This window comes from Kitasatospora indigofera (assembly GCF_014655955.1).
Lineage (GTDB): Bacteria > Actinomycetota > Actinomycetes > Streptomycetales > Streptomycetaceae > Kitasatospora > Kitasatospora indigofera.
On record NZ_BNBO01000027.1, the window covers coordinates 57,246 to 112,256 of the forward strand.

Annotated in this window: 54 protein-coding genes and 1 riboswitch (2 of these 55 running past the window's edge); of the genes, 22 read left to right on the forward strand and 32 right to left on the reverse strand. The window is 74.5% G+C overall.

From position 1 onward, the window contains the following. Positions 1–152: the beginning of an RNA polymerase sigma factor SigJ gene (gene sigJ, locus IE329_RS22500; protein ID WP_190212759.1), read on the reverse strand. Its footprint begins 733 nt before the window's first position; 152 of the gene's 885 nt are visible here — the first part of the coding sequence; it begins with the start codon at positions 150–152; its stop codon lies beyond the left edge, outside the window. 226 nt (positions 153–378) lie between these two features. Then, on the reverse strand, positions 379–1,836 hold the full coding sequence (locus tag IE329_RS22505; RefSeq protein WP_190212760.1) for an NCS2 family permease: 1,458 nt from the start codon (positions 1,834–1,836) through the stop codon (positions 379–381). 267 nt (positions 1,837–2,103) lie between these two features. Between IE329_RS22505 and IE329_RS22510 the strand changes: the two genes are divergently transcribed. Both IE329_RS22510 and IE329_RS22515 read left to right on the forward strand, forming a co-directional pair. Next, positions 2,104–2,409 (forward strand): DUF2530 domain-containing protein, encoded by a 306-nt coding sequence (locus tag IE329_RS22510; protein WP_190212761.1) that lies wholly within the window; start codon positions 2,104–2,106, stop codon positions 2,407–2,409. A gap of 176 nt (positions 2,410–2,585) precedes the next feature. Then, positions 2,586–5,108, forward strand: a complete 2,523-nt coding sequence (locus IE329_RS22515; protein ID WP_190212762.1) for an HAD-IC family P-type ATPase — start codon at positions 2,586–2,588, stop codon at positions 5,106–5,108. Between the two features lie 22 nt (positions 5,109–5,130). Here IE329_RS22515 and IE329_RS22520 read toward each other — a convergent pair whose 3' ends face one another. From IE329_RS22520 to IE329_RS22570, 11 genes are all read right to left on the reverse strand, one after another. Beyond that, positions 5,131–5,640, reverse strand: a complete 510-nt coding sequence (locus IE329_RS22520; RefSeq protein WP_190212763.1) for a hypothetical protein — start codon at positions 5,638–5,640, stop codon at positions 5,131–5,133. A gap of 96 nt (positions 5,641–5,736) precedes the next feature. After that, positions 5,737–6,966: an ATP-grasp domain-containing protein gene (locus IE329_RS22525; protein WP_190212764.1), complete on the reverse strand. Its 1,230-nt coding sequence runs from the start codon at positions 6,964–6,966 to the stop codon at positions 5,737–5,739. After that, on the reverse strand, positions 6,963–8,018 hold the full coding sequence (locus IE329_RS22530; RefSeq protein WP_190212765.1) for a DMT family transporter: 1,056 nt from the start codon (positions 8,016–8,018) through the stop codon (positions 6,963–6,965). The genes IE329_RS22525 and IE329_RS22530 overlap by 4 nt, the downstream gene beginning before the upstream one ends. Before the next feature lie 91 nt (positions 8,019–8,109). Then, positions 8,110–9,471: a TrpB-like pyridoxal phosphate-dependent enzyme gene (locus tag IE329_RS22535; protein ID WP_190212766.1), complete on the reverse strand. Its 1,362-nt coding sequence runs from the start codon at positions 9,469–9,471 to the stop codon at positions 8,110–8,112. Then, the gene (locus tag IE329_RS22540; RefSeq protein ID WP_190212767.1) at positions 9,455–10,150 is read right to left on the reverse strand and encodes a transglutaminase-like domain-containing protein; all 696 of its coding nucleotides are present in this window, start codon (positions 10,148–10,150) and stop codon (positions 9,455–9,457) included. The genes IE329_RS22535 and IE329_RS22540 overlap by 17 nt, the downstream gene beginning before the upstream one ends. Then, positions 10,147–11,325: an acyl-CoA dehydrogenase family protein gene (locus tag IE329_RS22545; RefSeq protein WP_190212768.1), complete on the reverse strand. Its 1,179-nt coding sequence runs from the start codon at positions 11,323–11,325 to the stop codon at positions 10,147–10,149. Before IE329_RS22545 ends, IE329_RS22540 begins: the two co-directional genes overlap by 4 nt. Before the next feature lie 41 nt (positions 11,326–11,366). Then, positions 11,367–11,744 carry an ectoine synthase gene (locus IE329_RS22550; protein ID WP_190212769.1) on the reverse strand — a complete coding sequence of 126 codons (378 nt, stop codon included), beginning with the start codon at positions 11,742–11,744 and terminating at the stop codon, positions 11,367–11,369. Between the two features lie 25 nt (positions 11,745–11,769). Then, on the reverse strand, positions 11,770–12,018 hold the full coding sequence (locus IE329_RS22555; RefSeq protein ID WP_190212770.1) for a phosphopantetheine-binding protein: 249 nt from the start codon (positions 12,016–12,018) through the stop codon (positions 11,770–11,772). Then, positions 12,015–13,508 (reverse strand): AMP-binding protein, encoded by a 1,494-nt coding sequence (locus IE329_RS22560; RefSeq protein ID WP_190212771.1) that lies wholly within the window; start codon positions 13,506–13,508, stop codon positions 12,015–12,017. The genes IE329_RS22555 and IE329_RS22560 overlap by 4 nt, the downstream gene beginning before the upstream one ends. Before the next feature lie 140 nt (positions 13,509–13,648). Continuing rightward, the gene (locus IE329_RS22565) at positions 13,649–15,037 is read right to left on the reverse strand and encodes an FAD-binding oxidoreductase (RefSeq protein ID WP_229927668.1); all 1,389 of its coding nucleotides are present in this window, start codon (positions 15,035–15,037) and stop codon (positions 13,649–13,651) included. 263 nt (positions 15,038–15,300) lie between these two features. Further along, positions 15,301–15,507, reverse strand: coding sequence for a hypothetical protein (locus IE329_RS22570; RefSeq protein ID WP_190212772.1), 207 nt, complete (start codon positions 15,505–15,507; stop codon positions 15,301–15,303). Between the two features lie 120 nt (positions 15,508–15,627). On the opposite strand from IE329_RS22570, the gene IE329_RS22575 reads away from it, so the two are divergent. Further along, positions 15,628–16,671, forward strand: coding sequence for a LuxR C-terminal-related transcriptional regulator (locus IE329_RS22575; RefSeq protein ID WP_190212773.1), 1,044 nt, complete (start codon positions 15,628–15,630; stop codon positions 16,669–16,671). A 485-nt stretch (positions 16,672–17,156) separates the two neighbouring features. Here the strand turns inward: IE329_RS22575 and IE329_RS22580 are convergent, their stop codons facing one another. After that, positions 17,157–20,462, reverse strand: a complete 3,306-nt coding sequence (locus tag IE329_RS22580; protein WP_190212774.1) for a sacsin N-terminal ATP-binding-like domain-containing protein — start codon at positions 20,460–20,462, stop codon at positions 17,157–17,159. A 432-nt stretch (positions 20,463–20,894) separates the two neighbouring features. Then, positions 20,895–21,776 (reverse strand): DUF3027 domain-containing protein, encoded by an 882-nt coding sequence (locus IE329_RS22585; protein ID WP_190212816.1) that lies wholly within the window; start codon positions 21,774–21,776, stop codon positions 20,895–20,897. A gap of 652 nt (positions 21,777–22,428) precedes the next feature. On the opposite strand from IE329_RS22585, the gene IE329_RS22590 reads away from it, so the two are divergent. From IE329_RS22590 to IE329_RS22605, 4 genes are all read left to right on the forward strand, one after another. Then, a complete protein-coding gene (locus IE329_RS22590; protein WP_190212817.1) occupies positions 22,429–23,790 on the forward strand; it encodes an MFS transporter in 1,362 nt (453 codons plus the stop codon). Between the two features lie 175 nt (positions 23,791–23,965). Next, complete coding sequence (locus IE329_RS22595) at positions 23,966–24,490, forward strand: hypothetical protein (protein WP_190212775.1); 525 nt, start codon at positions 23,966–23,968, stop codon at positions 24,488–24,490. An 11-nt stretch (positions 24,491–24,501) separates the two neighbouring features. Continuing rightward, positions 24,502–25,269: a futalosine hydrolase gene (locus IE329_RS22600; protein ID WP_190212776.1), complete on the forward strand. Its 768-nt coding sequence runs from the start codon at positions 24,502–24,504 to the stop codon at positions 25,267–25,269. Beyond that, the gene (locus IE329_RS22605; protein WP_190212777.1) at positions 25,262–26,134 is read left to right on the forward strand and encodes a 1,4-dihydroxy-6-naphthoate synthase; all 873 of its coding nucleotides are present in this window, start codon (positions 25,262–25,264) and stop codon (positions 26,132–26,134) included. The genes IE329_RS22600 and IE329_RS22605 overlap by 8 nt, the downstream gene beginning before the upstream one ends. A gap of 38 nt (positions 26,135–26,172) precedes the next feature. On the opposite strand, the gene IE329_RS22610 is transcribed toward IE329_RS22605, so the two are convergent. Continuing rightward, positions 26,173–26,556 (reverse strand): cold-shock protein, encoded by a 384-nt coding sequence (locus tag IE329_RS22610; RefSeq protein ID WP_073924044.1) that lies wholly within the window; start codon positions 26,554–26,556, stop codon positions 26,173–26,175. A 588-nt stretch (positions 26,557–27,144) separates the two neighbouring features. On the opposite strand from IE329_RS22610, the gene IE329_RS22615 reads away from it, so the two are divergent. Continuing rightward, a complete protein-coding gene (locus tag IE329_RS22615) occupies positions 27,145–27,381 on the forward strand; it encodes a hypothetical protein (RefSeq protein WP_190212778.1) in 237 nt (78 codons plus the stop codon). A gap of 78 nt (positions 27,382–27,459) precedes the next feature. On the opposite strand, the gene IE329_RS22620 is transcribed toward IE329_RS22615, so the two are convergent. After that, positions 27,460–28,146 (reverse strand): HAD family hydrolase, encoded by a 687-nt coding sequence (locus tag IE329_RS22620; RefSeq protein WP_190212779.1) that lies wholly within the window; start codon positions 28,144–28,146, stop codon positions 27,460–27,462. A gap of 182 nt (positions 28,147–28,328) precedes the next feature. Here IE329_RS22620 and IE329_RS22625 point away from each other — a divergent pair, with 182 nt between their 5' ends. From IE329_RS22625 to IE329_RS22640, 4 genes are read left to right on the forward strand one after another with little or no spacing between them, the layout of a single operon-like run. Beyond that, a complete protein-coding gene (locus IE329_RS22625; protein WP_190212780.1) occupies positions 28,329–29,357 on the forward strand; it encodes a FecCD family ABC transporter permease in 1,029 nt (342 codons plus the stop codon). Beyond that, complete coding sequence (locus IE329_RS22630) at positions 29,354–30,403, forward strand: FecCD family ABC transporter permease (protein ID WP_190212781.1); 1,050 nt, start codon at positions 29,354–29,356, stop codon at positions 30,401–30,403. Before IE329_RS22625 ends, IE329_RS22630 begins: the two co-directional genes overlap by 4 nt. After that, positions 30,403–31,266 (forward strand): ABC transporter ATP-binding protein, encoded by an 864-nt coding sequence (locus tag IE329_RS22635; RefSeq protein ID WP_190212782.1) that lies wholly within the window; start codon positions 30,403–30,405, stop codon positions 31,264–31,266. The genes IE329_RS22630 and IE329_RS22635 overlap by 1 nt, the downstream gene beginning before the upstream one ends. 48 nt (positions 31,267–31,314) lie before the next feature. Continuing rightward, entirely contained in the window at positions 31,315–32,223 is a 909-nt protein-coding gene (locus tag IE329_RS22640; RefSeq protein WP_190212783.1) for an iron-siderophore ABC transporter substrate-binding protein, read from the forward strand. A 21-nt stretch (positions 32,224–32,244) separates the two neighbouring features. Here the strand turns inward: IE329_RS22640 and IE329_RS22645 are convergent, their stop codons facing one another. The 3 genes from IE329_RS22645 to IE329_RS22655 form a co-directional block, all read right to left on the reverse strand. Continuing rightward, positions 32,245–32,553 carry a hypothetical protein gene (locus tag IE329_RS22645; RefSeq protein ID WP_190212784.1) on the reverse strand — a complete coding sequence of 103 codons (309 nt, stop codon included), beginning with the start codon at positions 32,551–32,553 and terminating at the stop codon, positions 32,245–32,247. After that, positions 32,550–32,789 carry a hypothetical protein gene (locus tag IE329_RS22650; RefSeq protein WP_190212785.1) on the reverse strand — a complete coding sequence of 80 codons (240 nt, stop codon included), beginning with the start codon at positions 32,787–32,789 and terminating at the stop codon, positions 32,550–32,552. Before IE329_RS22650 ends, IE329_RS22645 begins: the two co-directional genes overlap by 4 nt. 73 nt (positions 32,790–32,862) lie before the next feature. Continuing rightward, positions 32,863–33,276, reverse strand: a complete 414-nt coding sequence (locus IE329_RS22655; protein WP_190212786.1) for an ATP-binding protein — start codon at positions 33,274–33,276, stop codon at positions 32,863–32,865. A 287-nt stretch (positions 33,277–33,563) separates the two neighbouring features. On the opposite strand from IE329_RS22655, the gene IE329_RS22660 reads away from it, so the two are divergent. Both IE329_RS22660 and IE329_RS22665 read left to right on the forward strand, forming a co-directional pair. Next, positions 33,564–34,430, forward strand: a complete 867-nt coding sequence (locus IE329_RS22660) for a helix-turn-helix domain-containing protein (protein WP_190212787.1) — start codon at positions 33,564–33,566, stop codon at positions 34,428–34,430. Beyond that, positions 34,423–34,626: a DUF397 domain-containing protein gene (locus tag IE329_RS22665; protein WP_190212788.1), complete on the forward strand. Its 204-nt coding sequence runs from the start codon at positions 34,423–34,425 to the stop codon at positions 34,624–34,626. Before IE329_RS22660 ends, IE329_RS22665 begins: the two co-directional genes overlap by 8 nt. Before the next feature lie 39 nt (positions 34,627–34,665). On the opposite strand, the gene IE329_RS22670 is transcribed toward IE329_RS22665, so the two are convergent. Beyond that, entirely contained in the window at positions 34,666–34,983 is a 318-nt protein-coding gene (locus IE329_RS22670) for a hypothetical protein (protein WP_190212789.1), read from the reverse strand. A gap of 544 nt (positions 34,984–35,527) precedes the next feature. On the opposite strand from IE329_RS22670, the gene IE329_RS22675 reads away from it, so the two are divergent. After that, a complete protein-coding gene (locus tag IE329_RS22675) occupies positions 35,528–35,962 on the forward strand; it encodes a hypothetical protein (RefSeq protein WP_190212790.1) in 435 nt (144 codons plus the stop codon). A gap of 94 nt (positions 35,963–36,056) precedes the next feature. Here the strand turns inward: IE329_RS22675 and IE329_RS22680 are convergent, their stop codons facing one another. Continuing rightward, on the reverse strand, positions 36,057–36,908 hold the full coding sequence (locus IE329_RS22680) for an energy-coupling factor transporter transmembrane protein EcfT (RefSeq protein WP_229927669.1): 852 nt from the start codon (positions 36,906–36,908) through the stop codon (positions 36,057–36,059). Between the two features lie 133 nt (positions 36,909–37,041). Here IE329_RS22680 and IE329_RS22685 point away from each other — a divergent pair, with 133 nt between their 5' ends. Both IE329_RS22685 and IE329_RS22690 read left to right on the forward strand, forming a co-directional pair. Further along, the gene (locus IE329_RS22685) at positions 37,042–39,588 is read left to right on the forward strand and encodes a helicase C-terminal domain-containing protein (RefSeq protein WP_229927670.1); all 2,547 of its coding nucleotides are present in this window, start codon (positions 37,042–37,044) and stop codon (positions 39,586–39,588) included. Between the two features lie 145 nt (positions 39,589–39,733). Continuing rightward, complete coding sequence (locus IE329_RS22690; RefSeq protein ID WP_190212793.1) at positions 39,734–40,132, forward strand: hypothetical protein; 399 nt, start codon at positions 39,734–39,736, stop codon at positions 40,130–40,132. A 45-nt stretch (positions 40,133–40,177) separates the two neighbouring features. Here IE329_RS22690 and IE329_RS22695 read toward each other — a convergent pair whose 3' ends face one another. After that, positions 40,178–40,444, reverse strand: a complete 267-nt coding sequence (locus tag IE329_RS22695; RefSeq protein ID WP_073924028.1) for a hypothetical protein — start codon at positions 40,442–40,444, stop codon at positions 40,178–40,180. A gap of 125 nt (positions 40,445–40,569) precedes the next feature. Here IE329_RS22695 and IE329_RS22700 point away from each other — a divergent pair, with 125 nt between their 5' ends. Then, complete coding sequence (locus tag IE329_RS22700; protein ID WP_190212794.1) at positions 40,570–42,207, forward strand: DNA repair helicase XPB; 1,638 nt, start codon at positions 40,570–40,572, stop codon at positions 42,205–42,207. A 48-nt stretch (positions 42,208–42,255) separates the two neighbouring features. On the opposite strand, the gene IE329_RS22705 is transcribed toward IE329_RS22700, so the two are convergent. Beyond that, entirely contained in the window at positions 42,256–42,468 is a 213-nt protein-coding gene (locus tag IE329_RS22705; RefSeq protein WP_190212795.1) for a hypothetical protein, read from the reverse strand. Positions 42,469–42,765: 297 nt separating this feature from the next. On the opposite strand from IE329_RS22705, the gene IE329_RS22710 reads away from it, so the two are divergent. Further along, positions 42,766–44,835, forward strand: a complete 2,070-nt coding sequence (locus IE329_RS22710) for a HelD family protein (protein ID WP_229927671.1) — start codon at positions 42,766–42,768, stop codon at positions 44,833–44,835. Positions 44,836–44,989: 154 nt separating this feature from the next. Here the strand turns inward: IE329_RS22710 and IE329_RS22715 are convergent, their stop codons facing one another. The 3 genes from IE329_RS22715 to IE329_RS22725 all read right to left on the reverse strand — a co-directional run bounded on the left by IE329_RS22715 (position 44,990) and on the right by IE329_RS22725 (position 47,159). Beyond that, complete coding sequence (locus IE329_RS22715; RefSeq protein ID WP_190212797.1) at positions 44,990–45,694, reverse strand: copper homeostasis protein CutC; 705 nt, start codon at positions 45,692–45,694, stop codon at positions 44,990–44,992. A 179-nt stretch (positions 45,695–45,873) separates the two neighbouring features. Next, the gene (locus IE329_RS22720; protein ID WP_190212798.1) at positions 45,874–46,815 is read right to left on the reverse strand and encodes a hypothetical protein; all 942 of its coding nucleotides are present in this window, start codon (positions 46,813–46,815) and stop codon (positions 45,874–45,876) included. Further along, positions 46,812–47,159, reverse strand: a complete 348-nt coding sequence (locus tag IE329_RS22725; RefSeq protein WP_190212799.1) for a PadR family transcriptional regulator — start codon at positions 47,157–47,159, stop codon at positions 46,812–46,814. The genes IE329_RS22720 and IE329_RS22725 overlap by 4 nt, the downstream gene beginning before the upstream one ends. 122 nt (positions 47,160–47,281) lie before the next feature. Here IE329_RS22725 and IE329_RS22730 point away from each other — a divergent pair, with 122 nt between their 5' ends. Next, positions 47,282–47,917: an HD domain-containing protein gene (locus tag IE329_RS22730; RefSeq protein ID WP_190212800.1), complete on the forward strand. Its 636-nt coding sequence runs from the start codon at positions 47,282–47,284 to the stop codon at positions 47,915–47,917. 160 nt (positions 47,918–48,077) lie between these two features. Here the strand turns inward: IE329_RS22730 and IE329_RS22735 are convergent, their stop codons facing one another. From IE329_RS22735 to thrC, 5 genes are all read right to left on the reverse strand, one after another. Continuing rightward, positions 48,078–48,434: a hypothetical protein gene (locus IE329_RS22735; protein ID WP_190212801.1), complete on the reverse strand. Its 357-nt coding sequence runs from the start codon at positions 48,432–48,434 to the stop codon at positions 48,078–48,080. Between the two features lie 146 nt (positions 48,435–48,580). Next, positions 48,581–50,203: a chaperonin GroEL gene (gene groL, locus IE329_RS22740; RefSeq protein ID WP_073924018.1), complete on the reverse strand. Its 1,623-nt coding sequence runs from the start codon at positions 50,201–50,203 to the stop codon at positions 48,581–48,583. Between the two features lie 414 nt (positions 50,204–50,617). Beyond that, positions 50,618–50,821 (reverse strand): cold-shock protein, encoded by a 204-nt coding sequence (locus IE329_RS22745; protein WP_030289665.1) that lies wholly within the window; start codon positions 50,819–50,821, stop codon positions 50,618–50,620. 613 nt (positions 50,822–51,434) lie between these two features. Continuing rightward, complete coding sequence (locus tag IE329_RS22750) at positions 51,435–51,713, reverse strand: MoaD/ThiS family protein (protein ID WP_073924017.1); 279 nt, start codon at positions 51,711–51,713, stop codon at positions 51,435–51,437. Positions 51,714–51,743: 30 nt separating this feature from the next. Further along, entirely contained in the window at positions 51,744–53,045 is a 1,302-nt protein-coding gene (gene thrC / locus IE329_RS22755; protein WP_190212802.1) for a threonine synthase, read from the reverse strand. Between the two features lie 17 nt (positions 53,046–53,062). Next, a riboswitch (SAM riboswitch) is annotated at positions 53,063–53,196 on the reverse strand. Between the two features lie 179 nt (positions 53,197–53,375). On the opposite strand from thrC, the gene IE329_RS22760 reads away from it, so the two are divergent. Together IE329_RS22760 and IE329_RS22765 are read left to right on the forward strand one after the other, a co-directional pair. Further along, the gene (locus IE329_RS22760; RefSeq protein WP_229927672.1) at positions 53,376–54,407 is read left to right on the forward strand and encodes a glucosyl-3-phosphoglycerate synthase; all 1,032 of its coding nucleotides are present in this window, start codon (positions 53,376–53,378) and stop codon (positions 54,405–54,407) included. 38 nt (positions 54,408–54,445) lie between these two features. After that, a protein-coding gene (locus IE329_RS22765) for an alpha,alpha-trehalose-phosphate synthase (UDP-forming) (protein WP_190212804.1) crosses the window boundary here: on the forward strand, positions 54,446–55,011 show its beginning. It continues 904 nt past the right edge of the window; only the first 566 of its 1,470 coding nucleotides appear in the window; its start codon is at positions 54,446–54,448; its stop codon lies off the right edge, out of view.

Below are 55,011 nucleotides of genomic sequence, written 5' to 3' on the forward strand. Positions count from 1 at the left end.
ACCTCGGCGACGTCGGTCCGGCCGAGCCGCAGCCAGGTCTCCTGGACGGCGTCGTCGGCCTCGCTGAGGGAGCCGAGCATCCGGTAGGCCACCGCCCGCAGGTGCGACCGGTGCTCCTCGAACCGCTCGGCCAGCGCGTCGCTCTCGTCCACCTGTCGCCTTCCTTCCGCCTGAGGGTCCTTGCAGTAGACCACCGGAAGGACGGCCGCGGCCGGGAGTTCGCACACTCGGCCGGACGCCGGACGCCGGACGCCGGACGCCGGGCGGCCCCGGCCCGGTGGCCGGACGCGGACGGGCCCCACCGCTGCGCACACGCGGTGGGGCCCGTCCTGCGGTGCCGGCCGGGCGCCGGTGGCGGCCCGGGCACGGCGGGGTGGGTCAGAGCAGCCCGAGGGCCGGCATCAGGTAGTAGAAGGCGAAGACCGCCGCCACGCCGTACATCGCCACCGGGACCTCACGGCCCCGGCCGACGGCCACCCGCAGCACGCAGAAGGTGATGAAGCCGATGCCCAGGCCGTTGGTGATGGAGTAGGTGAACGGCATCATCACCATGGTCAGGAAGGCCGGGATGGCGATCGTGTAGTCGCTCCAGTCGATCTCGCGGATGGAGTTCGCGAGGATCAGGAAGCCGACCGTGACCAGCGCCGGGGTGGCGGCCTGGGCGGGGACCATGGTGGCCAGCGGGGTGAGGAACAGCGCCACCGCGAACAGCCCGCCGGTGACGATCGAGGCGAAGCCGGTGCGGGCGCCCTCGCCGACGCCGGCGGTGGACTCGACGAAGCAGGTGTTGGCGGAGGCGGAGGTGGCGCCGCCGGCGGCGGTGGCGATGCCGTCGACCATCAGGATCTTGTTGATGCCCGGCAGGTCGCCGTTGCGGTCCAGCAGGTGCGCCTCGTCGGCGACGCCGAGGATGGTGCCCATCGCGTCGAAGAAGCAGCTCATCAGGACGGTGAAGACGAACAGGACACCGGTCAGGATGCCGACCTTGCCGAAGCCGCCGAACAGGCTGACCTCGCCGACCAGCCCGAAGTCGGGCGCGGCGACCGGGTTGCCCGGCCAGGCCGGGACGGTCAGGCCCCAGCTCATCGCGGGGATGTCGGCGAGCTTGTCGATCACCAGCGCGACGCCGGTCATCACCACGATGCTGACCAGGATCGCGCCGGGCACCTTGCGGACCAGCAGGACGAGGGTCAGCAGCAGGCCGAGGATGAAGACCAGCACCGGCCAGCCGTTGAGGTGCCCGTTGCTGCCGAGCTGGAGCGGGACGGTGGTGTGCGCGGCGTCCGGGATCCGGCTGACGAAGCCGGAGTCGACCAGGCCGACCAGCACGATGAAGAGGCCGATGCCGATGGCGATGGCCTTGCGCAGGCCGAGCGGCACCGCGTTCATGACCCGCTCGCGGAGCCCGGTGGCCACCAGCAGCATGATCGCGAAGCCGGCCAGCACGACCATGCCCATCGCGTCCGGCCAGGTCATCCTGGGGGCGAGCTGCAGGGCGACGATGGTGTTGACGCCGAGGCCGGCGGCCAGGGCGATCGGGACGTTGCCGATCACGCCCATCAACAGGGTCGTCAGTGCCGCGGTGAGGGCGGTCGCGGTGACCAGCTGGGCGCTGTCGAGGTGCTGCCCGTTCATGTCGACGGCGCTCGACAGGATGATCGGGTTCAGGACCAGGATGTACGCCATCGTGAAGAAGGTGGCGACGCCGCCGCGGACCTCGCGGGAGAGGCTGGAGCCCCGCTCGGAGATCTTGAAGAAACGGTCGAGGGCGCCGGAGGGGGCCGGCGTCGTCGGGGAAGGCTCGGGCGACTCGGTGGTCGGCTGGGCCACTGGCATACGTGCATCCTCGGGTGGGGGCGGAGGAGAGGGCGTGCACCCGAGCGTCGGCGGCCGGGCGATCCGGGCAGACCTGGGGGTGGTCAAGGCGACACGCCGGGGCCGGCCGGAGATCCAAGTATGAGGACCTTGGTCGTGCACGCGCTATCTTCGCGCGTAGAACGCACATTCGGCGGGCATGGACCGGTCGCCCCCGGCACTCCTCCGATCATCCTCCGCCGGATGGGCGCTGCACAGGACCGCCACGCCGGCCGTACTCTAGGGCCCATGCCGAAGACCGCGCTGCGCCCCTCCCCCCCGCCCCTGGAGGCGAACGACGTCGCCATCGTCGGCGGCGGCACGGTCCTGTGGTTCGTCGCCTTCCTGGTGCTGCTCCCCTTCCACAGCACGCTCGCCGCGCAGGGGCGCGGCGACTGGCAGTGGATCTGCCTGGCCGGCGCCGGCCTGGGCCTGATCGGCCTCTGGTACTGCCGGGCCCGGCGGGCGGCCATCGCCCGTGACCGGGCCGCCGCCACCACGGCCGCCGGCGGACCGGAGCACGAGACGAACGGCCAGAGCCCGGCCAACGACTGACCGGCCCGGCCCCGCCCGACGGCGGGCGACGGGCGACGGCGGGCGACGGCGGGCGACGGGCGGCGGGACCCGTCGGACGAGCCTCGCCGCGCGGCCTCCGACCCCGGCCACCCGGTCGGACCGAATCGGCTGTTACCACCACGCACCGGACATGTCGCGCCCGTACAGTCGGTGCCATGACGCAGCCCGCGGAAGACACCGCCGACAACGGGAGCGGCGGCGCACCGCGGTCCGCCCCCGGTGCCCATCCGCTGGGGCTCGTCCCCGGCCGGCGCGGCGGGCTGACGGCGGCCGAGGTCGCCGAACGGGTCGCCCGCGGTGCCGTCAACGACGTGCCGGTGCGGTCCAGCCGTTCGGTGAAGGAGATCGTCCGGGCGAACGTCTTCACCCGGTTCAACGCGATCATCGGCGTCATGTTCGCCGTCATCCTGGTGGTCGGACCGATCCAGGACGGTCTCTTCGGGCTGGTCATCGTGGCCAACACGGCGATCGGGATCATCCAGGAGATGCGCGCCAAGCGGACCCTGGACAGCCTGGCCCTGATCGGCGAGGCCAAGCCGCAGGTCCGCCGGGACGGCCGGGTCGAACAGGTGGCGGTGGCCGCGATCGTGCTGGACGACACCGTGCTGCTCGGCATCGGCGACAAGGTGATCGTCGACGGCGAGGTGACCGAGGCGGACGGCCTGGAGATCGACGAGTCGCTGCTGACCGGCGAGCCCGACCCCGTCCTCAAGCTGCCCGGCGACCAGGTGATGTCGGGCAGTTTCGTGGTGGCCGGCGCCGGCGCCTTCAGCGCCACCCGGGTCGGCCGCGAGGCGTACGCCGCCCAGCTCGCCGAGGAGGCCAGCCGGTTCACCCTGGTCAGCTCGGAGCTGCGCAGCGGCATCGACAGCATCCTGAAGTTCATCACCTGGCTGCTGGTCCCGACCGCGATCGGCCTGATCATCAGCCAGCTGGCGGTGGAGGGCAGCGACTGGCGCGAGGCCGTCCGGCGGATGGTGGCCGGGATCGTCCCGATGGTGCCGGAGGGCCTGGTGCTGCTGACCTCGGTGGCCTTCGCGATCGGCGTGGTGCGGCTCGGCCGCAAGCAGTGCCTGGTGCAGGAGCTGCCGGCGATCGAGGGCCTGGCCCGGGTCGACACGGTCTGCCTGGACAAGACCGGCACCCTCACCGAGGGCGGCATGGACGTGGTCGAGCTGCGGCCGCTGCCCGGCCCGCCGGCGCCGGCCGGCCCGCCCCGCGCGGCCGAGGTGCCGGGGGCGGACGGCCCGCCGGGCGCGGACGGCGCCGACGGCCCGGTGGACCCGGCCGTGCTGCGCACCGCCCTCGGGGTGCTGGCCGGGGCGGACGCCCGGCCGAACCCCAGCATGCGGGCCATCATCGACGCCTACGGCAGCGCCGCCGGCTCCGGCGGCGAGTGGCGGGTGATCGAGGCGATGCCGTTCTCCTCGGCCCGCAAGTGGAGCGGGGTGCAGCTGCTGGAACCGCAGGGCGCCGAGGCCAGCTGGCTGCTCGGCGCGCCCGACGTCCTGCTGGCGGAGGGGCACCCGACCCTCGCCGAGGTCGACGAGCTGGGCGCCAAGGGCCTGCGGGTGCTGCTGCTCGGCCGCACGCTCGTCCCGCTGGACGCCCCCGACCCGGCCGCCGGCCTGCGGCCGCTCGCGCTGGTGGTGCTGGAGCAGCGGCTGCGCGACGACGCGGCCGACACCCTGCGCTACTTCGAGAGCCAGCAGGTGCGGGCGAAGGTGATCTCCGGCGACGCGGCCGTCTCGGTCGGCGCGGTGGCCGCCAACCTGGGCCTGCCCGGCGCGGAGCACCCGGTGGACGCCCGGACGCTGCCCGCCGACCCGGAGGAGCTGGCCGACACCGCCGACCGGACGTCCGTCTTCGGCCGGGTCACCCCGCAGCAGAAGCGCGAACTGGTCGGCGCCCTCCAGGCGCGCGGGCACACGGTGGCGATGACCGGCGACGGCGTCAACGACGTGCTCGCCCTCAAGGACGCCGACATCGGCGTCGCGATGGGCTCCGGCAGCGAGGCGACCCGGGCGGTGGCGCAGATCGTGCTGCTGGACGACAGCTTCGCCACCCTGCCCTCGGTGGTCGCCGAGGGCCGCCGGGTGATCGGCAACATCGAGCGGGTGGCGACCCTCTTCCTGGTGAAGACGGTCTACTCGGTGCTGCTGGCGATCCTGGTGATCTGCACCCACTCGCCGTACCCGTTCCTGCCCCGGCACTCCACGGTGCTCTCCACCCTGACCATCGGCGTGCCGGCCTTCTTCCTGGCGCTGGCCCCGAACAACGAGCGGGCCCGGCGGGGCTTCGTCCGGCGGGTGCTGCGGCTGGCCGTGCCGGGCGGGCTGATCGCGGGCACCGCGACCTTCACCGCGTACGCGCTGGCCCGCGCCAACCACGACACCGACCTGGAGGCGGACACCAGCGTGGCCACCCTGACGCTGTTCCTGGTGGCGATCTGGGTGCTGGCGATCGTCGCGCGGCCCTACAACTGGTGGCGGCTGCTGCTGATCGCCACCATGGGCGGGGCGTTCGCGCTGGTCCTGCTGGTGCCGTGGCTGTCGGACTTCTTCCAGCTCTCGCTGGCCGGCACCCGCGACCCGTGGGCGGGGGTGGCGATCGCGATGATCGCCGGGGTGGCGCTGGAGGTGGTGTGGCGGTACGTCGGGCGCGGTGCGGAGGCCTGACGTACCGCCGGGGCCGGACGGGTCAGACCAGGATGCCCGTGCAGCGGTCGTCCAGGTAGGCCTGCTTGGCCGCCTCGTCGCGGTCCGAGCTCAGGTAGCGGGACCAGCCGCGCCGCTCGTGCGAGGTGACGTCCAGCTCCAGGATGTCCATCGTCGGCCGCGGCACCTCGGCCCGGACGGGGTAGGGCAGGAAGCCCGCGTCGTCCTTGAAGTACAGGCCGGTGTGCAGCTCGTTGATGTTGCGCCAGACGCAGATCATCAGGAAGTACTTGTCACCGGCCCGGTGCAGCAGCGCGTAGCCGATCTCCTGGCGCAGCTCCAGCCGCCCGGCCGCCTCCTCCGAGCGCAGCCAGTCCTGGGCCTCCTCGCGGACGTCCTTGGGGACGTCCTGGTCGGCGCGGAAGATGTCGTACCACTTGAACACCGCGGTCGGGAGCAGCAGCTCCTCGTCCGGGCGGATGGTCTTCTCGGTATGCACGTACTCGGCGGGGATGCTGCCGAGCTCGCCGAGGTTCGGTATGGCCTGGGTCATGACTTCCACCTTCGTAGGGTCGGACGGCTTCACGGGGTCGGACGGTGTGACGGGACGGAACGGTGTGACGGGGCGGAACGGCGGGGCGGACGGCGCTCAGGCGTCGTACAGCCCGCCCTCCTCCAGTTGCCGCAGGCGCCGGTAGTCGGCCTCGACCTGGTCGGCGTCGTCGGAACTGAGGTAGACGTAGCCGGGCACGGTGGCCAGGTCGACCGTGCGGGCGACCGGCTTGCCCGGCGGGATGGTGAGCACCATGTCCAGGAAGGACGGCAGGGCGCGGACCTCCGCCCAGCCCTCCTCGGACGGGACGACCCCGTCCCGGGGGCTCATCAGGTTGAGGTAGCGCAGGTGGGTGAGGAGCCGGTACGGCGGCAGGGTCCGGCCGGTGATCCGCTCGGGGTGGGCGATGGCCAGGGCCAGCAGGTCCACCTGGTCGGTGCCGATGGCACGGTTCACCACGTCGGGCAGGTGCGCGCCGCCGAGCCGGGCGCCGCACTCCACCAGCACCGGGCCGCGCGCGGTGAGCATCACCTCGGTGTGCGCCGAGCCGTTGCGGATCTCCAGCGCGTCCAGCACCTTCAGCACGTACTCCCCGAGCTGCCGGGCGGCCGGGTCCTCCGGCGGCACCGGGTGCTCGAAGGCGGGCGGAATCGAACGGCCGCCGCCCTTCGGGAGGTCGTGGTAGCGCCAGACCTCCACGATGTGGTGAACGCCGTCGCGGCTCACGGTGTTGACGAAGTACTCGTCGCCGTCCAGGAACTGCTGGGCCAGTGCCTGCGTGTTGCGCCGGCCGTAGCGGTCCACCGCGGCCAGCACGGTGGCGTGCGCGGTGCGGATCTCCTGCGGCGAGTCGCAGAAGAAGACGTGGTCGGTGCCGGCGCTGGCCACCGGCTTCAGCACCACCGGCCACTCGCCGAGCCGCTCCGCCCAGGCGACGGTCTCGTCCGCCGAGGCCGAGAGCAGCGACTCGGCGGCCGCCAGGCCGGCCTCCTTGACCGCGGCGGCCATCGCGAACTTGTCCCGGCGGGCCGTGGGCCGGGTCATCCCGTTGCCGGGGGTGCCCAGCTCCGCGGACAGCGCGTCGGCCAGCAGCACGCCCGACTCGGCGCCCGCCACCACGAAGTCCACCCCGTGCTCGCGCAGCCGGGCGGCGGTGGCCGCCAGGTCGCCCTCGTGCCGGATGTCCACCGGGAAGTCCTCCGGCCGGTAGGCCAGGTGGATGTCCGGCTCCTCGGAGCGGACGTGCAGGTACTCGACGCCGTGCCGCCGCAGGGCGGCGGGCAGGAACCGGGCGATCCCGTAGGCGTCGACGACGGCGGTTGTCACGAGGGCTCTCCTTGGGTGTCCGTACCGAGGGCCGCGCGGGCGGCCCGGTCGCCGGCCGGGTGGCCGGCGGCCCCGGCCGGCACGGGTGCGGGCCGGGCCGCGGCCTCCCGTTCACGCCGGTCGTGGCGGCCGCGGGCCGCCGTGCCGACCCCGACCAGCAGGGTGATGACGAGGATGCAGAGCAGGGTCAGCGTGGACTGCGTCAGCCGCCGGTCGGGCAGTTGCAGCAGGTAGGCGAAGAGCGGCGACAGGGTGCACAGCAGCGAGGCGGTGATCGGCTCGGTGTGCTTGATGCCCACCTGGATCAGGTACAGCGGCAGGCCGACCCCGATCACCGCGATCACCGCCGCCGGGAGGAACACCGCGCCGAGCCGCGGCTGGTCGCTGAGGCCCACCGCCGCCCAGGTCACCACGATGGTCAGGAAGAACCGCACCGACAGCACCGACTGCGGCCCGAGGCCGGCCTCGCTCAGCCGCTTGGAGTAGATGACGTTGCCGGTCGACGCCAGCCCGCAGACCAGCGTCAGCACCAGGCCGAGCGCGGCGTCCCCGGCGTCCACCGGGCCGACCCCGCTGCGTCCGGTCACCGAGCCCCAGACCAGGACGGCGATGCTGAGGCAGATCCCGGCCGAGACCAGGGCCTCCGCGCGGAGCACCGTGGTGCCCCGGCGCAGCAGCGGTCCGAACACCAGGGTCAGCACCGGGCCGATCGCCAGGCCGACCACGTTCACCACCGCCGGCTCCAGGTACTTCAGCGCGTAGAGCATGGAGAGCCAGGTGACGGCGGTGGAGACGTTCAGCGCCAGCACGTCCAGGCGCTGGGCCGAGAGCGGCCGCAGGGCCGCCGCCAGGCCCTTGCGGGCGACGTCGAGGCCGAGGAAGAAGACGGCCGTCAGCGAGAACGACACCGCCGCTATCGCCAGCGGGTCGAGCGACTGCAGGCGGTTGCCCGCGTACACGTCGACCGCCGCGGTGAGCGCGGCGAACCCCGTCAGCGGGGCCACCCCGCGCCACAGGCCGCCGGTCTGGCCGGCCTTCTGTCCGTCCGTCATGTTCGTCCTTCCGGGGCCGCCCGGCGCGGGCCGCCCCGGGTGGGGGCGGCCCGCACGGGCGGTCGAAGCGAGGCGCCGTCGACCGGTCCGGTCAGAGCGCGGGGATGCTGGCGTCGGCCGCCGCGAGCACCGCCTCGTCCAGCACGTCGTCCTCCAGACTGCCCGCGAAGTACTTTTCGTACGCGACCAGGTCGAAGTGTCCGTGCCCGGACAGCCCGAACAGGATCGCCTGCGAGCGGCCCTCCTCCCGGCAGCGGACCGCCTCGTCGATCGCGACCCGGATCGCGTGGGTGGACTCGGGCGCCGGCAGGATGCCCTCCGTGCGGGCGAACTGCACGCCCGCCTCGAAGCACCGGGTCTGCGCGACGGCCACCGGCTCGATCAGCTTGTCCTCGACCGTACGGCTGATCAGCGGGCCGATCCCGTGCGCCCGGAGCCCGCCCGCGTGCATCGCCGGCGGCACGAAGGAGTGCCCGAGGGTGTGCATCCGGAACAGCGGGCCGACCCGGCCGGTGTCGGCGTAGTCGTACGCGATCCGGCCGCGGGTCAGGGTCGGGCAGGAGGCCGGCTCGACCGCGATGATCCGGACGTCCGGGCCGCCGCGCAGCTGCGCGCCGAGGAACGGGAAGGCGAGCCCGGCGAGGTTGCTGCCGCCGCCGGCCGCGCCGATCACGATGTCCGGGTAGTCGTCCGCCAGTTCCATCTGGCGCAGCGCCTCCTGGCCGATCACCGTCTGGTGGGCCAGCACGTGGTTGGCCGCGCTGCCCAGCACGTAGCCGAGCGAGGGATCGCCGGCCGCCGTCTCCAGCGCCTCCGAGGTGGCGATGCCGAGGCTGCCCGGCGACTTGGGGTCGGCGGCCAGGATGGCCCGGCCGGCCGCGGTCTCGATGCTCGGGCTGGGGGTGCAGACCGCGCCGTAGGTCTCCATCAGCGACTTGCGGTACGGCTTCTGCTCGAAGCTGACCCGCACCATGAACACCTTGGCGGTCATCCCGAAGAAGGCCGCGCTGAGCGCGGTGGCGCTGCCCCACTGGCCGGCGCCGGTCTCGGTGACCAGCCCGGTCTTGCCCGCCTCCTTGTTGTAGAAGGCCTGGGCGATGCCGGTGTTGGGCTTGTGGCTGCCGGCCGGCGAGACCCCCTCGTACTTGTAGTAGATGCGCGCCGGGGTGTTCAGCGCGCGCTCCAGCCGGCGGGCCCGGAACAGCGGGGCCGGGCGCCACATCGCGTAGATCTGCCGGACCGGCTCGGGGATCTCGAACTCCCGCTCGGTGCCGATCTCCTGGTCGATCAGCGGCTCGGGCATGAGCGCCGCCAGCTCGTCGCGGCCGAGCGGGGCGCCGGTCGCGGCGCTGAGCGCCGGGGCCAGCGGTGCCCCCGGCAGGTCCGCCGCCAGGTTGTACCAGGTGGTCGGGACGTCCTTGTCGTCGAGCTGGAACTTAACCCTGTCCACCATCGGAGCCTCCCTCTGCGGCCGCCTCGTCCATGAGGGAGCCTGATGTGGTCGTGTGCGATCCTGCGAAAAGCAGCGGATGGGCGTCCCTGATGCCGCCCACCACCTGGTCGTACGGGACGTCGTCGAACTCCCCGCGGTCACGCAGGAATTCCATGTGCCGACGGCCTTCGAGGTCGTAGGGGTGGTAGACGCTGTCGGAGCGCCCGTCGAAGTCCAGCGGCCGCATCCGGTAGAGCCGGCAGAGCATCTTGTTGAAGACCGGGGTGGCCTTCAGCCAGCTGCCCTCCAGGCGGACGGACGTCCAGCTGTGGTAGCGGAACACGTCACCGCCCACCAGCCGGCGCAGCCGCTCGGAGGCCAGGTGGTTGCGGACGTCGCCGTAGACGATCCGGCTCGGCACCCCCACCGACCGGACGGCGGCCGCGTACACGATCGACTTGTGCACGCAGAAGCCCTTGCCGCGCTCCAGCACCGAGCTGGCCCGCAGGCCCTCCCGGGACAGGTCGGCGTCGTACACCTCGTAGTTGATGCCGTCGCGGACGGCGTAGTAGAGCGCGACCGCCCGTTCCACCTCGGTGAGCCGCTCGGGCTCGGGCAGCGCCTTGCTGACGAAGGCCCGCACGGTCGCGGACTCGTAGTCGAGGAACTCGGTCGGCTTCAGCAGTTCGTCGGTAGTCATTCCAACCCCTGTTCGGTTCGGGCCGGGGCGGGGCGGCCCAGGCCCATCAGCGCGGCGATCCGCTGCTGCTGGATCTGGGTCGTCCCCGAGTAGAGCGTCCCCGCGACGGCGTTGCGCAGTTCCTTCTCCAGCCCCACCTCGGCCATGTAGCCGTGTCCGCCGTAGATCTGAATGGCCGTCAGCGCACTGCGGACGTTGGCCTCGCTGACCACCAGCTTGCTGATCGCCACGTCGACCGCCGCGTTCTCGCGGCCGACGATCTTCTCCGCCGTGTCGTACAGCCACTTCCGGGAGGTCTCCACGTCGATCCGCATCCCCACGATCAGGTTGGAGACCGACTGGTAGGAGCCGATGTGCCGGCCGAACTGCCGGCGGGTCCTGGCGTAGGAGACGCACTGCTCCAGCCGGTGCTGCATCTCACCGACGTTGATCACGAAGGAGCAGAGGATCTCCCACTTCATCACGTGGTCGAGCACCAGGAACCCCGCCCCGACCGAGCCGATCACCTGCGACCTCGGCACCCGGACGTCGTCCAGGAACAGCTCGCACAGCGGCGAACTGCGCAGGCCCATCTTGGCGATCGGCCGGCCCACGGTGAGGCCGGGCGTGTCCCGCTCGACCAGGAAGGCGGTCAGCCCGGCCGGGTTGCCCGGCCGGCCCGTCCTGGCGTACACCACGATCAGGTCGGCGATCGGGCCGTTGCTGACGAAGGCCTTGGAGCCGTTCAGCACGAAGGCGTCCTCGCCGTCCGGGACGGCGGTGGTCCGCATCCCCATCACGTCGGAGCCGCCGTCCGCCTCGGTGATGGCGTGCGCGCCGATCGTGCTGCCGTCCACGATGCCCGGCAGGAAGCGGCGCTTGAGTTCGGCCGAGCCGAAGCGCTGCACCGGGACGCCCGCGCTGACCAGGTGGGTGGAGGCCGAGAAGTTCAGCCCCGCGTCCCGGCAGCTGTGGCCGAGGCCCTCCAGGACGTACATCGTGGTCGACAGGGACTGCCCGAGGCCGCCGTACTCCGGCTCGAACGGCAGCCCGGGCAGCCCCGCCTCGCACAGCCGCTTCCAGCCGTCCCGGGAGAAGCTCGCGTCGGCGTCCCGCTCCAGGTGGCCGTCACCGATCACCGCCCCGAGCGCGGCGGCCGCCGCCCGCAGGGCCTTCTGGTCCTCGTTCCACTGCATCGGTTCCCCCGCGTGGTGGTGGTCAGGTGCCGGCCGGCCGCTCAGTAGTGCGAGAAGCCGTCGCCGTCGAGCTGGTGGCGCTCCTCGCCGTGCAACGGCGGGTTGAAGACGCTGACCAGTTCGAGGTCCTCGTGCGGCGAGGCGATCAGGAAGTGGGCGTCGTGCTCGTCCAGCGCGTACAGCACGCCGGGCCGGATCTCGTAGCTCTCGCCGGTCTCGGCGCTCACCACCTGGCCGGACCCGCCGATGCAGTAGCAGGCCTCCAGGTGGCGCCGGTACTCCAGCTTCGACTTGCTGCCGGCCCGCACGACGGTGTGGCAGACGGTGAACCCCATCCGGTCCCGCTCCAGCAGGAACCGGTGACTGGTGCCGTTGCCCCAGTCGACGGCCTTGATCTCGTCCATGCTTCTGATGAACATCTTTCGTACCCCCTGTCGGAAGCGCTCAGGCGCTCTTGGTGATCTCGATGAACCGCAGGATCGCGTCGACGGACCGGAAGTCGTCGGGCGAGATCTCGACCTCGTCGACCGGGACCCCGAACCGCTCCCCCACCCAGGTGATCAGCCCCAGCAGAGCCAGGCTGTCCACCAGACCGGTGTCCAACAGGTCGTAGGAGGACGGGAGTTCGTCGACGGATGTGTCCGGCGCGTACTCCGAGACGATGTGCTGCTTGATGACGGTCGCGACGCTCACGTGCTCTCCTCCAACAACTCGGCCCTCAGCCGGCCTCGGTCGACCTTTCCGGTGGACGTGCTGGGCAGCGGGTCGCCGGTCAGCCGGAAGGCCGCCGGGATCGCCGCCTTCGACAGCCGCTCGGCGCAGTACGCCCGCAGTGCCAGTGAGTTCAGCCGCTCCGAGCGGCGCCGCACCACGGCGTGCAGCCGCACCCCGGCCGCCCGGTCGGGCAGCGCGAGCACCCCCGCCTCGGCGATCTCCGGGTGGCCCAGCAGCACCCGTTCGACCTCCTCCAGGCTGACCCGCACCCCGCGCACCTTGACCTGGAAGTCGGTCCGGCCGACCAGCGTCAGCGTGCCGTCCTCGGCGCGGCTGACCAGGTCACCGCTGCGGAAGTACCGGGTGCCGTCCGGGCCGGTGGTGAACCGGCCGCCCGGGGCCCCGTCCGCGAGGTAGCCGTCGGTCTGGAACGGGGTGGCCACCAGCAGTTCGCCGGTGCCTGCTCCCGTCAGCGTCCCGTCCGGGCCGTCGGGGCCGTCGGGGCCGTCGGGGCCGGCCAGCGCCGTCCGCACGCCCGGCAGCGGACGGCCCAGCGGCACCGTCCCGCCCTCCGTCAGGTCGGCCGGCCCGAGGGTGTGCAGGAAGCTGTCGTTGGTCTCCGTGCAGCCGTACACGCTGTGGAACTCCGCCGACGGGAACAGCCCGGGCAGCGCCCGGCGCACCGGCAGCGGGGTGTGGTCCCCGGTCAGCACGACGTGCCGGACCTCCGGCACCGGCGCGGTGCCCGCCTCGGCGAGGATGCGGAACAGCATCGGCACGGCCTGGACGACCTGCGGGCGGGTGCGCTCGAACAGCTCCGCCAGCCGGCGCGGGTCCACCGCGTGCTCCGGGTCGACCAGGACGGCGCAGCCGCCGGCCCGCAGGGTCGCCCAGATGTCCAGCAGGCAGAGGTCGAAGTTGAGCGGCGCGTAGTTGAGCACCGTCCGGCCCTCGCCGAGCCCGAACCGCTCGTGCGCCCAGCGGGTGAAGCGGTCCAGCGCGGCGGCTCCGAGCGGCACCAGCTTGGGCGTGCCGGTGGAGCCCGAGGTGGTCAGCACCAGACCGGCCGTGGCCGGGTCCAGGACCGGGGCGCCGGGCCCGGCCGGGCCGAGGTCCGTCCAGTCGGTCGTGTGCTCGCCGGCCTCGGCCAGCCAGCCGCAGCCGGCCCGCTCGACCAGCTCGTTCAGCGTGCGGCGGCCGAGGCTCTCGGAGACCAGCAGCAGCGGGCGGCCGGCCCGCAGGCAGGCCAGCACCAGGGCGATCGCCCGGGGGGACTTGCGGGCGGGCAGCGCCACCGGGCCGCCCGGGTGCGCGGCGAGCTCGGCGTACGCCAGCTCGGCCAGCGCGGCGAGGCCGCCGTAGTCGACGACGGTGTCGTGCCAGTGCAGCGCGGGGGCGTCGGGCCGTCGGACGGCCCGGTCGTGGAAGTCCTCGTAGAGGGGGTTCGTCGGGAGTGTTCCGACCGGCATGTGGGGGTTCCCTCCTTCCGGTGTCACAGGGGTGCCGCCCCGGGTGGCGGGGCGGCGGGGCGGCGCCGGCGGTTGGCCGGCCGCCGCCCGGCCGTACGGGAGCGGACGGGGCGCGCGGGGCGCCCCGGTACGGGTGCGGCTCAGACCGCCGGCACGACGTTGCGCCGGCCCCGGAAGAGGTTCTCCGGGTCGTAACGCTCCTTGACCTCCGCGAGCCAGGCGTCGCCGGCCGGGGCCGCGGACTCGTCCTCGGGGACGTAGTTGCCGTAGCTGCCGGCCGTCTGCCAGGGCGACAGCGCGGCCATGGTGCCGCGCGACCAGGCGACGTTCGCCTCGTCCTGCTCGGGGTCGAGCCAGGCGGCCCAGGCGGTGCAGAGGTAGGCGGCGTCCCGGTGCGGGAAGGCCGACGGGCGGCCGGTGCCCTCGGTGATCGCGCCGCGCAGGAACTCGACGTCGATCGAGGACAGCCGGGACGGGTTGCGGCGGGCCGCCTCGACCAGCTGCTCGATGGTGCCGTCGGCGAGGTCCGCGAGGTAGCAGGTCTTGGTGAAGTAGCGCCGCCCGGCCGGGCCGCTGGCGTCCAGCCTGGCCTGCAACTCGTAGTAGGACATGGTCTGTTCGAAGTACCCGGCGGCCGGAACGGCGTCCAGCAGCTGCGCGCTCTGGGCCAGGCTCTCCGGGTCGTCCGCCGAACAGACCACCGCGAGGTCCAGGGCCTGCCGGCCGCGCAGCGCCGCCGGGACGGACTCGTCGTGGCCGAGCTCCTGGAAGGCGCCGAAGACCCGGAGGTCGTCGGACTGCTTCTCGGTGAACGAGCGGAAGGCCCGCAGGACGGCCGGGGCGTCCTCCATCGGGTACAGCGCGCTGCGGTAGCTCAGCGGGCCGACCGGCCGCAGCTCCAGGGTGAAGGCGGCGACCACGGCGAAGTTGCCGATGCCGCCGCGCAGGGCGCGCATCAGGTCCGGGTGGCTCTCGTCGGTGGCCTGGACGACCGAGCCGTCGGCCAGCACGAGCTCCGCCTGCACGATGTGGTCGCAGGTCAGGCCCCACTTGCGGGTGAGCCAGCCGTAGCCGCCGCCGAGCGCGAGGCCGCCGAGGCCGGTGTGGCCGACCACGCCGGCCGGGCAGGCGAGACCGTGCGCGGCGGTCGCGGTGTCGACGTCCTTGAGCAGGCTGCCGCCCTCGGCCCGGGCCAGCCGGGCCTGCGGGTCTACGGTGACGGTGCGCAGCAGCGAGAGGTCGATCATCACGGCGTCGTCGTCGACGGCCGTCCCGGCGACGTTGTGGCCGCCGCCGCGCACCGTCGCCGGCAGGCCGGCGGCCCGGGCGAAGCGCACGGCCGCGGCGATGTCGGCGGTCGAGCGGCAGCGGGCGATCAGCGCGGGCCGGCGGTCGTGCATGCCGTTCCAGATCGCGCGGACCTCGTCGTACCCCTCGTCCGCGGGGAGCAGCAGCGGCCCCTCGAAGCCGGAGCGCAGATCGTCGAGCGCGGCGGCGGAACCCGGGAGGTCCGCGTCGGTGATACCCATACCCATCCATCCTCATCCGTGCGGCCGGGCAGGGCTGAGCCCGTCCACGGCCGACTGCTGTACGTGGGGTGGTTGTTGCGGTGCCGCCGCCCGGCGGGCGGCCGGTGGCGCGCAGGCCCGGCCCGCCCGGCGGCGAGGGCCGGCCGGGCGCGGCGGGCGCGCCCGGGGCGCGGGAGGCGTGGCAGGAGGAGCGGCGCCGGACGGCGACCGCGGTCGTGGTGGTGGTGCCGGGCGCCGGAGCGCCGGAGGACCGCGCGGCGGGATCAGCCCCAGCCGGTGTCGCCTCCGGGAGTGGGACCGGCGGGCGACTCGGCGGACCGGGCGGCGAGGGCGCTTGCGGTGGCACCGCTTGCGGTGGCACAGCTTCCATTTGTGGAGCTTGCGGCAGCGGCCTGACCTGCACCGATGACGGTGATGCCGGGCACTGCCGCGACGATCAGCAGGAGGAGGAAGGAGCGGGCGATCTTCATGATTTCCGGGAGTCTCCTAGCGGCGGCGAACACGACAACAATCACACTGGCAACAGCTCGACGTCGAGATAGTTTGGAGGCGGAAACACGCCTGACGGATGACTGAGGGGGAGCCAATCAATGGCGATTGGTGACATATCAGGGCTAACAAGTGCACCAGAACTGAGCGAAACCGCCCGGCGCGTCTACGCGTACGCGGTGAACCGGGTGCGCTTCTCGCCCGAGGAGTTAGAGGCGGCCCTCGGGCTGCCGGCCGAGACCGCCGAGCAGGTGGTGGGCGAGCTGGAGCAGCTCCACCTGGTCGGGAGGATCATCGAGGACGACCGGCAACTCACACCGGTGGCGCCGGAGTCCGCCGCGGCGCGGGTGCTGGCCCCGATGGAGAACCTGCTCCGCGACCTCCAGCTGACGATCGACCGGACGCGCTGTCAGATCCTGGCGCTGGAGCCGGAGTACCACGCCGGCGCCGCCCACCTGGCGCGCACCGAGCGGGTGGAACTGGTCACCGACCTGGCCTCGGTGCGGGCGATCATCCAGGACGCCGCCCACCGCTGCGTGAACGAGGTGCTGACCGCCCAGCCGGGCGGCGGCCGGCGGACCGAGGTACTGGCCGAGGCCGCCCGGCGGGACGAGGAGATGCTCTCGCGGGGGGTCGCGATGCGCACCATCTACCAGCACACCGCCCGGTACAGCCCGCCCACCATCGGCTACGTCGAGCACATCACCGCGCTCGGCGGCCAGGTGCGCACGACCGGCGACCGGGTGCGGCGGATGCTGGTCTTCGACCGGAGCGTCGCGGTGATCGAGGTCCAGGAGAACCGGGACGCCGCCCTGGTGATCCGGGAGCCGAACATCATCGACTTCATGCGGGCCACCTTCGAGCAGAGCTGGCTGCGCAGCATGCCGTTCGCCACCGCGACGGACCGGGCGCAGGCCAGCGCGATCTCGGACGACCTGCGGCAGGCGATCATCAGCCTGCTGTCGCTCGGCCTGGACGACAAGTCGATCGCCCGGCGGCTCGGCATGTCGGACCGCACCTGCCAGCGCCACATCTCGGACATCATGTCCAGGATCGGCGCGAAGAGCCGCTTCCAGGCCGGGTACCTGATCCGTGACCGGCAGCGGCCGGACGGCGAGCTGCCGCCGGACGGCGCCGCCGCCTGACCCCTCCCGGGCGGGGCGCGGTGCGGTGCGGTGCGGTGCGGGGGCGGTCTGCGCTGCTGGGGGCGGTGGTGCGGGGCGCCGCGGGGGCGGTCTGCGCTGCGGGGGGCGCCATGGCGCAACTCCCGTGCCCCGGCGGACAATCGACGGCAGAGGGGGGTGGCGGCATGACGCGTCGGGGCGGGGACCGTGGCGGCGACCGGACGGGGGACCTGGAGGCGTTCGTCGCCTTCCTCGGCGGCCTGCTCGCCGTCGTCCTCCTGGCATCGGTCCTGTGGGGGATCGCGCGGTTCACCGGGTTCACGCCCGGCCGGCCGGGCGTGGCCAAGGCACTCGGGGCCGCGCTGTGGCTCACCATGACGGTGTTCCTCCGCCGCGGGCTGCGGGCCGCCCGGGCCGCCCGCGACGATGCGGCCGGCGGCGGCCCCGAGCGGCCGACGGCCCCGGCCGGCCGGCGCCGGGTGGCGCCGCCGGCCGGGCCCGCGGCGTCAGCCCTCGAAGTCCCTGGCGGCCGACAGTTCGTAGGCGCGGTCCGGCTCGGCCAGCGCGGCCAGCACCTCGAAGCGGCGGTGCCACTGGCCGACCGACCAGGCCAGCCCGGCGGCCAGGCCCTCCGGGGTGGCGGCGTGCAGCAGGCCGGGGGCCGGCGGCACCTCGAACTCGTCGTCCTCGTCGGCCTCCTCGGCCGTCTCGGGGTCGTACGGCGCGTCCGGGGTCTCGGCCGAGGTGTCCCAGCGCCAGTCGACGGCGGCCTCCTCGCCGTCGGGGCCGACCACCAGCAGCTCCTCGTGCTCCTCGTAGGCGACCGGGCAGCCGGGCAGCAGCTCCCGGACCACGGCGGGGACCCGGTGCAGGGTGCCCTCGGAGAGCACCCGCCCGCCGGCCACCTCGCTGGCCAGCGAGACGTGCAGCCGTTCGGCCAGCGCGCCGGCCAGGGCGGGGGCCACCGGCAGCAGCGGGTAGGGGTGCAGCAGCTGGACCAGGTCGGGGGCGTCGGCGACGACCGCCTCGGTGGCGTCCACCAGGACGGTGCCGGCCGGCCGGCGGCCGGTCTCCGGGTCCAGCGGCGGCACCGCGCGGACCAGGTCCAGCGGATCGATCCGTTCGGGGTCCACCATGGCCAGGGCGCTGTGGATGCCGTGCAGCTGACGGTGGCCGACGATCGAGGCCGGGTCGGTGAGGCGGTCCAGCAGCTCGTCCGGGCCGTGCGGCTCGGCCAGCAGCGCGGCCAGCGTGGTGCGCACCCCGAGGGCGTGCAGGAACTGCTCGTCCAGGGTGGTCCTGGCCTCGTCGTAGAGGCCGCGCAGCAGCGGGTCGGCGCCGGCCGCGCGCAGGCCGGCCGGCTCCCGGCCGTCCAGCACCGGGTGGTCCCGCAGCCACCAGGCGGTGTAGGGCGGCAGGTCCACGTAGCCGCCGTCCGGCAGCAGCGTGCGCACCGGGTTGACCACGGCCTCCCGGTACGGCGGGCGGGCCAGCAGGGCGAGCGCCTCGGGCCAGGCCCGGTCGTCCACCAGGTCGAGGTCGCGGACGGCGAGCAGCTCGGCGGCGACCGGCGGCACGCCCAGCTCGCCGTCGTCGTCCGCGTGCAGGGCCTCCAGCGCGTCCTCGCACCAGTCGGCCAGGCCGTCCGGGGCCTCGTCGATCAGGCCGGTCGGGGCGCCGCCGGCCGCGCGGTCGGCCGGGACGGTCGGGTCGAGCCGCTCCAGGTCGTCCGGGTCGAGCGGGACGTCCTCGGCGCGGACCAGCACGAAGGCGCTGAGCACGCCGGTGGCGGCCAGCACCTCGGGGCCCCAGCGCTCCAGCAGGTCCTCGTCCGGGTAGCCGGCGTCGTCCTCGCGGGCCAGCGCGGCCAGCGGGCTGTCGGGCAGCACCAGTTCGCCGGCCCGGCTGGCCTCGCCCTCGTCGTCCAGCAGGGCCAGGCGGGACAGCCAGGGGTGCTCGCCGGGGGTCGTCCCGGCGGCCTTGACCAGGGCCAGGACGGCGTCCGCGAGGTCCACGGCGGCGTCCAGGTCGTCCTCGGCCACCTCGTAGGAGCGGGCCACCGCGGCCCGCACCTCGGGCGTGTCCAGCACCCCGGCGGGGGTGGCGGTGCCGGCGCCCAGCCTGGCCAGCAGCGGGTGCGCGGCCTCCGGGTGGGCGAGGCGCAGGTCGAGCAGGGCGAGCGCCCCGGCCAGCGCGTCGGGGTAGCCCGGGTAGGCGGCCCAGTCGGCTGCGTCGGAGGGCAGCAGGACGCGGCGCGGGCCGGTCACCGTCCGGCCGTCGGCGAGCGGGACGGGCAGCGCGCCGAGCGACTCCGGGTCGGCGGCGGCCAGCGCCGCGTACAGGTTGCGCCACCAGGCGGGCTCCCGCTCCAGGCCGCCGAGCTGGTCGACCACCTCGGCGAGCGGGATCCGGCGGACGTTCAGCACCCGCAGTTCGCTGCGGCGCTCCAGCCCGGCCGGCAGCAGGCCGGGGAAGATCGGCGCGAGGGCCTCGACCACCGAGGTGTCGGCGCCCTCCAGCAGCGTGGCGTCCCGCGGGCGCAGGGCGGGGGTGCCCTCCTCCACCGGCGCGGGGTGCGGCAGGAAGGGGATGCCGGGCAGCCGGCCGAGCACCGCCGCGCGCACCGCGTTGTCGAGCGCGCCCTGGCCGAGCGGCCCGGGCACCAGGCCGAGCGAGCCGAGGTCGCCGCCCCGGGCGCGCAGCAGGTCGGCGTAGGTGTCGGCGGCGCGCTCGGTGAGGAAGTCGGTGAGCGGTCCGGGCGCGACGTGCCGGCGGGTCGGGTCCAGCGGGTACGAGGCGATCAGCAGCGCGGGCACGCCGAGCGGCTCGTCGCTGGGGGTGGGGGCGTGCACCACGGGGGTGGTGCGCAGCGTCTGCGGGACGCCGTCGGCGCCGACCGGGACGGCCCAGGTCACCGTCCAGTACGGGCGGGCCCGCTCCTCGGTGGGGCGGTCGGCGAGCAGGTCGGCGGTGAGGGTGCCGGAGGCGCCGGCGAGCTGCCAGGTGGTGCTGGTGCGCTGCCCCGCGGCGTCGTCGGTGAGGGTGACGACGGTGAGGCCGTCGGGGCGCTGCTCGCCGGGCGAGCGGGTCAGCACGCGGGTGCCGTCCGGGGTCTCGACGACGATCTCGGCGAGGCCGGGCAGGGTGAGCAGCAGGGCGTCGTCGATCTCGGTGAGCAGCCGCCGGGCGAGGTCCTCGGCGGCGGCGTCGCGCAGCGGCAGCACCACCACCGTGTCGTAGTCGGCGGGGGCCTCGCCCTCGGCGGCGAACGGCAGCCGGAGCAGCGGCACGTGACCGTCGCGGCGGCGCAGCTCCTCGGTCAGCGCGGGCTCGGCCCCGGCCAGCGCGTGCGCCTCGGCCAGCGACCAGCGCACGCCGCCGGCGGCGCCGAGCACGGCCGGCTCGTCGGTGACGGCGAGCACGGCGGCGAAGCCGACCCCGAACCGGCCGACGGTCGGGGTGCCGTCGGCACGCTTGGAGGAGGCCCGCAGGGTGGAGAGCGACTCCACGGCCGCGGCGTCCAGCGGCGCGCCGGTGTTGGCGGCGGCGAGCACGCCGCCCTGCAGGATGAGCCGCAGCCGGCCGGGGGTGCCGCCGGCCCGGGCGGCCGCGTCGGCGGCGTTCTGCGCCAGCTCGACCACCAGCCGGTCGCGGTAGCCGCCGAGCGCCAGCTCCTCCTCGGCGTTGGCGTCCTCCCGGAACCGGGCCGGCGAGGCCGACCACGCGTCGAGCACCCGCCGCCGCAGCGCCGTGGTGCCGAACGGGTCCGCGGCCTGCTCGTCCGAACCGCTGCCGATGATGCGAGGCTCCACTGGACCTGCCTTCCGCCGCCCTGTACTTCGTCCTTCGTACGAGGGCATTCTTCCCTGCGCCGGAGCGGGCGGCGGACCAGGGGCGGCGGCCGGGCCCGGGCGGTCACCCGGCGGGGCTCCCGGACGGTGCCCGGGGCGGTACCCGGAGTGGTGCTCGGGGCGGCCCCACCGGGGCGCCGCCGGGCATGCGGGGGCGGGGACGCACGGCGCCGCCGCCGGGAGCTGACCCCCCGCCAGGACACCCCGGACACGTGGGCCGGGGGGACGGACGCGCGGGCCGGGGCCGGGGGCTCCGGGCCGGGGCGACGGCCCCGGCAGGGCCGGACGGCCCGGAGGCCGCCCAGGGGCCTTGACGGCCCCGGGCGGCCCCGGAGGTGACTTCGCCCGACCGGGCCGGACGCGAGGTCCGGCCCGTCAGGGGTGGCCGGCTCCTCAGGAGTGGCCGAGCTCCTCGGCCGGGGCGTCGGGCTCGACCGATCCGCTGGAGCGGTCCGGGTGGAGCTGGAGCGGCTCGATGACCAGTTCGTCGAGGATCAGCTCGGACGGCGCCGGCGGCGCCGGGATGACGGCGGCCTCGGAGTGCCCGCCGCAGCCGTACGCGAAGGAGACGATCTGGCCGTCCGCCGGGCCGAACTCGTTGCCGCAGACGCCGAAGGCCTGGCCCAGCGAGCCGCCGATCGGGATCAGGAACCCGCAGCTGTTGCAGGACGCCGGGGCGGCCTGCGCCATCGGGGTCTGCGGGCCGTGCGCCTGCTCCCAGCGGTCGGCGGCCAGGTGCAGGCCGAGCCGGGAGAGCACCCGGGGGCGCCCCAGGCCCAGCTCCTCGGCGACCGCGCCGATCCGGGCCCGCGCGGGGGCGGGCTGGATGGCCGGGTCGGTGATCTCCAGGTCGTCGGCGTCGGCGAGGGCCGCGACCGAGTTGGGCGCGGGCTCGTCCTCGCCCGTCCAGCCCGGCTCCAGCCGCAGGTCGTCGGCGTCGGTCGGCAGCAGGTCGCCGGGGCCCATGTCCCCGGGGCGCAGCCGCTCGCTCCACGGCACCCACTGCGGGGCGAGGACGGCATCGTCGCCGGGCAGCAGGACGACCTCGTCCAGCGTGACGTTCTTGGCGCGCGGGGCGCGGGCCACGGTGACGGCCCAGTGCCAGCCGCGGTAGGCGGCGTCCAGACACTCGAAGGTGTGGGTGACGACCCGCTCGGCGTCCGCCTGGGCGCCGAGGTGTGCCCCCACTGCTTCCGCTCCGACCGCCTCGGCCGCTGCCTCCCTGGCGAGTTCGACGGCCTCGGCACAGAGCCGATCGGGGGTACGGCTTCGCATCGCAGCACTCACGGCGTCGATTCTCTCCCAGTTCTTCTGTTGCCTACGGCATGTTGCCTGTTCCGTCGCGGCTCGGTTCTCTCGTCCATTCTGCGCGACCGCGAGCCCCTCCGGGTACCGACCGCGCCGCTCGCCTCGCCCGGTTCCCCCCTCGGCGGCCCTGCGGTACGTGTGGTGACGCCCAGGGTGGTGACGCACAGGGCAGGCTACCCGTCGGTCAGCCACCGGGGACAGCCCGGGGCCCGAGGCGTCCGGCCGTCGGACGCCCGGGCGGGTGCGCGGGCCGCGCCGAGCGGAGCCCAATCCCTCGTCCCGGCCGGGTTTCTCGGGCAGGATGGCCTATGTGGCGGAAGAAGACCCGTCGCAGCACGCACGGCACGCCTCGCAGGCCGGCAGCCCCGACGAGTCGGCCGCCGTGCCGCGACAACAGCCCCAGGTCCTCCCTGCGGACGGCGAAGAGCCGCAGCCGGTGGACGGTTCGCCGCCGCCCGGCGCCGGTGCCGCGGGCGCCCGCCACGGCGACGCCGCCGGGGAGGCCGGGCCGCCCGCTCCGCCGGGGCAGGACGGGCAGGAGGGCCGGGCGGGGCAGGACCGCGCAGCGGAGGCCGGGCCCGGACCCGACGAGGACGAACTCCCCGGCAGCCGTAACTTCCTGGTCCGCGGCGCCTCCGCCGCCGGGCTGCGGACCGGCCGGGTGGTGCACGGCACCGGCCGGCGGATCCGGAAGGCCACCTCGGCCGAGGGCGCCGGCGAGTCCGGGCTCGCCAAGCTGATCGAGCTGCACGCGCTGAACTCCTTCGGCGACATGCTGATCACCATCGCGCTGGCCTCCACGATCTTCTTCTCGGTGCCCACCGGCGAGGCCCGCGGCCGGGTCGGGCTCTACCTGCTGATCACCATGGCACCGTTCGCGCTGCTGGCCCCGGTGATCGGCCCGCTGCTGGACCGGCTGCCGCACGGCCGCCGGGCCGCGATGGCCACCTCGATGCTGGCCCGCGCCGTGCTGGCCTGGACGATGGCGGGCACCGTGGTGGGCGGCGGCATCGCGCTGTACCCGGAGGCCCTCGGCGTCCTGGTGGCGTCCAAGGCGTACGGGGTGGTGCGCAGCGTCGTGGTGCCCCGGCTGCTGCCGAGCCGGCTGTCGCTGGTGAAGGCGAACTCCCGGGTCACCCTGGCCGGGCTGCTGGCCACCTTCGTCGGCGCGCCGATCGGCGCGGGGCTGCACCTGATCGGCCCCGGCTGGCCGCTGCGCGGCGCCTTCCTGGTCTTCGTGGTCGGCACCCTGATGGCCTTCCACCTGCCGCACAAGGTGGACTCGGCGAAGGGCGAGCAGCGGGCCGTGCTGCACGCCGACGACCAGCCGCACGGCCACCTGCACCTGCACCCGCAGCCGCCGCCGAAGGCCCAGCCGAAGGCCAATCTGCGGACCGTCGGACCGTCGGTGATCCTCGCCCTGCGGGCGGTGGCCACGCTCCGCTGGCTGGTGGGCTTCCTGGTGATGTTCCTGGCCTTCCTGCTCCGGGACGACCCGATCGGCGGACTGCAGCCGACCGTCGCGCTGGGCCTGGTCGCGGTGGCGGCCGGCACCGGCAACGCCCTCGGCTCGGTGCTCGGCTCCTGGCTGCGCACCCGGCGCTCGGAGACGATCGTCACCGCGATGCTGCTGGTGGCGACGCTGGCCGCCGGCGCGGCCGCGCTCTGGTACGGGGTGCTGACGGTGGTGGCGGTCGCCGCGGCGGCCGGGATGGCGGCCTCGCTGGGCAAGCTGGCCCTGGACGCGCTGATCCAGCGGGACGTCCCCGAGTCCGTCCGGACGTCGGCGTTCGCCCGTTCGGAGACCCTGCTGCAGCTGAGCTGGGTGGCGGGCGGCGCGCTGGGCATCACCATGCCGCTGAACGGCGCGCTGGGCCTGTCGGTGGCGGCGGGGGTGGTCGGCCTGGTCCTGCTGTGGACGGTCCGGTCGCTGTTCCGGATCGGGCTGCGCCGCCGGCCCGCGACCGCCAAGGTGGCCTGAGCGGGCCCGCCGCGGCCACCCGGCCCGGGGCCGCCGCAACCGCGACCGCGGCCACCGCGCGCGGACCGGCCGGCGACCGCCCGGCAGGCCCCGGCCGGCCCGCGCGACGGCGGGACAACACGCGGTGGCCGACCCCGGCGTAGCGTGATCGGCAAAGCCCGGTAGCCTCTCTGCCATGAGCCTCAGCACCCGTGTCATCGCCGCAGTCGGCGCCGTCGTCGTGATCGGCGCCGGCACGGTCGGCGGGTCCATCGCGTACGCGACCGGCCAGGACCAGCCCAGTGACAAGCGCGTCACCGTGACCGTCGGCCGCTCCTCGCAGGAGATCGACCGCCCGTTCTGCGGCGGCACCGGTACCGCGATGACCGAGAACGAGCAGGCGGACTGCCAGACCAAGGCCAAGGAGGCCCTGGCCGACGGCAAGATCCCGTCCTCCGACGTGGTCGCCAGCGACCGGATCGGCGTCGGCGTGACCCCCCAGGTGGCCGACAAGGGCTGGTTCGCGTTCACCAACGGCGGCCAGCAGGGCCAGTTCAGCCTGGCGAACGCCAACAAGGGCCAGACCTGGTCCGGCTCGGTGCCCGCGTCGACCGCGCTCTCGGCGACCGGCAAGACCCTGCTCACCGTGGTCGAGTCGGACCCGAAGACCCAGGACATCTACGCGGTCTGGTACTTCCAGCTGACGACCCAGGACGCCTGACCGCACCCGCGGTGACCACCCGAACGAGCGACACCGGGCAGCCGGGCCTCCCGCAGGCCCGGCTGCTCGTCGTGGTCGCGGTCGAGCCCGAGGCCGAGGCGGTGCTGCGCGGCCTGGGTGACGACGCCCGGCCGCCTTCGGTGCCGCTGCCCGGCGGCGTCCTGCACCGCGCGCGGCGGGCCGGTACCGGGATCGACGTGCTGGCCGCCGGGGTGGGGCCCGCCGCGGCCGCCGCCGGCGCCGCCACCGCCCTGGCGCTGCACCGCTACGACCTGGTGGTCCCGGCCGGGATCGCCGGCGGCTTCGCCCCGTACGCCCCGGTCGGCTCGGTGGTGGTCGCGGACGCGATCGTCGCCGCCGACCTGGGCGCCGAGACGCCCGAGGGCTTCGCCGACGTCACCGCGCTGGGCTTCGGCACCGTCCGGCACACCCCGCCGCCGGCCGCCGTCCTGGCCACCGCCGGGGCGCTGCGGGCGGCCGGCCTGGCCGTCGCCACCGGCGCCGTGCTCACCGTCTCCACCGTCACCGGCAGCGCCGGCCGGGCCGCCGAGCTGGCCGCCCGGCACCCCGGCGCGGCCGCCGAGGCGATGGAGGGCTTCGGCGTGGCCGAGGCCGCCGCCCGGCACGGCCTGCCGGCGCTGGAGGTCCGTACCGTGTCCAACGCGGTGGGCCCGCGCGACCGCTCGGCCTGGCGGATCGGCGAGGCACTGGCCGCGCTGGCCGGGGCGTTCGCCGCCCTGCCGTACCCGGAGCTGCTCAAGGAGGTCCCCCGTGGCTGAGCCCCTGCGCATCGCCTACTCCCCCTGCCCGAACGACACCTTCGTCTTCCACGCCTGGGCGCACGGCCTGGTGCCCGGCGCCGACGCGCCCGAGGTGACCTTCGCGGACATCGACGTCACCAACGGCCTGGCCGCACGGAGCGGGCCCCGCGGGACGGAGGCCGGGGCAGAGCTCGACGTGCTGAAGATCAGCTACGGCGCGCTGCCCTGGGTGCTGGACGAGTACGCGCTGCTGCCCTGCGGCGGGGCGCTGGGGCGGGGCTGCGGCCCGCTGGTGCTCACCCGCCCGGACGCGCCGGACGACCTGAGCGGGAAGACCGTCGCGGTGCCGTCCGAGCGCTCCACCGCCTACCTGCTGTTCCGGATCTGGGCCGCCCGGGCGGTGCCGGGCGGCCTGGGCGAGGTGGTGGTGCTGCCGTTCGACGAGATCATGCCCGCCGTGCGGGACGGCCGGGTGGACGCCGGCCTGGTGATCCACGAGGCCCGCTTCACCTACCAGGAGTACGGCCTGCGCAAGCTCGCCGACATGGGCGAGGCCTGGGAGCAGGACACCGGCCTGCCGATCCCGCTCGGCGCGATCGTCGCCCGCCGCTCGCTCGGCGCGCAGCGGCTGCGGGAGATCGCGGAGACCGTCCGGGCGTCCGTCCGGCAGGCCTGGGCGGACCCGGCCGCCAGCCGCGGGTACGTGCTGGCGCACTCCCAGGAGATGGACCCGGCCGTCGCCGACCAGCACATCGGGCTGTACGTCAACGAGTTCACCGCGGACCTCGGCGAGGAGGGCTACGCCGCCGTGCGCGGCCTGCTCACCCGGGCCGCCGCCGAGGGACTCGTCCCCGCGCTCGGCCCGGGTGCGCTGGACTTCTGAGCCCCGGCGCGGACGCCGGGGGTCGGGGTCGGCCGGGGTCAGACGTCGAACTGGTCGGCGACCGCCCGCAGCAGCGCGGCCAGCTTCTGGCCGGTCGGCTTCGCCGGGTAGCGGCCGTGCTGGAGGCCCGGGAGCACCGCGTCCAGGGTGGTGATGAGGTCCTGGACGATCGGCGCCATGTCGTCGGCGCTCTTGCGCTGGGCGGCGGCCACCGACGGCAGCGCCTCCAGCAGCGTCACGGACATCGCCTGGTCACCGCGGTGGCCGGCGACCACGCCGAACTCCACCCGCTGGCCCGGCTTGAGCACGGTGACACCGGTGGGCAGCGCCTTGGTGTGGACGAAGACCTCGCCGCCGTCGTCGCGCGACAGAAAGCCGTAGCCCTTCGTCTCGTTGAACCACTTGACCTGGCCGGTGGGCATCTCGAACAGTCCTCGGTGTGGGTGTGAAGGACCCCGGCGCGCGGGGATCCCTGGATGGATGACGCTGGACGAACGGTCTGGGTGAGCGCTGCGGACGGCTCCGGGTGACGGCGGGCCGGGATCGGCCCGTACCGCGCGGCAACCCGCTTCCGGCGCCCCGCCGGAGCAGACTAACGGTCTGTCACGGCCTCGGGTCCGCGGCGTGGGCCCGTTCTCGTACCGCGGGCCCCGGCGCGAGTCTGGCGGACGGGGCCGGACCGGGCCCGGCCTGGCCGGACCGCGACATGGCGCTGTCCACTGGCTCACACCCCCGGCCGGAAAGCGGGACACACCTGACGCGCCCCGTGCAGTGGCTGCATACCCCCGCCCAGCAGCGATCAAAACTCCCAGCGCCCGTGAAACTGCGCAACGTGACGGGCCTCTCCCTCCGGCGTTCCCCGCCGTTCCCCCGTCGCTCCCCCGCCGTTCCCGGCCGGCCCGCCGTACCGGGCCGCCCTTCGCGGCGACACCCCGGACGCCCCGCCCGGGACGCCCGGACCCTCTGCGACACTGGGGCCGTACGCCACGCCACGTCCGAGGAGCAGTCCAGTGAGCAGCCAGCGCGCCGACCGCAGCGACACGTACGTCCGGGCGGGCGCGATCGTCTTCGCGGTGGGGGCGGTCGCCACCCTGGTGACCTTCGTCCCGCTGTTCTTCCACCTGACGCCGCTGCCGACCGCCGCGTACTGGCTCAGCATGCTGATGCCGCTCGGCTTCCTGCTCGCCCTGGTGGGGATGCTCAGCTCGGCCCGCTCCCAGCGCCGCCGGGCCGCCGCGACCGACTGACGGGGCCGCCGGCAGGCCTGCGGGCTCACGAGCCGGCGGGCCGGCCTCCCCGGCGGCCCTGCCGGGCGGTGCCGGCCGCTACCGGGCGAGGTGCCCGGCCAGCCAGTCCGGGAACTCGGTGAGGTCCGCCAGCACCACGTCCGCGCCGGCCGCCAGCAGTTCCTCCGCGGTGTACGGGCCGGTGGCCACGCCGACCGCCACCGCCCCGGCCCGGATCGCGCCGCGGACGTCGCCCAGGTGGTCCCCGACGTACACGGTGGCGCCGTGCTCGCGCAGCGCGTCGCCCTTGCCCTCCGCCCAGAGGTCGCCGACCAGCACGTCGGCGTGCAGGGCCGCGTGCTCCAGGTGCAGCAGGGCGTTCGGCTCGTACTTCCCGGTGATCACGGCCACCCGGCCGCCGGCCGCGCGGACCGCCTCGACCGCCGCGTGGGCGCCGGGCAGCGCCACCGTCGGGGCGAAGGCCAGCTCCCGGTACAGCTCCCGGTACCGGGCGGCGACCGCCGGCACCTCCGCCTCCGGGAACCAGTTGCGCAGCTCGTGGGTGAGCGGCGGGCCGAGCCGGGTGGTCACCAGGTCGCCGTCGACGTACGTGCCGGTCTCGGCCGACAGGGCCTGGTAGGTGGCCTTGATGCCGGGCCGGGTGTCCAGCAGCGTCATGTCGAGGTCGAAGCCGACGGTCAGCGGGCCGGCGGCGGCCGCTGCGGAGGCGGCGGGCGAGGTCACGACCGAGGGGGAGACCGCGGCTGCGGCGGGCGTCGAGGGCATGCCGCCAGGCTATGCCACCCCTGGTCCGGGGCCTGGTCCGCCCCGTCGCCCACGCCGAACTTAGCGTTGCCTAAGCTGTTGGCGGTCCCTCTCCCCCGAGCCCCACGCCCGGGCGGGGCCACCCCGGCCGGTCGCCGGGGAAGCCCCTGGACGACGCCCCGGGGAGGAGCAGGAAGGGACCCATGACCGACACCACCGCGCCCGGCAAGCTGCGCCTGCTGCGCCGGCGCATACTCTGGCTCGCCGCCGCGCTGGCCGTGCTGGCCGCCGCCGTACTGCTGAGCCTGACCGTCGGCAGCCGCGGCATCCCGCTCGGCGAGACCGTCGCCGCCCTGCTGCACGGCGGGGACACCACCAACGCCGTGGTCGTCCGCGAACTGCGGGTGCCGCGCACCGTGGTCGGCCTGGCGGTCGGCGCGGCGCTCGGGCCGGCCGGCACCGTGATGCAGGGCATCACCCGCAACCCGATCGCCGACCCCGGCATCCTCGGCGTCAGCCAGGGCGCGGCGGCCGGCGTGGTGGTCGCGATCTCCGCCTTCGGGGTGACCTCGCTCACCGGGTACGTCTGGTTCGGCTTCGCCGGCGCGGCGCTCGCCGCCGTCCTGGTGCACACCCTGGCCGGGCGCGGCCGGGGCGGCGCGACACCGGTCAAGCTGGCCCTGGCCGGGGCCGCGATGTCGGCGTTCATCGCCTCGCTCAACACCCTGGTGCTCACCACCGACGCCGCCACCATGGACCAGTTCCGGTTCTGGCAGGTCGGATCGCTCTCCGGGCGGACCGCCGACGTCGCCTGGCAGCTGCTGCCGTTCCTGCTGGCCGGCCTGCTGCTGGTGTTCGCGGTCGCCCGCGGCCTGGACGCGCTGGCGCTCGGCGAGGACACCGCCAAGGGCCTCGGGGCCAGGACCGGACTGGTCCGCGCCACCGGCGCACTCGGCGCGACCGTGCTGACCGGCTCGGCGGTCGCCGCCGCCGGCCCGGTCGCCTTCGTCGGCCTGGCCGTCCCGCACGCGGCCCGCGCCCTGGTCGGCGCCGACCACCGCTGGGTGCTCACCCTCTCGGCCGTGCTCGGCCCCGCCCTGCTGCTGCTCGCGGACGCCCTCGGCCGGGTGCTCTTCCCGCCGTCCGAGGTGCCCGCCGGGGTGATGACCGCCCTGGTCGGCGTCCCCGTGCTGGTCGTGCTGGTCCGCCGTCGCACGGTGGTGGCCGCGTGAGCGCCGCCACCGTGCCCGCCGGCTACCGCGTGCTGCGGGCCGGCCCCGCGTCCTTCCTGCTGCACCGGCGCTCGGCGCTGGCCGCGGCCGGACTGCTGCTGCTGCTCGCCGCCGCCGTGGTCGCCTCGCTCTGCCTGGGCGAGTCCACCGTGTCGCCGGCCGAGGTGCTCAAGGTCGTCACGGGCCGGCCCAGCCCGCACGAGCTGGTGGTCGGCGAGTTCCGGCTGCCCCGGGTGCAGGTCGGGCTGCTGGCCGGGCTCGCCCTCGGGCTGGCCGGCGCGCTGATCCAGACCGTCGCCCGCAACCCGCTGGCCAGCCCGGACGTCGTCGGCGTCTCGCACGGGGCGGCGGCCCTGGTGGTCGGCCTGCTGGCCTACGCGGTGGTCGGCTCCACCGGCCAGGTGCCGTACGCGGCGGTCGGCGGCGGGCTGGTCGCCGGGCTGCTGGTCTACGCGCTGGCCTGGCGCGGCGGCCTGCACGCCCAGCGCTTCGTGCTGATCGGCATCGGGATCAGCGTCGCGCTGTCCTCGCTGACCACCGTCTTCCTCACCAAGGGCGACGGCCTGCAGGCCCAGCAGGCGAAGGTCTGGATGACCGGCAGCCTGAACGGCGCCGGGGACGCCCAGTCCGGCTGGCTGTCCTGGGTGCTGCTGGCGGCCCTGCCGGTGGCGCTCTGGGCGGCCCGGGCCCAGCGCAGCATCTCCTTCGACGACGCCACCGCGGTGGGCCTCGGCCTGCGGCTGAACCGCACCCGGGCCGGCATGGCGCTGCTCGGCATCGTGCTGGCCTCCTGCGCGGCCGGCGCCTGCGGGCCGGTGGACTTCGTCGCGCTGATGGCCCCGCAGATCGCCGTCCGGCTGGCCCGGTCGGCGCAGATCCCGCTGCTCTGCTCCGCCCTCACCGGGGCGGTGGTGGTCGTGCTCGCCGACCTGCTGGCCCGCCGGACGCTGGCGCCCGTCGAACTGCCGGTCGGTGTGGTCACCGGCCTGGTCGGCGCCCCGTACCTGATGTGGCTGCTGCTCCGATCCCGCCGTGGAGGCTCCTGATGACCGCGCCGAACACGCAGAACGCGCAGAGCGCGCGAGCCGCGCAGACCACGACCCCCGCCCACCGCCTGGAGGCCCGCGGGGTGACCCTCGCCTACGAGGCCCGGACGGTCGTCGAAGAGCTGGACCTCACCGTCCCCGACGGCCGGGTCACCGTCATCGTCGGCCCGAACGCCTGTGGCAAGTCCACCCTGCTGCGGGCCCTCGGGCGGCTGCTGAAGCCGGCCGGCGGGGCCGTCCTGCTGGACGGCGCCGAGCTGGCCCGGATCCCCACCAAGCAGATCGCCCGGCGGATCGGCCTGCTGCCGCAGTCGCCGGTCGCCCCCGAGGGCATCTCGGTGGCCGACCTGGTCTCGCGCGGCCGCCAGCCGCACCAGAGCTGGTGGCAGCAGTGGTCGGCCGAGGACGAGGAGGCGGTCACCGAGGCGCTGCTGCGCACCTCCACCACCGAGCTGGCCGACCGCAGCGTCGACGAGCTCTCCGGCGGGCAGCGCCAGCGGGCCTGGATCGCGATGGCCCTCGCCCAGGGCACCGACATCCTGCTGCTGGACGAGCCCACCACCTTCCTGGACATCGCCCACCAGGTGGAGGTGCTGGACCTGGTCCGGCGGCTGAACGTGGAGAAGGGCCGGACGGTGGTCGCCGTGCTGCACGACCTCAACCAGGCCGCCCGGTACGCCGACCACCTGGTCGCGATGCGCGGCGGGCGGATCGTCGCGCAGGGTCCGCCGGCCGAGATCGTGACCGCCGGGCTGGTCCGTGAGGTGTTCGGCCTGGACTCGGTGGTCGTCCCGGACCCGGTCACCGGCACACCGCTGGTGGTACCGGGCGCGCCCTGGGCGGGAAAGACCCGAGCGAGCTGACATTCCGGACATAATCGACGAACCGTCGACCGTGTCCGGGAGGTCCCGATGCCACCTCAGATCACCCGCCGGGCCCTGCTCGCCGGGCTCGGCGGAGCAGCCCTCGCGGCCTGCGCCGGGCCCGGGTCCGGCACGCCGACCGCCGACAGCGCCACCGACACCCCGCCGCCGGCCGGCCCGCGCGTGGTCACCCTCGACACCGCCGAACTCGACTCGGCGATGACCCTCGGCATCACCCCGGTCGGCGCCGCCCGGGCCCCGGCGGACAGCGGCCTGCCCGACTACTGGTCCGCCTCCCGGCTCGCGCAGATCACCCTGGTCGGCGAGGTCGGCTCCCCCGACACGGCCCTGATCAGGCGGCTGAAGCCGGACCTGATCCTCGGCAGCCAGGTCCGCGACGCCGCCCACTACGAGACCCTGCGCCGGATCGCGCCGACCCTGCTCACCGCGACCACCGGCCACCCCTGGAAGGCGAACTTCCAGCAGCACGCCCAGGCACTCGGCCGCCAGGCCGCCGCCGACGCGGTGACCGCCGCCTACCAGCGGCACACCGGCCAGGTCGCCGAGGCGCTCGGACCGTCCGGACGCCGGATCAGCCTGGTCCGCTTCGTCGAGAACGCCCCGGTCCGGCTGTACGCCCGGCAGAACTTCCTCGCCACCCTGCTCGACGACGTCCAACTGTCCCGCCCCGACCAGCAGAACGCCGCCCAGTTCGCGGTCGAGGTACCGGCCGACCAGATCGCCCGGGCGGACGGTGACGTCCTGCTGTACGCCGTCTACGGCGACCCGGACGCGGCCGGCGCCACCGCGACCCTGGCGAGCCCCGGCTGGCAGGCCCTCTCCGCCGTCAAGGCCCACCGCGCCTTCCCGGTCTCCGACCAGCTCTGGTTCCAGGGCATCGGCTACACCGGCGCCAACGCCGTCCTGGACGAGCTGCAGCACCTGCTGGGGGCCTGACCGGGCGCGGGCGGGCCGGGATCAGCCGGGTGCACCATGACGCCTGCGGTGACGGCCGGGCCGGGGGCGGGTGGCCGGTGCGCGGGTCTCGGGACCGAAGTGGCCGGCCTGGCGGGCGATCCAGGAGTATTCGTGGCCACCGTCCGGGAGTTGGCGCAGCTCCCAGCGGCCGTGGCGGGTGATCCGGGGCGGCGGGGCGGCGGGGTGCTCGTCGGGGTACGGCGCCGCCCGAAGCGTCGCGAGGACCCCGAGGGCCACGACCACGAGGGCGAGCACCAGGAGCGTCAACAGAGCCGCACCGACCAGAAAGCCGGCGGTCCCGCTCGTCATCGGTGCAGCCGGATCACGCGGGTGCCGAGGTGGGCGGCGAGGGCCTGCAACAGGTCCTCCGCCTGGTCGCGGGTGAGCGGCAGGGCGAGCTGCTCCCCCGGGGCGAGGGTGATGTCGAGATCGACGGCGCAGCGGAGCTGGACGGCGGCGTCCGGGACGCGCTCGACGGTCAGGTAGGGCACGGTGGTTCGTTCGACGTGCGTCGACTGCAGCACCAGTGGGATCAGGACGCCCATGGTCCACCTCGGTTCACGGCGGGGAACGGGACGGGGCGCGGGACATGGCGCGGGACGGGGCGGCGGTCGTCGGTCATGCGGCGGCGTCCAGCTCGAACCAGATGCTCTTGCCCGCCTTGCGGGGCGCGGTACCGAAACGGTGGGTGAGGGTGCGGACCAGGTGGAGTCCCCGGCCGGACAGCTCGTACGGGTCGGAGCAGGGCCGCTCCTCGGGGAGATCGGGACTGTCGTCGGAGACGGAGACCCGCAGCGTACGGTCGGCCAGCACGACCACCACCACGACGGGAGCCGGACTGCCCCCGTGCTTCCAGGCGTTGACGTACAGCTCGCAGAGGGCGAGGTCGGCGTCCTGGACGGCCTCCGGCGGCCAGCCGGCCAGGGCCATCGCCGCCCGCAGCTCCTCGCGGGCGGCGGACCAGTCGGGCGGCTCGGGAGACCGCGGCGCGTGAGGCGCTCGGGGCGGTTCGGGCAGGTTGCAGGCAGGCATGGGAGACCTCCGTGCGGAAGGGGGTGAGGTACGCGTCGGCGGGTTCGTCGCCGTGAGCCAGGCCGGACGTGGCTGCTCTGCGGTGCGGGGCGGCAGATGGCTGCTGCCTTGGAATCAGGCGTTACTGACGATCCGTCTGATCGACGCAGAACGACCATAGCGCAGCTCTGTATCCAAATTTCCACTCATTCTGGATGTTCCCCCTACCGGGGTACCGGAGCCTCAAATGGACCGCTGCGCGATCGGCGCGGCAGACTTGGGCCCGGTCCTTGCCCTGGAAGGAAGCCATGCCTCCACGCACCTCCCCAACCCTCCGCCAGCGCAGGCTCGGCGCCGAGCTCCGCAGGATGCGAGAACAGGCCGGCTTCGGTGGCACTCAGCTCGGCCGCCTTGTCGGGATGAACCCCGCCCAAGTGACGCAGATGGAATCGGCCAGGATCGGCATCAGCGTGGAGCGCCTGCGGACGATCGCCGCAGCTTGTATGTGCGTCAACCAGCCGCTGATCGACGGGCTCGCCGACATCATCACGGAACGAGGGAGGATCGGCTGGTGGGAGGCCTACCGCGACACGCTGTCGACGGACTTTCTCGAAGTCGCAGAGCTTGAGGCGGATGCGCGGCGACTCTCGTCCTACACGATCACCTTCGTGCCCGGCCTACTTCAGACCGGCACCTACGCTTCGGCCGTCTTCTCCCAGGCCTACCCACCCCTCCCCCGACACGAGGTCGATCTCAGAACGGCCTTTCGGATTCAGCGGCAACACACTGTCCGCTCCGGTGCAACGCCGTACTCGGCATTCATCCACGAAGCAGCGCTGCGGATGCAGTTCAGCGGCCGCCAGGTTCGTACCGATCAGCTCGGCTCTCTCATCGAGGACTCCGAGGCGCCGGGCATCTCGGTTCGAGTGCTGCCGTTCGAGATCGCCGGCCTGCCGAGCCCCATCGAGAACTTCACCTATGCCGAAGGGCCGATCCCGGACCTGGACACGCTGCAGACGGACACAGGCTTCGGCTGCCAGCTGCTCGACGCTCCAGCCCATGTGGCAAGGTTCCGGGTCATCCTCGCCCAGTTGGAAGCGACTGCCCTCTCGGCCGAGGAGTCCCGCGACTTCATACGGTCCATGAAAAAGGAGATGGAAAGCAAGCATGCCTAGCCCCGAGTGGCAGAAGTCCAGCTACTCCGCCGCACATGACGACTGCGTCGAGGTCCGCACCGTCGACGGCCTGGTGGAACTCCGCGAGTCCGACGACGGCGAGATCGTCGTCCGCACCACCCCCGCCAAGTTCGCCAAGTTCCTCCTGGGCGTCAAGGCCGGCGAGTTCGACGACTACGCCGACTTCGGCGCCTGACGACACCGGCCGAGGGCTGCCCGGTCATCGGTCTTCGGCTCAGGCGGTACGCAGTCGGTCGCCCGGTGACGGGAGACCGGGGGGAACGTAGCCGTCGCCGTCCTTGGGGTCACCGGCGTTCAGGCCTGGGCGCAGTTGGTCCGGCAGGAGGACGACCCGGGCCGTTTCGGACAGGCTGCGGGGGAGCTCGGCGGGGCCGATCCAGCGGTCGCCGTCCTCGATCCGGCGGTCCTCCTGTCGCGCGACGACGGTGCTGCACAGCAGCACGACGTCCGCCGCGTCCACCGCGCACAGCGCGACCTCCACGACGACTTCGGGCAGGTCGCCCGTGGCGGTGCTGCGGAAACTGACGTGCACGCCGTTTCCCCGCTCCGGGACCTGCGGATGCGGACCGACCTGCCAGTCGGTGACCCTGATGGTGAGGGGGTACACCCTGTTCCCGCGCACCACGGTGACCTCCCCGGCCGCGGCACCGGGACTGCGCTTCGCGGGCTCCCCGCCCGCGGGGAAGCAGCCGGCGAGGGTGATCGCTGCGCACGCGGCCGTCGCGGTCCGTACTGCTCCCCCGACATGACGCCGAGTCTGCCGTTGCACCCTGGTTCCCCTTCGATCCGCCTTCGCGACCTGATGATCGAGACGCGGTCCCGCACATCGCAGTTCCGGACCCGTGCCGAAATCCGCGCCGCCGACGGCCCGGTCGAACCCCGCGAGTCCGACGACGACGGGATCATCGTCCGCACCGCTCCGGGCAACACAGCGGCCCGCCGCCGCGGAACGTCACCCGATCGGGCGACCGCCGGGCGAGTCCGTCACCTGCGGTGGCACTCCAGGGCAAGGATCGTCCGTGTGCGCTCCGACGGGAGCGCCGCACCGACGACTTCCCATCCGAGGAGAGACTGTCATGGCAGCACCGATCCCCAACGGCCCCTACGGCATCGCCAAGCGCGGCGAGCAGTTGCTGACGCTCAACGACTCGAAGGCCCCCGCCGTCGTCCTGCCGCCGACCGGTCAGCCCGGCGAACAGGAGTGGCACGTCGAGAGCCTCTCCAACGGCAACGTCACCATCAAGAACCTCCGGCACGAGACGTACCTCAGCTTCGACGGCGTGCCCGAGATCAACAAGATGCTCCGCGGCTCCTCGCAGGCCACCGAGTGGCAGCTCCGGCAGTCCGCCGCGCCGCAGACGTTCCATGTCGTCGTCCCCGGCGGCCCGGTGGACGGTGTCGAACTGGCGGTGGACCTCAGCCTGCTCCGGATCTTCCCCCCGATGACGGCGCTGCGGCCGCTGGAGCCGGAGCGGCTCGACCAGGCGTGGCGCTTCGAGTTCCACGAGTAGGCCTCACCGGTAACCCCTCCGCCAGGAGCAGGGCGGCATCACCGGCCGGGCCGGCGGTGCCGCCCGTCGTCCGCACCGCCGGGGGCCGGTGGGGTCACTGCCCGCGCCGCCGCACGGTCACCACCAGCAGGTACACCGCCGACAGCACCGCCGCCAGTCGCAGCACCCCAGGCGCCGCCGCCCAGAGCTGCTCGCCCGGTTGCAGCGCCGGGCCCCACTTGCCCTGGCCCCGGCCCCAGAACCAGAGCACCAGCCCGGTGACGGCCAGCAGCGGGATCCCCAGGACGGCGAACTTCCGGCTGCGGTCCCCGAGGCTGCGGGACAGGTAGGCAAGCGCCCACCCCACCAGCATCACCAGCACCATCCGGGTCACCGCACCGCCCACCAGCAGGGCCGAGGCGACCAGCAGCAGCGGTGCGGGCCGGCGGCCGGCCAGCAGGCCTGGACGGGCGGCCGGTGCGGTTCCGCGCCGGGCCGCCTGCTCCTTGGCCGCCTTGCGTGCGGCGCGGCCCCGGCCGGCCGGCTTCGCGGCAGTCGCCTGCTCCCCGCTCGGCTTCGCCGCAGCCGCATCGGCCGCGCCCGGTGCCGCGTCGCCGTCCCGGGGTTCCGGCACGCTCGCGGCCTCGGGCTCGTCGACGGCCGAGAAGTCGATGTGCACGTCGTCCCAGTCGGCGAACCCACCCCCGGCCTGCCACCGCACCCCGCCCGGGCGGGCCGACGGACCGACGGACGGCTTCGAGAGCGACGGCGACGACGGCGGCGGCGAGGACGACGGCGGTGCGGGCACCCGCGCGGCCGGTGGGTCCGCCGGCGGCGCGGGAGCCGGGACGGCCGCGGCCGGGGGGAGGTACCCACCCTCGCCCGGCTCCGCCGGCTCCTTCGCCGGCCCGCCGCCGCCGTCGCCCCGCCGCGGCCCGTTCAGCCGCCACCACTCGCCGTCCACCATCGCCCACCACCCCGATCGCCCGCCCGACCCCGCCGTCCGCGACGCTACCCACCCGGCGCCGCCCACCACCACCCACGGTTCCCCGCGCTCCCGGCGCCGCCACCCCCGCCCGAAGCCGACTAACCTAGGCCGGATGACCGCACAGCAGGGCGAGCAACGCCCCGGAGCCGCCGCCGCAGGCCCGCGCACCCTCGCCGAGGAGCTCCGCAGCCGGCCCGACACGGCCCTGACCGCCCTGCTCCGGTCCCGTCCCGACCTGCTCAACCCGGTGCCGGGCGACCTCACCCAGCTCGCCGCCCGGCTCTCCTCCCGGGCCTCCGCCCTGCGCGCCCTGGAGCGCCTGGACCGCTTCACCCTGCAGACCGCCGAGGCGCTGGCCGCCCTCCCCGACGGCAGCCCGCTCACCGCCGTACGGAACCTGCTCAGCGGCCCGGCCCGGGTCAAGCCCCACCCCGGCGCCACCCCGCTCGGCCCGGCCGACCGCGCCGCCGTCGCCGAAGCCCTCCCCGGCGCCCTGGCCACCCTGCGCGAACGCGCCCTGCTCTGGGGCCCGGACACCGCGCTGCACCTGGTGATCGCCGCCCGCGAGGCGCTCGCGCCCAGCGCCGCCAACCCCGGCCGCACCGGCCTCGGGCCGACCCTCGCCGAGGCCACCGTCGGCATGTCGCCGGCCCGGCTCCAGCAGCTGCTGGCCTCGGCCGGCCTGCCGCCCACCCCCGACCCGGTCACCGCCGTGGCCGCACTGGCCGCCCTGCTGGCCGACCGCAAGCGCTGCGCCGCGCTGCTCGACCAGGCGCCGGAGGCCTCGCTGCGCCTGCTGGACCGGCTGGTCTGGGGGCCGCCCAACGGCACCGTCCCGGACGCCACCCGGCCGGTCACCGCCGAGGACGCCCGCAGCCCGGTCGAGTGGCTGATCGCCCGCGGCCTGCTGCTGCCCTCCTCGCCCGGCAGCGTGGTGCTGCCCCGCGAACTGGCCCTGCACCTGCGCGGCGGCCGCAGCCACCGCAGCGTGGAGCCCGTCCCGCCGGCGGCGCTCGCCGGGCCCGCCGTCCGCGATCCACAGGCTGTGGACAGCGCGGCGGCCGGCCAGGCCCACACCGCCGTGACCACCGTCGAGGAGCTGCTGGACCTCTGGGGCCTGCAACCGCCCGCCACCCTGCGGGCCGGCGGCGTCGGGGTCCGCGACCTCAAGCGCGCCGCCCAGGCCCTCGACAGCAGCGAGCCGGTCACCGCGTTCTGGCTGGAACTCGCCTACGGCGCCGGACTGCTGGCCCCCAACGGCGAGGCCGACGAGCGCTGGGCCCCCACCCCCGCCTTCGACACCTGGCTCCAGCAGCCCACCGCGGACCGCTGGGCCCTGCTCGCCCGCACCTGGCTGGCCGGCACCCGGGTCGCCGCCCTCACCGGCACCCCGGACGGCAAGGGCAAGGCCCGGGCCGCGCTCGGCCCCGAACTCGACCGCACGCTCGCGCCGACCGTGCGCCGCGCCGCCCTCACCGCACTGGCCGGCCTGCCGCCGGGCTCCACCGCCACCGCCGAGGGCCTGCTCCCCGCCATGCGCTGGCACCGCCCGCTGCGCGGCGGCCCCGCCACCGCCGAGGGCCGCGACCTGCGCGACGAACTCACCGACTGGACCCTCACCGAGGCCGAGCAGCTCGGCGTCACCGGCCGCGGCGCCCTGTCCTCGCAGGCCCGCGCCCTGCTGGAGGGCCGGGACGCGGCCGCCGTGCTGGCGCCGCTGCTCCCCCGGCCGCTGGACCACGTGATCCTCCAGCCGGACCTCACCGCCATCGCCCCGGGCCCGCTGCTCACCCCGCTCGCCCAGGCCCTCGCCCTCTGCGCCGACGTGGAGTCCAAGGGCGGCGCGACGGTCTACCGCTTCACCACCGAGTCCGTCCGGCGGGCCCTGGACGCCGGCCGCAGCGCCGCCGACCTGCACGCCTTCCTGGAGCAGCACTCCCGGACGCCCGTCCCGCAGCCGCTCAGCTACCTGGTCGACGACGTGGCCCGCCGGCACGGCGTGCTGCGGGTCGGCGCCGCCTCCTCGTACCTGCGCTGCGACGACCCGGCGCTGCTCGCCGAGGTGCTGGCCGACCGCCGCTCCGCCGACCTGCGGCTGCGGCTGCTGGCACCCACCGTGCTGGCCGCCCAGGCGGGCCCCGAGGCCCTGCTGACCGCCCTGCGCGGGATGGGCTACGCGCCGGCCGCCGAGTCGGCCGAGGGCGACGTGCTGATCTCCCGCCCGGGCAGCCACCGCACCCCGCCGCGCACCGCGCCCACCCCCGTGCCGGACGGCCCGCCCGTCCCGGACGACGCGCTGCTCGGTGCGGCGGTCAAGGCCGTCCGGGCCGGCGACCGGGCCGCCACCGCCGTCCGCCGGGAGACCGTCACCGGCCCGGCCGCCACCCCGCACCAGAACGGCCCGGCCCGCACCGACACCCGGCAGCTGCCCCGCTCGCAGGCGGCGGACACGCTGGCCGCGCTGCAGACGGCGGTGCTGCTCGGCGAGCGGATGTGGATCGGCTACATCAACGCCGAGGGCCTGGCCTCCCAGCGGGTGATCGACCCGGTGAAGGTGGAGGGCGGCTTCGTCACGGCCTTCGACCACCACTCGGACGAGCTGCGGACCTTCGCCCTGCACCGGATCACCGGGGTCGCCGAGCTGGACGACAACGCCTGAGCCGGCCCGTCGGCCCGTCCACCGGTGCGCCGCCCGGCCCGCCCGCCTGCCCGCGGCCAGCCGGGACTCCCCCGTTTGACGCCGCCCCCGCCCCGGCGTAGTCCGGAAGGACGGGGTACCGGGGGGATCCGGGAAGGGAGTCATCATGCTCGGCGAACAGTTGGGCGAGCAGCAGAGCCGGGAGACCGCGAAGCGGGTCCTCCCCGGCGGCGACGTCGAGGTCTCGTACGAGGCCGAAGGGGAACTCCTGGGCGTCGCGACCACCGAGATCGCCACCTACGAGTCCACCATGGACGCCCACGGCGTCCTGGTCGGCGAGGGCCAGGGCGTGACCATGACCGCCGACGGGGACGTGGTGGTCTGGCACGGCAACGGCATCGGCCGGTTCACCGGCACCGCGCCGGGCGCGATGAGCTGGCGGGGCGCGATCTTCTTCGACACCTCGTCGGAGCGCTTCGCCCGGCTCAACTCCGCCGTCGGCGTGTTCGAGTACGACACCGACGGCAGCGGGAAGGGCACCGCCAAGTTCTGGGAGTGGAAGTAACCCCCGGCCCGTCCCACCGGGACGGGCCCCGGCCCACCCGGTGGATCAGCCCTTGGCCTTCATCGCCCCGTCGGCCAGCTTGCCGATCGAGTCGGGGCCCACCGGCACTCCGCCGAGCAGGCCGGCCATGGTGAGCGCGGCACCGGAGCCGACCTGGCCCAGCGGCCCGCCGGCCTTGCTGATGTCCGGCATCGCGGACTTGCTCAGCTCGGAGGCCTGCTGCTCGTCGACGGCGTGGGCGGAGCCGGCGGCGGCGGAGAGGGCGGCACCGGCGAGGGTGAGGGCGAGGAGGGCGCGCTTGGACGTGTTCATGCGCTGCCCAACGACCCCGACGGGTCGGAGGTCACCGGCGGGGCGGGCATTCACCGGAGTGCGCGACACTGGAGGGTCTGCACCGAACCGGCCGGAGCAGCCGAACCGACGGAGGGCCTCCCCGCGTGAACGACGGACCGCTGATCGTCCAAAGTGACAAAACGCTTCTGCTGGAGATCGACCACCCCAAGGCCGCCGACTGCCGCCGGGTGATCGCCCCCTTCGCCGAGCTGGAGCGCGCGCCCGAGCACGTGCACACCTACCGGGTCACCCCGCTCGGCCTGTGGAACGCGCGCGCCGCCGGGCACGACGCCGAGCAGGTCGTCGACGCCCTGGTGAACTACTCCCGCTACCCGGTGCCGCACGCGCTGCTGGTGGACATCGCCGACACCATGGCCCGCTACGGGCGGCTGAAGCTCAGCAAGCACCCCACCCACGGCCTGGTGCTCACCACCACCGACCGCCCGGTGCTGGAGGAGGTGCTGCGCTCGAAGAAGATCATTCCGCTGGTGGGCGCCCGGGTCGACCCGGACACCGTGGTGGTGCACCCCTCCGAACGCGGCCAGATCAAGCAGGTGCTGCTCAAGCTCGGCTGGCCGGCCGAGGACTTCGCCGGGTACGTGGACGGCGAGGCGCACCCGATCGAGCTGGAGCAGGACGGCTGGACGCTGCGCCCGTACCAGCAGCAGGCCGTCGAGGGCTTCTGGCACGGCGGCTCCGGCGTGGTCGTGCTGCCCTGCGGCGCCGGCAAGACGCTGGTGGGCGCGGCGGCGATGGCCGAGGCCAAGTCGACCACGCTGATCCTGGTCACCAACACCGTCTCGGCCCGCCAGTGGAAGCACGAGCTGGTCAAGCGGACCACGCTGACCGAGGACGAGATCGGCGAGTACAGCGGCACCCGCAAGGAGATCCGCCCGGTCACCATCGCCACGTACCAGGTGATGACGACCAAGCGGAAGGGCACCTACGCGCACCTGGAGCTGTTCGACGCCCGCAACTGGGGCCTGGTCGTCTACGACGAGGTGCACCTGCTGCCCGCGCCGGTCTTCAAGTTCACCGCCGACCTCCAGGCCCGCCGCCGGCTCGGCCTGACCGCGACCCTGGTGCGCGAGGACGGCCGCGAGGGCGACGTGTTCTCGCTGATCGGCCCGAAGCGGTTCGACGCGCCGTGGAAGGAGATCGAGGCGCAGGGCTACATCGCGCCCGCCGACTGCTGCGAGGTCCGGGTCACGCTGACCGACTCCGAGCGGCTGTCCTACGCCACCGCCGAGCCGGAGGAGCGGTACCGGTTCTGCGCCACCACCGCGACCAAGCGGCGGGTGGTGGAGGCGCTGGTCAAGAAGCACGAGAAGGACCAGACGCTGATCATCGGCCAGTACATCGACCAGCTGGACGAGCTGGGCGAGGTGCTGGACGCCCCGGTCATCAAGGGCGAGACCAGCAACGCCCAGCGGGAGAAGCTCTTCGAGGCCTTCCGGACCAAGGAGATCAGCGTCCTGGTGGTCTCGAAGGTCGCCAACTTCTCGATCGACCTGCCGGAGGCGACCGTCGCCATCCAGGTCTCCGGGACCTTCGGCTCCCGCCAGGAGGAGGCCCAGCGGCTCGGGCGCGTCCTGCGGCCGAAGGCGGACGGGCACTCGGCCCACTTCTACTCGGTGGTGGCCCGGGACACCGTGGACCAGGACTTCGCCGCCCACCGGCAGCGCTTCCTGGCCGAGCAGGGCTACGCGTACCGGATCATCGACGCGGACGACGTGCTGTAGCGGACGGCCGGGCCGGCCCGCGGTGGCGCCGCCCGGGACGGGCGGGGTTCAGTACCGGACGCCGTCGCGGCCGAGCAGCGTCACCCGGGCGACGGTGTCGAGCGCGATGCCGACGTTGCGCACGGCCCGCGCCAGCGGGTTGCGGCGGCGGCCGGGCCCGGCCGCGGTGGCGCCGCCGGGGGCGGTCCTGTTGCTTCTGGGTGTGCGCGCCCGGGGGGCCTTGGCCGCTGCCCGGGGCGCCGTTCCGTGAACGGTGCTCATGCCATCAACGGTAGGTTTTCGGACACCCCCGGCGCATCACCCGGAAGGCCCTCTCCGGCAGGACTTCGGTCGTCCTCCAGGTGTACGCGGATCTCAGGGACGACCGGGGTTCATCCGGTTAGCGCCCTGGGCCGGACGGGTCTAGGATTCTTCGTCTGCCCCCTCCCGAACCGTGGTGCCCGCCGACTCGCGCAGGCAGCCGGGGGAGGCGCCTGCCGCTTGGTAACCGGCCGGCTGTCCCCTCACGTGCGCTTGACGAGTCCGCTGCCCCCTACGGGTCAGCCGGGAAGGTCCGCTGTGCCCGCCACCCCCTCCACCGACCCCCTCCAGCGCGAGCGCGACCACCTCGCCTCCTCCCGCGCCGCCCTGCGCGTGATGCGCGAGGACGTCGAATCGCTGGACACCACCGACGTGACCGGCACCTGGGTCACCGCCATCGTGCTGAACAAGCAGATCGAGGCCAGGATCGCCGCACTGGCCGACCTCGCGCACACCCCGTTGTTCTTCGGCCGCCTGGACTACCTGCACGCGATCAGCGAGGAACTGGCCGAGGGCGCCACCGGGGAGAGCTTCTACATCGGCCGCCGGCACGTGCACGACGCGGCCGGCGACCCGATGGTGATCGACTGGCGGGCGCCCGTCTCGCAGCCCTTCTACCGGGCCAGCCGCGCCGACCCGCAGGACGTCGAGCGCCGCCGCCGCTTCGGCTACACCGGCGGCGAACTGACCGCCTACGAGGACGAGCACCTGACCGACCCGGCCGAGACCGACGCCGCCTCGGCGCTGCTGGCCGCCGAGATCGAGAAGCCGCGCGTCGGCCCGATGCGCGACATCGTCGCCACCATCCAGCCCGAGCAGGACGAGATCGTCCGGGCCGACGTCGGCGGCACCGTCTGCGTCCAGGGCGCCCCCGGCACCGGGAAGACCGCCGTCGGCCTGCACCGGGTCGCCTACCTGCTGTACGCGCACCGCGAGCGGCTGGCCCGGACCGGTACGCTGGTGATCGGCCCCAACGACGCCTTCCTCTCCTACATCGAGCAGGTGCTCCCGGCGCTCGGCGAGCTGGCGGTGGCGCAGTCCACCGTGCAGCAGCTGGTGGCGCACGTGGAGGTGCGCGCCGAGGACGACCCGGCGGCGGCCGGGCTGAAGGGCGACGCCCGGATGGCCGAGGTGCTGCGCCGGGCCGTCCGCGCCGGGATCGCGCTGCCCACCGAGCCCTGCGTGGTGGTGCGCGGCTCGCGCCGCTGGCGGGTGCCGGTGCACGAGCTGACCGGGATCGTCGAGGAGCTGAAGGCCCGGGACATCCGGTACGGGGCGGCCCGGGAGGCGCTGCCGCAGCGGATCGCGCACGCGGTGCTGCTGAAGATGGAGCAGGGCGGCGAGGCCCCCGACGACCGGGTGCAGGACGCCGTGGCCAGGAACGCCCAGGTCAAGGCCGTGGTGAAGGCCTGCTGGCCGCCGGTCGACCCGGCGAAGCTGGTGCACCGGCTGCTCAACGAACCGGAGTTCCTGGCCGCCTGCGCGGACGGCATCCTCGACGAGGAGGAGCAGCGCGCGGTGCTCCGGGCCAAGCCCGGCCGTTCGGTGAGGACCGCCCCCTGGACGCCGGCGGACGCCGTCCTGGTCGACGAGGCGACCGACCTGGTGCAGCGCACCGCCTCGCTCGGCCACGTCGTGCTGGACGAGGCCCAGGACCTCTCCCCCATGCAGTACCGGGCGGTCGGGCGCCGCTGCAGCACCGGCTCGGCCACCGTCCTCGGCGACCTCGCCCAGGGCACCACCCCGTGGGCCACCGCCGACTGGGCGCAGGCCCTGCACCACCTCGGCAAGCCCGGGGCCCACGTCGAGGAGCTCACCAAGGGCTTCCGCGTCCCCGAGGAGGTGATCGCGTACGCCTCCCGGCTGCTGCCCGCGATCGCGCCGGGCCTGGCGCCGGCCACCTCGGTGCGTGACGCGCCCGGCTCGCTGACGATCGACCGGGTCGAGGATGACCTCGACGCCGCCGTGGTCGCGGCCTGCCGCGAGGCGCTCGCCCACGAGGGATCGACCGGCCTGATCGCGGCCGACGCCCGGATCCCGGCCCTGGCCGAGGCGCTGGACGCGGCCGGTCTCGGCCACCTGACCCCGGGTACCGAGACCACCTCGAAGGCGCGGCTGACGCTCGTCCCCGCCTCGCTGGCCAAGGGTCTGGAGTACGACTACGTGGTGCTGGACGAGCCGGCCGCGGTGGTGGCCGGCGAGCCGGACGAGCGGACCGGCCTGCGGCGGCTGTACGTGGCGCTGACCCGCGCCGTCTCCGGCCTGAAGGTGCTGCACGCGCAGCCGCTGCCGGAGCAGCTGGCGGCCGTGCCGGCCCCGGTGGGCTGACGCCGGAGGGGCGGCCGACGTGCCGGCCGCCCCTCCCCGGTGGCGCCGGGCCCTGCGGGCGTACGGGGGTGCGGGCGCTGTTTCAGGCCTCGATCGGGGCTCAGGCCTCGGTCGGGGCTCAGGCCTCGGTCGGGGCTCAGGCCTCGGTCGCGTCTCAGGCCTCGGTCGGGGCCGGGGCGTCGATCAGGGCCCGCCACTCGGCGACCTTGGCCCGGTCCACCGGGGAGTCCCAGCCGCCGACCCGGACGGCGCCGCCGACGTGGAACGCGTCGAAGCCGGCCGCCCGCAGGCCGGGCACGTGCTCGGCGCGCAGGCCGCCGCCGATCAGGATCCGCTGCCGGTAGCCGGGCTCCCCGGCCCGGGCGAGTTCGGCGGTGATGACCTCCCGCCCGGCGTCGACCCCTTCGGGCGCGCCGGAGGTGAGGAAGGTGTCCAGGCCCGGCAGGGCGCCGACGGCGGCCCTGACGGCGGCCCGGTCCGCGCTGTGGTCGAGCGCGCGGTGGAAGGTCCAGCGGCAGCCGGCGACGGCCTCGGCCAGCGCCCGGGTGGCGGCCAGGTCGACGGCGCCGTCGGCGTCCAGGAAGCCGAAGACGAACTCGTCCGCCCCTTCGGCGCGCAGTTCGGCGGCGCGGGCCAGCAGCTCGTCCGGCCCGCCGGGCGCGAAGCCGTCCTGGATCCGCAGCATGACCCGCAGCGGGAGGTCCACGGCGGCGCGGATCTTGGCGAAGTCCTCCACCGAGGGGGTCAGCCCGTCGGCGGCCATGTCCGTGACCAGTTCGAGCCGGTCGGCTCCGCCGGCTTCGGCGGCCCGGGCATCCTGGGCGGTCAGCGCGATGACTTCGAAGATTGGTCTAGACATATCGGTAGCCTGCCACATCACCCCGCCCGGCGGCGAGCCCCCACGGCCGAGGGATCGGCCACGCCACCGGCGCGGGCGCCCGGCCCCCACCGCGCACCCGCGGCCCGGCCGTCCCGGGGCGGGCCGGGCCGGGGCGGGCCGGGCCGGGGCGGGCCGGGCCGGGGCCGGAAAGCGTCCCCCTACTCCGCCGCCCGGCTCAGACCCCCCACCTCCGACGCCTTCGGCCGGGTCAGCCGCAGGACGACGACCACCCCCGCCACCACGACCAGCGCGAACGGCAGCATGATCCCGCCCGTCCCCAGGGCGTCGCCCACCGCGACGACGAAGATGCCCAGCGCCGACGGCGCCAGCGCGACCAGCAGCGCGAGCGGCAGCACCTGCCCGCGCCGGACCCCGACGTACGCCACCACGGCCACCGCCGCCGCCAGCAGCGGGAGCGGCGCGAGGACGCCGGCCGTCCCGAAGTAGGTCCGGCCCGGCAGCACGCTCTGCACCACGCCGAACAGGAATCCCGCCAGGACGAGCAGGCGCCGGCCCCAGGTCACCCGGCCCAGCAGGTCCGCCGGCGCGGACGGCACGGTGAGCCCCCAGAGCGCGGACGGCACCGAGAAGGCCGACATCCTGGCGAACAGCGACAGGTTCGGCATCTCCCGGGTGGCCGCCCAGTACCCCAGCACCCCCACGACCGGCACCACGGTGACGGCCGGCAGCGCCAGCATCCGGGCCGGCTTCCAGCTGCCGGACAGCACGCCCAGCACCGCCACCACCGGCAGCATCGAGAGCAGGGCGAGCAGCAGCCACGTCCCGCCGCCGGCCCGGGGGTCGGGCAGCCCGTCGAAGGCCGTGATCACCAGGACGAGCCCCGCGTGGCCGGCCGCCGCGCCGACGGCGAACGGCGCGGCCATGGCCAGCGCCCGGCCGGGCAGCCCGGCCGAGGTCAGCCCGGTGCGCAGCCGCAGCCCGTAGGCCCCCAGGTCGTAGGCCTCCCGCAGGGCGCCCGCCCGCCCGGCCCCGGCGGTGGAGTCGGCGAAGACGGCGGCCAGCTCCTCGCCGCGGTCGCGGCGGTAGCCGGCCGGGTAGAGCCGCAGCGCGGCCCGCAGCGCGGTGTCGGAGATGGTCATGCGAAGGCCCCCTTGATCCTCGGACGGATGACGGTCAGCCGGCGGTCCGCCTCGGCGACCACCGCGCGCAGCCGGTCGGCCTCGGCGGCGAGCGCGGTGCGGCCGGCGTCGGCGAGCGCGTAGGTGCGGCGGGCCCGGCCGTCGACGACCTCCTCGCTCTCGACCCTGATCAGGCCCTGCTGGAGCAGCCGGTCGAGGGCGCCGTAGAGCGTGCCGGTGCGCATCCGGACCCGGCCGCCGGAGATCGCGGCGATCTCCTGGATGAGCGCGTAGCCGTGCCTCGGGGCATCGGCGAGCGCGGTGAGCAGAAGCAGCGTCGGCTCCTGCATGGAGCGTTCTGTCATGCGTCTATATATATCGGTGAACTGCATATGCCGTCCAGAGGAATCGACGGGCGGCCCGATCCCCGGGCACCGGCCGCCGGGGCGCCCGACGGCCCGTCCGGCCGGCGCGCCACAATGTCCCCATGCCGTCGCCCGAAGCCCTCACCGACCGCTGGTCCGCCCTGCTGCGCCGCTGCGGCGCGAGCGTCGATCCGGAGCCCTACGGGCGCGACCTGCTGAGGCGCTGGGCCGAGCCGCAGCGCAGGTACCACACCACCGAGCACCTGCGGGCCGTGCTCGACCACATCGACGCCCTCGCCGGGCACGCCGACGACCCGGACACCGTGCGGCTGGCGGCCTGGTTCCACGACGCCGTCTACAAGCCGGACCGCTCCGAGAACGAGGAGCGCAGCGCGGCCCTCGCCGTCCGGGCGCTGACCGAGGCCGGGCTGCCCGAGCGGCAGGTGGCCGAGGTGGCCCGGCTGGTCCGGCTCACCGTCACCCACCACCCCGAGCCGGGCGACCGGGACGGCGAGGTGCTCTGCGACGCCGACCTGGCCGTGCTCGGCGGCCCGCCCGAGGCGTACGCCGGCTACGCGGCCGCCGTCCGGGAGGAGTACGCCTTCGTGCCGGACGAGGACTTCCGGGCCGGGCGCGCCGCGATCCTGCGCGGGCTGCTCGCGCTGCCGGCGCTCTACCGGACCCCGGCCGCCCTGGAGCGCTTCGACGCGGCGGCCCGGGTGAACCTGGCGGAGGAGCTCGCGCGGCTGGAGGCCTGAGCGGCCGGGCGCGGCAGCGGGCGGGCGCGGCCGGCCGGCCCGGGCACCGCCGAGGAGGGCACGGCCGCGGAGGGCACCGCCGAGGAGGGCACGGCCGGGGAAGGAACCGCCGGGGAGGAGGCGCCCGGGGAAGGAACCGCCGGGGAGGAGGCGCCCGGGATCAGCCGAGCTGCCCGACCGGCGCCACCACGGTGGCCTCCTTGCCGCAGACCCAGTGCGGGTCGGGCCCCAGCTCCGGCTCCACGCTCAGCGCGTGCGGATCGCCGTCCAGCGCGCAGGACGGGCAGAGCGGCCAGCGGCCGTAGGCCTCCAGCAGCGCGTCCTGGACGTCCTGGGCGACCAGCCCGAGCACGTACCCGGTGCCGTCCGGCCACTGCTCCAGCCACCACCGGCGGTGGGTGACGGCGTCCTCGACCAGCGAGACGACGGCGGCGTCCGCCACGTCCCGGGCGCTGAGGTCGGCGAGGATCAACGCCCTCGCGCTGTGCAGGGCTGCTTCGATTTCAGGGCTGGACATCCGTCCATTGTCCCGTACCGGCCCACCGGCCCCGCCGCCCGCCGGAGCCGGACGACCGGGGCGGCGGCCGCACCGGGGAACGCCGCGAGGGCGACCCCCCGAAGGGGACCGCCCTCGCGATCAGAACCGACTGACCCTCGGAAGGATCAGAAGTCCATGTCGCCACCCGGCATGCCGCCGCCCGCGGGGGCACCGGCCTTCTCGGGCTTGTCGGCGATGACGGCCTCGGTGGTGAGGAAGAGCGCCGCGATGGAGGCGGCGTTCTGCAGCGCCGAGCGGGTGACCTTCGCCGGGTCGATGATGCCCGCGGCGATGAGGTCGACGTACTCGTTGGTGGCGGCGTTCAGGCCGTGGCCGGCGGGGAGGTTGCGCACCTTCTCCACCACGACACCGCCCTCAAGGCCGGCGTTGACCGCGATCTGCTTGATCGGGGCCTCCAGCGCCACGCGGACGATGTTGGCACCGGTGGCCTCGTCGCCCTCCAGCTCCAGCTTGTCGAACGCGACACCGGCCTGCAGCAGCGCGACGCCACCACCGGCGACGATGCCCTCCTCGACGGCGGCCTTCGCGTTGCGGACGGCGTCCTCGATGCGGTGCTTGCGCTCCTTGAGCTCCACCTCGGTGGCCGCGCCGGCCTTGATGACGGCCACGCCGCCGGCCAGCTTGGCGAGGCGCTCCTGGAGCTTCTCGCGGTCGTAGTCCGAGTCGCTGTTCTCGATCTCGGCGCGGATCTGGTTGACCCGGCCGGCGACCTGGTCGCTGTCGCCGCCACCGTCGACGATGGTGGTCTCGTCCTTGGTGATGACCACCTTGCGGGCGGTGCCCAGCAGGTCGACGCCGGCGTTCTCCAGCTTGAGGCCGACCTCCTCGGAGATGACCGTGCCACCGGTGAGGATGGCGATGTCGCCGAGCATGGCCTTGCGGCGGTCACCGAAGCCCGGGGCCTTGACGGCGACGGACTTGAAGGTGCCACGGATCTTGTTCACGACCAGGGTCGACAGGGCCTCGCCCTCGACGTCCTCGGCGATGATGACCAGCGGCTTGCCGCTCTGCATGACCTTCTCCAGCAGCGGGAGGAGGTCCTTGACCGAGCCGATCTTGGAGTTGGCGATCAGGATGTAGGGGTCCTCGAAGGAGGCCTCCATCCGCTCCAGGTCGGTGGCGAAGTAGGCCGAGATGTAGCCCTTGTCGAAGCGCATGCCCTCGGTGAGCTCAAGCTCCAGACCGAAGGTGTTGCTCTCCTCGACGGTGATGACGCCTTCCTTGCCGACCTTGTCCATCGCCTCGGCGATGAGCTCGCCGATCTGGGTGTCGGCGGCGGAGATGGAGGCGGTGGAGGCGATCTGCTCCTTGGTCTCCACGTCCTTGGCCTGGGCGAGCAGCTGGTCGGAGACGGCCTTGACGGCCTTCTCGATGCCGCGCTTCAGGGCCATCGGGTTGGCACCGGCGGCAACGTTGCGCAGGCCTTCCTTGACCAGGGCCTGGGCCAGGACGGTGGCGGTGGTGGTGCCGTCGCCAGCGACGTCGTCCGTCTTCTTGGCGACCTCCTTGACGAGCTCGGCACCGATCTTCTCGTACGGGTCCTCCAGCTCGATCTCCTTGGCGATGGAGACGCCGTCGTTGGTGATCGTGGGGGCGCCCCACTTCTTCTCAAGGACGACGTTGCGGCCCTTGGGGCCGAGCGTCACCTTGACAGCGTCGGCAAGCTGGTTCATCCCGCGCTCAAGGCCGCGGCGAGCTTCCTCGTCAAACGCGATGATCTTTGCCATGTGAAGTGGTCCTCCGAGACGGCGGTGAATGCTCGGACCGGAAGGTGCCCGCGACGGACGGCCCTGGTGTGCGGGGGTCCTTTCCCCTACCGCTCCCGGGGGCCTCACCGACCCGGTCCGTTGTCACTCTCAAGCTGTGAGTGCTAACGCCAATGATTAGCACTCCGGCATGGCGAGTGCAAGCCCCATCGAGGATCCGGCCGGTCGCGTCCCCCGTCCCGCGGCACCCCCTCGCCGGGCCCGCGGCCCGGCCGCCGGCACCCGCCGCCCGCCGGGCCGCCCGCCGACGCCTCCCGTACGCACGACCCGGCCCGGACATGCCGACGGGCCCGTACGACGTGAGTCGTACGGGCCCGTCGGTCGAAGCGGATCACCAGCCCGTGGGCCGAGCCGAGGCTCCGGGGTCCGGAAAGGTCAGACCGCCGCGCGGACCATGTCCGCCTGCGGGCCCTTCTGTCCCTGGGAGATCTCGAACTCGACCCGCTGGCCCTCCTCGAGGGTGCGGTAGCCGTCCATCTGGATCGCGCTGTAGTGGACGAACACGTCCGCACCACCGTCGACCGCGATGAAGCCGTAGCCCTTCTCCGCGTTGAACCACTTGACGGTGCCCTGAGCCATTCCGAACTCCCCTAGTGCTGTGCTGGCCCTTCACGGATCCCGCAGGTCGCGGGCCCGGGTCTGGTTTCGAGGCCGGCCCGGGGAACCCCCCCTGAGCGCAGCCGTGCACGCCGCAGTTGCCCGTCCTGGGCCACCTGACGGTGGCCCGTTGGGCGGGTGAATGCGTCGACCGCGGCTGAATGTATCCGTATCAACGCCCTCTGCAACAGGCCCAGCTGCCGGGAATTCACGGCGCCTGCGGGGGAGCGATCCGGGATGAATGCGGAGAAATTCGGCATTTCATGCCGGGCATACCGGACGAATTGCGCAAATCGCAGCAGGAATTCTGACACCTGCCTGACATGTTTCACAGGCACGACACAAGCGCCGGTCTCAGCGGCCGGACTGGCAGGGTCGTACGGGGCGCCCACGGGGGCGGAGATCCGCCGGCGGGGGAGGGGGCCCGGTCATCGGCTGTCGGACACTTTACTCCGCCGCGGGCGGCCGAATTCCCACCCCTACGCGGCGAGCCGCCCCCACGACCGGAGAATTGAATTCCGGACGTGAAGGCGGCTCGGGGGTGCGGGACCTCACCCGGGTGTCCCGGGCGGGCCGGCGGGGCGGCCGTTCGGGCTCAGCAGCCGCCGGCCACCGCGGGGATGATCGAGACGCTGGCGCCGTCCTTGATCTCGGTCGCCAGGCCCTCGGCGAAGCGCACGTCGTCGTCGTTCACGTAGATGTTGACGAAACGGCGCAGCTTGCCCGTGTCGTCGAGCACCCGGGCGGCGATGCCGGCGTGGTTCTTCTCCAGGTCGGCGATGACCTCGGCGAGGGTCGCGCCCTCGGCGGCCACCTCGGCGGCGCCGCCGGTGTAGGTGCGCAGGATGGTCGGGATGCGGACGTTGGCGCTCATGGCGGTGGCTCTCCTAGCGGGGTGGGGGGATCAGGCGGACGCGAGGCCGGCCGACCGGAAGGACTCCAGCGTCGGGCGGATGGTCGCGGTCAGACCGGCATCGGCCACCGCGTCCAGGGTCTTGAGGCCGTCGCCGGTGTTGATCGCCACGGTCTCCTTCGACGGGTCCAGCTGCCCGGTCTCGACCAGCTTCTTGAGCACGCCGACGGTCACCCCGCCGGCGGTCTCCGCGAAGATGCCCTCGGTGCGGGCCAGCAGCTTGATCGCCTCGACCACCTCGGCGTCGGTGACGTCCTCGACGGCGCCGCCGGTACGGCGGGCGATGTCCAGCACGTACGGGCCGTCCGCCGGGTTGCCGATGGCCAGCGACTTGGCGATGGTGTCCGGCTTGACCGGGCGGATCACGTCCCGGCCGGCCTTGAACGCGGCGGAGACCGGGGAGCAGCCCTCCGCCTGGGCGCCGAAGATCTTGTAAGGCCGGTCCTCGACCAGGCCCAGCTTGATCAGTTCCTGCAGGCCCTTGTCGATCTTGGTGAGCTGGGAGCCCGAGGCGATCGGAATCACGATCTGCTCCGGCAGGCGCCAGCCGAGCTGCTCGCAGATCTCGTACGCCAGGGTCTTGGAGCCCTCGCCGTAGTACGGCCGCAGGTTGACGTTGACGAAGCCCCAGCCCTCGCCGGCCGGGTCGCCGATCAGCTCCGAGCAGAAGCGGTTCACGTCGTCGTAGTTGCCCTCGATGCCGACCAGCTCGCCGCCGTACACCCCGGCCATGACGACCTTGCCCTGCTCCAGGTCGTGCGGGATGAACACGCAGGACTTGAAGCCGGCCCGGGCCGCCGCCGCGCCCACCGCGCCGGCCAGGTTGCCGGTCGAGGAGCAGGAGAGGGTGGTGAAGCCGAACGCGCGGGCCGCCTCGATGGCGCAGGCCACCACGCGGTCCTTGAAGGAGTGGGTCGGGTTGCCCGAGTCGTCCTTGACGTGCAGCTGGGCGGTGAAGCCCAGCTCGCGGCCCAGGTTGTCGGCCTTCACCAGCGGGGTCCAGCCCGGGTTCAGGTTGGGCTTGGAGGCGACGTCGGCGGGGACGGGCAGCAGCGGCGCGTAGCGCCAGATCGACGCCGGGCCGGCCTCGATCCGCTTGCGCAGCTCCTCCGCCCCGGCCGAGCCGAAGTCGTACGCGATCTCCAGCGGGCCGAAACACTCCAGGCACGCGAAGCTCGGGCCGAGCGGGAAGCGGGTGCCGCACTCGCGACAGGACAGTGCGGTGGCGGGGCCGAGGTCGACGGATTCGGTCACGTCTGCGGCGCCGGAAGCGGTGGTCGCGGTGATAGCCATGATGGCGGAGGCCTCTCTCCTCATCTTCCCCGTGACGCGGGCGCGCCACAGGACGGAATTGGCACCTGTCCCGCCAGGGCCGCCGAAACGGCCGTGCGAGAAGGTTGCCGGGACGTCGACGGGCCGTTCCCTCAGTCCCTCTGGATGAGCTCTGTGAAGTTGTGGTCCTGCGCAGCGGGCGACCCCGGCGTGCGAAGGTCTAAGCGCTGTACGAAGACTGTATCCGAAGGCGTCAACCGCCAAGCGGTCCGTCCGCCACGCGAGATGCCCGAACGAGCGGACCGCCCCACCCGACCCGCGCCGCCGAGGCGCCCCAGCAAGGAGTGTGCCGTGCCTGCCGAGCTGCCCCCCGCGCTTCTCCCGGAGGTGGCGTCCTGGCTGCGCCGCCGGTCCTGGAGCGCGGCCGACCGACCGGTGCACAGCCTGCTCGCCGCCAAGGAGGCGGCCGGCCGGGCCGGGACGATCAGCGTGGTGCTGCCCGCCCTGGACGAGGAGTCGACCGTCGGGGCCATCGTCTCGGTGATCCGCCGGGAGCTGATGGAGCGTCTGCCGCTGGTCGACGAACTGGTGGTGGTCGACTCCGGCTCGGCGGACCGCACCGCCGAGGCGGCCGCCGAGGCCGGCGCGCGGGTCGTGCACCGGGACGCGATACTCCCCCGGCTGCCCGCCGAGCCCGGCAAGGGCGAGGTGCTCTGGCGCTCGCTGCTGGCCACCTCCGGCGAGATCATCTGCTTCGTGGACGCCGACCTGCGCGAGTTCGACCCGGCGTTCGTCTCGGGCATCGTCGGCCCGCTGCTGACCGATCCGGGCATCCAGCTGGTCAAGGCGATGTACGACCGGCCGTACGAGCTGCCGGGGGCGGGGGCCGACGGGGACGCCACCATCGACCCGGTCGGCGGCGGCCGGGTCACCGAACTGGTCGCCCGCCCGCTGCTCAACCTGCACTGGCCGGAACTCGCCGGTTTCGTCCAGCCGCTCGGCGGGGAGTACGCGGCCCGCCGCTCGCTGCTGGAGCGGCTGCCGTTCCCCACCGGCTACGGCGTGGAGCTCGGGCTGCTGGTGGACGCCCTGGAGACGGCCGGCCTGGACGCGCTCGCCCAGGTGGACGTGGGCGTGCGCCACCACCGCCACCAGGACAGCCAGGCGCTCGGCCGGATGGCCGCGACCATCTACCGCACCGCCCTGGAGCGGCTGGACCGCACCCACCGGCTCAAGGCCTCCGCCGACCTGGTGCACCCGCTGCTGACCCAGTTCACCCGGACCGGCGCGGGCTTCACCGCCCGCACCCACCCGGTCGGCGCGCTGGAGCGGCCGCCGATGCACACCGTGCCGGAGTATGTGAGCCGTCACAGCGGGTACTAGGAAGTTTGGCGGTGCCGGACCACGGCAAGGTTCCCATCATGGGCGATCTCACGACGGCACGTTCGAGTCCGACCGGCAGCGCCCCCGTCCTGGTGGCCTCCAACCGCGGTCCGGTGTCCTTCAACCGCCAGGAGGACGGCACCCTGGCCCTGCGCCGGGGCGGCGGCGGCCTGGTCTCCGGGCTCTCCGCCATCGACGACCCGTCCGCGGTCTGGGTCTGCGCGGCGCTCGGCGACGCCGACCGGGAGGCGGCCCGGCAGGCCCCGGACGGCCGGCTGGACCGCGCCGGGCACGAGGTCGGCGGACAGGCCGTCCGGATGCTGGACATCGACCCGGAGACCTTCGCCCGGGCCTACAACGGGGTGGCCAACTCCACCCTGTGGTTCGTCCACCACCTGCTCTACGCCACCCCGACCGAGCCCGCCTTCGACGCGGGCTTCCGCACCGAGTGGCAGGCCTACGAGGCCTACAACGCCGCCTTCGCCGACGCGCTCGCCGCCGAGGCCGCCCCGGGCGCCGCCGTGCTGGTGCAGGACTACCACCTGTCACTGGTGCCCGCGCTGCTCCGGGCCCGCCGTCCCGACCTGCGGATCGGCCACTTCTC

Bases quoted from the DNA above. Each gene is read 5' to 3' on its own strand.
- IE329_RS22520 (WP_190212763.1), bottom strand. From the start codon at position 5,640: ATGACCCAGGCCATACCGAACCTCGGCGAGCTCGGCAGCATCCCCGCC.
- IE329_RS22735 (WP_190212801.1), bottom strand. From the start codon at position 48,434: ATGTCCAGCCCTGAAATCGAAGCAGCCCTGCACAGCGCGAGGGCGTTG.
- IE329_RS22715 (WP_190212797.1), bottom strand. From the start codon at position 45,694: ATGTCTAGACCAATCTTCGAAGTCATCGCGCTGACCGCCCAGGATGCC.
- IE329_RS22540 (WP_190212767.1), bottom strand. From the start codon at position 10,150: ATGACTACCGACGAACTGCTGAAGCCGACCGAGTTCCTCGACTACGAG.
- IE329_RS22745 (WP_030289665.1), bottom strand. From the start codon at position 50,821: ATGGCTCAGGGCACCGTCAAGTGGTTCAACGCGGAGAAGGGCTACGGC.
- IE329_RS22660 (WP_190212787.1), top strand. From the start codon at position 33,564: ATGCCTCCACGCACCTCCCCAACCCTCCGCCAGCGCAGGCTCGGCGCC.
- IE329_RS22750 (WP_073924017.1), bottom strand. From the start codon at position 51,713: ATGAGCGCCAACGTCCGCATCCCGACCATCCTGCGCACCTACACCGGC.
- IE329_RS22505 (WP_190212760.1), bottom strand. From the start codon at position 1,836: ATGCCAGTGGCCCAGCCGACCACCGAGTCGCCCGAGCCTTCCCCGACG.
- IE329_RS22650 (WP_190212785.1), bottom strand. From the start codon at position 32,789: ATGGGCGTCCTGATCCCACTGGTGCTGCAGTCGACGCACGTCGAACGA.
- IE329_RS22515 (WP_190212762.1), top strand. From the start codon at position 2,586: ATGACGCAGCCCGCGGAAGACACCGCCGACAACGGGAGCGGCGGCGCA.
- IE329_RS22690 (WP_190212793.1), top strand. From the start codon at position 39,734: ATGCTCGGCGAACAGTTGGGCGAGCAGCAGAGCCGGGAGACCGCGAAG.
- IE329_RS22685 (WP_229927670.1), top strand. From the start codon at position 37,042: ATGACCGCACAGCAGGGCGAGCAACGCCCCGGAGCCGCCGCCGCAGGC.
- IE329_RS22610 (WP_073924044.1), bottom strand. From the start codon at position 26,556: ATGCCCACCGGCCAGGTCAAGTGGTTCAACGAGACGAAGGGCTACGGC.
- IE329_RS22565 (WP_229927668.1), bottom strand. From the start codon at position 15,037: ATGGGTATCACCGACGCGGACCTCCCGGGTTCCGCCGCCGCGCTCGAC.
- IE329_RS22570 (WP_190212772.1), bottom strand. From the start codon at position 15,507: ATGAAGATCGCCCGCTCCTTCCTCCTCCTGCTGATCGTCGCGGCAGTG.
- IE329_RS22705 (WP_190212795.1), bottom strand. From the start codon at position 42,468: ATGAGCACCGTTCACGGAACGGCGCCCCGGGCAGCGGCCAAGGCCCCC.
- IE329_RS22725 (WP_190212799.1), bottom strand. From the start codon at position 47,159: ATGACAGAACGCTCCATGCAGGAGCCGACGCTGCTTCTGCTCACCGCG.
- IE329_RS22665 (WP_190212788.1), top strand. From the start codon at position 34,423: ATGCCTAGCCCCGAGTGGCAGAAGTCCAGCTACTCCGCCGCACATGAC.
- IE329_RS22535 (WP_190212766.1), bottom strand. From the start codon at position 9,471: ATGGTGGACAGGGTTAAGTTCCAGCTCGACGACAAGGACGTCCCGACC.
- IE329_RS22635 (WP_190212782.1), top strand. From the start codon at position 30,403: ATGACCGCGCCGAACACGCAGAACGCGCAGAGCGCGCGAGCCGCGCAG.
- IE329_RS22585 (WP_190212816.1), bottom strand. From the start codon at position 21,776: ATGCGAAGCCGTACCCCCGATCGGCTCTGTGCCGAGGCCGTCGAACTC.
- thrC (WP_190212802.1), bottom strand. From the start codon at position 53,045: ATGGCTATCACCGCGACCACCGCTTCCGGCGCCGCAGACGTGACCGAA.
- IE329_RS22695 (WP_073924028.1), bottom strand. From the start codon at position 40,444: ATGAACACGTCCAAGCGCGCCCTCCTCGCCCTCACCCTCGCCGGTGCC.
- IE329_RS22510 (WP_190212761.1), top strand. From the start codon at position 2,104: ATGCCGAAGACCGCGCTGCGCCCCTCCCCCCCGCCCCTGGAGGCGAAC.
- IE329_RS22595 (WP_190212775.1), top strand. From the start codon at position 23,966: ATGAGCCTCAGCACCCGTGTCATCGCCGCAGTCGGCGCCGTCGTCGTG.
- IE329_RS22575 (WP_190212773.1), top strand. From the start codon at position 15,628: ATGGCGATTGGTGACATATCAGGGCTAACAAGTGCACCAGAACTGAGC.
- IE329_RS22675 (WP_190212790.1), top strand. From the start codon at position 35,528: ATGGCAGCACCGATCCCCAACGGCCCCTACGGCATCGCCAAGCGCGGC.
- IE329_RS22655 (WP_190212786.1), bottom strand. From the start codon at position 33,276: ATGCCTGCCTGCAACCTGCCCGAACCGCCCCGAGCGCCTCACGCGCCG.
- IE329_RS22720 (WP_190212798.1), bottom strand. From the start codon at position 46,815: ATGACCATCTCCGACACCGCGCTGCGGGCCGCGCTGCGGCTCTACCCG.
- IE329_RS22730 (WP_190212800.1), top strand. From the start codon at position 47,282: ATGCCGTCGCCCGAAGCCCTCACCGACCGCTGGTCCGCCCTGCTGCGC.
- IE329_RS22550 (WP_190212769.1), bottom strand. From the start codon at position 11,744: ATGTTCATCAGAAGCATGGACGAGATCAAGGCCGTCGACTGGGGCAAC.
- IE329_RS22530 (WP_190212765.1), bottom strand. From the start codon at position 8,018: ATGACGGACGGACAGAAGGCCGGCCAGACCGGCGGCCTGTGGCGCGGG.
- IE329_RS22560 (WP_190212771.1), bottom strand. From the start codon at position 13,508: ATGCCGGTCGGAACACTCCCGACGAACCCCCTCTACGAGGACTTCCAC.
- IE329_RS22640 (WP_190212783.1), top strand. From the start codon at position 31,315: ATGCCACCTCAGATCACCCGCCGGGCCCTGCTCGCCGGGCTCGGCGGA.
- IE329_RS22545 (WP_190212768.1), bottom strand. From the start codon at position 11,325: ATGCAGTGGAACGAGGACCAGAAGGCCCTGCGGGCGGCGGCCGCCGCG.
- IE329_RS22620 (WP_190212779.1), bottom strand. From the start codon at position 28,146: ATGCCCTCGACGCCCGCCGCAGCCGCGGTCTCCCCCTCGGTCGTGACC.
- groL (WP_073924018.1), bottom strand. From the start codon at position 50,203: ATGGCAAAGATCATCGCGTTTGACGAGGAAGCTCGCCGCGGCCTTGAG.
- IE329_RS22625 (WP_190212780.1), top strand. From the start codon at position 28,329: ATGACCGACACCACCGCGCCCGGCAAGCTGCGCCTGCTGCGCCGGCGC.
- IE329_RS22680 (WP_229927669.1), bottom strand. From the start codon at position 36,908: ATGGTGGACGGCGAGTGGTGGCGGCTGAACGGGCCGCGGCGGGGCGAC.
- IE329_RS22645 (WP_190212784.1), bottom strand. From the start codon at position 32,553: ATGACGAGCGGGACCGCCGGCTTTCTGGTCGGTGCGGCTCTGTTGACG.